Genomic DNA, 55,974 nt, shown 5'->3' with positions numbered 1-55,974 from the left:
GCAATCACCTGCCACGGCGTGGGCGACCACACCAGGCAGTACATGGCGAGCATCTCAGCCAGCGTCATCAGGTGGTTCTGGGCGTTCGCCGAGGTGAATACCGGCTTTTTGACGCCGCCAAAAAAGCGCTCGCGCAGCGCCGCGTTGCTGGTGACATCCGGCAGCAGCGCTTCCCGGTGGTAGTAGCTTTCCGGGGCGTTATACAGCGCTTGGCTGTCATCGACGGTAGCGCCCTCAAGCAGCTCATCCACCAGCCCCAGGCGGGCAATCAACGCATGAACCGCCCGCAGCATGGGGCCTGCCACGTCATCCACATACACTTGGTCGCCGGTCATCAGCAGCCACGCGGGCCACTCGGTAGGGGACTCCTGGCGCTCGGCTATCCAGTGATCGGCCCGCACTAAGCCATCGGCGCTGTCATGGTGAGGTTTACGGCAGGAGCCGTGCATCAAACGGTGGTGGCGAGAGGCCAACACAAACCCTGGGTAGTCATAGCCATCGTGGCATAGCCAAGGTGCCCACTCCGGCAGGGGCTGCCACGCGCCGTCAGTTCTTTGTACCTGCAGGTCGTAGGCAATGCGGGTGTCGGTGGGCAGCGCGGTGGGCAGGCTCAGGTCAATGGCGTAAATATAGGCATGCCGTCCAATTGCCACGCACTGGTGGGCGTTGTCTAACGCGTGGGTTTGCTGCTCCTCTTGCTCTGGGTTCAGCACCAGCTGCATGGTTAGCGGACGGGTCGCTACCAGCCATAAAATCAGCCGCGACGGCGACAGCCGACGCAGCAAAGGCCCGACCAGTACGTCGGGTAACGTCGTGGCGATTTGTGTCATTTCACACCCTCTGTGCTGTGTGTTGCATCGCTCTTACGATCATTAAGTAGCGACCACAGGCAGTTCAATGACTACCTCTAAACCGCCAGACTCGGCGCGCTGTAGGCGCATCTGGCCATGATAAAGTGTGACAAGGTCGGTGACGATGGCTAACCCCAAGCCACTGCCTGAACGCTGCTCATCAAGCCGCTTGCCACGCTGGACAGCGGCTTGGCACTCTTGCGGCGTCATGCCGGGGCCATCATCGCTAACAACCAGCAACAGCATCTCGCTTTGAGCCTGCAGGCGGATATGCACATCGCTTTTGGCCCAGCGTAGGGCGTTGTCCAGCAGGTTACCCATCATCTCCTGCAGGTCCTGTCCGTCCATATGCACCCGCACGCCGCTATCCACGGTTTGGCGCAGGGTAATATGGCGGCGCTGCGCTAGCCGGGCAAGCCCAGTGATTAGCGGGGCCAGCGTGCCTTGGAGGGCCACCGGAGCAAAGCGCACGCCCTCGCCCGCAGCGGATGCCCGCGCCAGATGGTGGCGCACAGCGCTGTCGATACGCGACAGCTCGGCCTCCCAGGTATCACGACTCTCGCCTGGTAGCTGCTTGGCCAACAGCCGCATCACGCTAATCGGCGTTTTTAGGGCGTGGGCCAAGTTGCCTGCCGTGTGGCGGCCCCGTTCGATGAGCCGCTGGTCGCGCGCCAACACGGCGTTCATGGATGTAGCCAGTGTGGCCAGCTCGTCAGGCAAACGAGTATCCAACTGTTCTACACGCCCCTGCTCTACATCACGTAAGTTGGCGTTCATGCGCCGCAGCGGCGCGAGCCCCCAACGCACCTGTAGCGCCAGCACGCCTAGCAACAGCGCGCCCAGGCCTAGCAACCCCAGCCACAGCATCTGCTGAAAGGCCCGAACGTCTTCGCGCAAGTTGTCGTCACGTGCGGCGACACTGACGTGCAGCGGCGTCTCCAAAGCGCCCAAATAGATATCGCGCTCTACGACGCGCAGCTGCTGTCCACGCGGGCCTGGGAGCGTGCGGGCAGTCACCCGCTCGCTCTCCAGCACCGGCAAACGCTGATCCCATAACGACCGCGACGTTACCGAGTGGTTCGCATCGTCGGTAATCTGCCAGTACCAGCCTGAATATACGTGGTCGAAACGGGGGTCACCCAACGCGCGCTCGTAGTTGAGTTGCTCGGTGAGCGGGTCGTAGGTAACCCCAGCAATGACCACGTTGAGGGTCGCTTCCAGCCGTTCATCGAACGCGTTGACCGCAGAGGCGCGGTAGTGATGGGACAACAGCCAACCGGCCACGGGGAGTGCCAGCAGCACCATGAGCAGCACCGCCAACAGCAGGCGTAGATTGATCGAGCGGTTAGCCCAGCGCTGGTTCCAAGAGACTACATTAGCGCTCATGAATCGCTCGGTTCATCAGCTAATAGGCGATACCCCTGGCCGCGCAGCGTGGCAATGCGCCACGCGCCTAGCTTGCGACGCAACCGACTGACCTGAACATCAATGACGTTGGAGTCGGGTTCGTGATCGCGGTCGTACACGTGCTCAGAAAGCTCGCTGCGGCTGACCACTCGGGGCGCGGCATGCATTAAGTAGCTTAATAAGCGGGTTTCCTGAGCAGTTAAGCTCACGGGGCGCCCCACCAAGGTGACATGCTGGGTATGAGTATCCAGGCTAAGCTCGCCCACTTTAATCACCGGGTGTGCATGGCCATGGGTGCGGCGTACCAACGCCCGCAGGCGAAACAGCACCTCGGCGGGTTCAAACGGCTTGGTCACGTAGTCATCGGCTCCCGCGGTAAAACCAGCGGCTTTATCAGCCCAGCGTTCACGGGCCGTTAAGATCAGTACCGGCAGATCAATGCCATCCTCCCGCCAGGAAGAGAGCCAGCGAGTGCCATCGCCATCGGGCAGGCCAATATCCAAAATAACCGTATCGTACGCTTCTGTGCGCACCAAAAAGTCCGCTTCCTGGCCGTTCTCTGCCCGCTCGACGATCCAGTCGCCATCTTGCAACGCTTGACTCAGCTCACGGGCAAGCGCCTGGTCATCCTCTACCAGTAAACACTTCATCAAAAAACCCTTATGAATACACCTAATAAAGACGAGACACCGCAGGTAACCGTGTTAACGCTGCATATCGCGAATACGCACGCCTTCGATTTGCATGAGCTGTCCGCTTTGGCCATCAAACTCAAACTCTACGACCTGCCCTTGGGGGCCTAGCAGCTTAATTTCATACTCGACCAGCCCATCGTCGCGCTCGATTTCGACCTCAAGCACGTCGCCGATATAGTGAGCGTCGAGCCAGTCAAGAATGGTCTCCAACGGCACCACATCACCGCGCCGTACCTCGCTGTGCAGAGCTTCCCAGTGCTGGTCGCCGGTCGCGCTACCCATCAATACGAGGACCAGCGCCAATACCAGCCCGCCCTTATAGGGGAGCCGTTGCCAGGAGCGCTGCTTAATAGAGAGAAGAGACGTCATTTTCATAACAGTAGGATGCCAAAGGCAACATGAACGCTAGATGAACGGCTTTGTCAGGTTTAGGAAAGAACCCCGGTGATATAAATACCCTGTCGCATTCGCTGACTGACCTTCGTCAGGCATCATCCGGCAATGCATTCACTAAGCAAAGAAGGAATTTGATATGAACGCTATGAAAAAAATGCTGCTGATCCCGACCTCTGCTCTTCTGCTTGCCGCAGCTGCAAGTAGCGCCCAGGCAGATACTCAGCCGATGGACCGGATCGATGACATTCTGACCTACGCCAACGACTACGGGTTCAGCCACATCGAAGAGATCAACGTGGACGACCGTGGCCGTGTCGAAGTGGAAGGCTGGTTAGACGATGAGTGGTACGCCGATGTGGATTTCTCCATCGATAACGGCGAAAGCCTGCAAGAAGAGCGCAAGCGCCTGATTACCGGTGCCTGGGGCATGAGCGAAGAGGACATCCGCCAAGCGCTTGATGCTGCCAGCCAGGAAGGTATGACCGAATTTGAAAGCATCGATATTGATAAAAGCGGCATCATCGATGTTGAAGGCCGCGAGCAAAACGGTCGCGAGCTGGAACTGAGCCTGCGCCAGGGTTCTTTTGAAGTTACCCAGATGGATCGCGACTAATCGCTTAAGCGACCCGCTCATCCATTAGTAAAGCCTTTTGTTAGCACGTACTTGTCGGCGGGCCTTCGGGCCCGCCGCTTGCTTTGTGTCTCTTCGCTGATTAGCGGCAGTCTTGGCAGTTGCCCCGAGCCATAATCGCCTCGGCGATACGCTCGATGCCTTGCCGATAGGCTGCTTGGCGATAGGTGACTCGCTCCTCTTCCGCCCTGACCAGCGCCCGTTTGGCCTCATCGCTGAGCCGACGCTTCAGGCGCTGATTGACCTCCTCTTCTTGCCACTTCTCGCCTGAGCGGTTTTGCAGCCACTCAAAGTAGCTCACGATAACGCCACCGGTATTCGCCAACACGTCAGGCAGCACGGGCACGCCACGTTTTTCCAACGCCGCATCCGCATCGCTGGTGAGCGGTCCGTTGGCAATTTCGAGCACCGCGCCTGCCTTCACATCGCCCACGTTGCCGCTGTGCAGCTGATTTTCCAGCGCGGCCAGAACCAGCACATCGACCTGTAACGCGAGCAAATCATCGCCGGATAGCGCTTTGCCTTGATGACTTTTTGCAAGCTTGCCCTGTTGGGTTTTGTCTTTTTTAGCCGCGTCTACATCTATGCCATCGGCGTTATAAATGGCTCCGCTGGAATCCGAGACCGCCACTACTCGATAGCCGCGTTGGCTTGCCAAGCGAGCAAAATGGTAGGCCGCATTGCCGAACCCCTGCACCGCCAACGTGGTCTCTTCCGGCTTGCGCTCTTCACGCTCTGCCCACAGATCCAAGACGGTCAGTGCGCCACGTCCGGTCGCCTCTACACGCCCCGGTGAGCCGCCAAGCGACAGCGGCTTACCGGTAATAGCCGCCGGTGCCTGGGCGCGCAAAATATGTTCGTACTCATCAATCATCCAGCCCATCACGGTGGCATCGGTGTTGACATCGGGGGCAGGAATATCTCGGTCTGGGCCCATGATGTCGGCAATCGCACGAATATAGCCCCGCGCCAAGCGCTCACGCTCTAACGAAGAGAGCGCCTTGGCATCCACTTGCACGCCGCCTTTGCCGCCGCCATAGGGCAACCCCACCACGGCACACTTCACCGCCATCCAAAAGCTTAAGGTGGTCACTTCATGCTGATTCACATCAGGGTGAAAGCGCACACCGCCCTTAGCCGGGCCGAGACTGGTGTCGTACTGCACCCGCCACGCGGGAAACGCCTTCAGGCTGCCATCGTCCATGCGTACCGGAACACTCACCTGTAGCGAGAGGCTTGGCTGCATCAATCGCGCCTGGGCATCGGGGTGAATATCCAGCGCTTTAAACACCTCTTCCAGGCGCGAGCGAGCATCCTCAAACAGCGCAGCCCCTGTCTCTGGCGTTAGCTGCTGAGGCGCATTCGTGGGGGACGTTTTGGCCGAGGATTTTTTGGCTTTCGTTTTGTGCTTTTTCGACTTCGTACTGCCCATGCAACACTCCTTTGCGGTATCTAAGGGATTTTATTGGCATCGTGCGAGAATGTGTTTAGCGTAGCAGCAAGCGGCTATCTCAGTCGTATCTCAAGCCGGTTGATAGGAGAGACTTTTGACGACCTCCGCCGAAGGTGTCAGCGATGCGATATATCATACGGTGCTGCGCGATCTCGCTTGGCTGTTAGCCGCCCCCGATTTAGTCACCCTTGGCGCTTATCCTGGGAGGCCCACAGGCTTAACGCTGGGCCTTACAGACAATCACCATGCGTGGCTGACCGCTTTACTGCCCTGCGTTGAGGCACTGAATGGCAAGCGGGCAACGCGCATGGGCCACTACCATGAGCAGTTGTGGCAGCTTTTACTGGATAACGCCCCTAATACCCGCCTGCTGGCCAATAATCTGCGTATTACTCAACGCCGCACAACGCTGGGCGAGCTGGATATGCTTTATCGCACGCGGACAAACCCAGCGCCGGTGCATTTGGAAGTAGCGATCAAGTTCTATCTTGGTCTTCCCGACGGGCCAGGCGAGGCCAACAGCCAAAGCCGCTGGATTGGCCCCGGTGGTTTGGACAGTTTGGCCTTAAAGTGCAGTCATCTGCTCCATCATCAGCTACCGCTCTCACGTACTGCCACAGCGCAGGCGAATATTGCCCACTGGTTAGCGCCCAGAGATGTGGGCGAAGCGGCTGCACTAAGTGATCATCTGACCCAACAGGTCGCCATGCCCGGCGTGCTGTTTTATCCATGGCAGGCCAGCTTGCCACCACCTGCCGGAGCAACGGCCAAGCATCGGCGGGGGTGGTGGTGCCATCAATACGACTGGCCTAGCGTGGCCGAACGCTACAGCACGGCGCTAAAAGTCGCGTGGCTAGCAAAGCCCCACTGGTTAGCGCCGCCATCGCTCGACGCGTTTGGCAACGCCAATGAGCGGATGGAGGCCGTGATGGCACAGGTCAACCGCTACGGGCCGCAGCAAGTGATGCTGTACGACCCGAAGGGAGGAGAGAACTGCTGGGAAGAGAACTACTGGGAAAAGAGTTGCCAGGAAAATAGTGGCCAGGAGAGACTGCTAACGCGGCTGATGGTGGTACCCAATGATTGGCCGCGCCAGGTACCGCTACCGCCTAAGCGGCGTGGCTAACCCGTCGTTTAAACCACTACCAGGTTGTCGCGGTGGATCAGTTCGTGGGCTTCCACGTAACCAAGGATGGCTTCGATCTGGTGGCTTGGCTGGCCCGCTAGCTGACGAGCTTCGTCGGCCCCGTAGTTAACCAAGCCCTTGGCCACGCGAGTGCCCTGCTCATCCACACACAGCACCATGTCGCCGCGCTTAAAACTGCCCTGCACGTCACGCACGCCAACGGCCAGTAGGCTAGAGCCTTTGCCGCGCAGCACGTTCACCGCGCCTGCATCCAGCACCAGCGTACCGCGCACCTGAAGCTGACCCGCTAGCCAGCGCTTGCGCGCTGCCATAGGGGCTTGGTCCGGGCGCAGCAGCGTGCCGAGTGCTTCACCGTTCATCACCCGAGTAATCACCTCCGGCTGGCGGCCGCTGGCAATCACGGTTACCGCACCGGAACGCGCCGCGAGCTGAGCAGCGCGCACCTTGGTGCTCATCCCACCCCGGCCCAGCGCCCCACCGCTGCCTGCCACGGCGGCCAAACGTGGGTCGTCGGCACGCCCCTCAGCAATCAGTGTAGCGTCGGGGTTATGGCGGGGGTCGGCATCGAACAGGCCTTCTTGGTCGGTAAGGAGCACCAGCGCATCGGCTTCCAGCAGGTTCGCCACCAGCGCGCCGAGGGTGTCGTTATCGCCAAAGCGGATCTCGTCGGTGACGACGGTATCGTTTTCGTTGATCACCGGTACCACGCGCATCTCGACCAGCGTGCGCAATGCCGAGAGCGCATTCAGGTAGCGCTTGCGGTTAGAGAGGTCGTCGTGGGTGAGCAGAATCTGCGCGGTGAGCATGCCGTGGCGCGCAAAGTGCTGCTCGTAGCACTGGGTCAGGCCATTTTGGCCCACGGCGGCGGCCGCCTGAAGCTCGTGCACGGCGCTCGGGCGCGCCTGCCAGCCCAAGCGCACCATGCCGGCTGCCACCGCACCGGAGGAGACCAGCACCACCTCTTTACCCTGCTGATGCAGGGCGGCAATTTGATCCACCCAGCCGCCAATGGCCGCTTCGTCCAGACCGCGACCATCATTAGTGAGCAGCGCGCTGCCAATTTTGACCACTACCCGGCGGGCGCTACTCAGCGCCTCACGGCCCGGCAACTGCTCGTTGCTTTCCACGTCGCGACTCTCCCACGCTATTGCGCTCACGCGATTTATCCTAGCTAGTACGCCGCTGGCTTACGGGGCGTACTCCACTTCGACATCGTAATCATCGTCGTCGAAATCGTCATCGTCTTCTTCATCATCGCGCTTACGACGACGGCCAAGGCGGGCTTCGGTACGGGCCACCGACTCCTCCTCCATGCGGCGGCGCATCTCCTGCTCGCGGGCATGAGCCTCTTCGTCTTCGTTTTCTAAGCGCTGCTGCTCGGTGAGCCAGCGGTAAGCAGCTTGCACCAGCTTGTCGGTGCCTTCACTGCTGATCGCCGAAATACGGAACACGGGGCCATCCCAGTTCAGCGCATCAATGATCGCCTGGGCGCGCGCCTCACGCTCCTCTTCTGGCAGCAGGTCGAACTTATTCAGCACCAGCCAGCGAGGCCGCTCGGAGAGCGCCGGAGAGAACTGGCCAAGCTCGTGAATAATCGCCTGCGCTGCTTCCACCGGGTCGGACTCATCAAACGGCGCCACATCGACCACGTGGAACAGCAGCCGCGTGCGGGTCAGGTGCTTCAAGAAGCGCAGCCCCAGGCCAGCGCCGTCGGAGGCACCTTCAATCAGCCCCGGTACGTCGGCCATTACAAAGTGCTCGTGCATCCCCAGCTTCACCACGCCCAGGTTTGGCACCAGGGTGGTGAACGGGTAGTTGGCCACTTTGGGCTTAGCCGCCGACACCGACCGAATCAGCGTCGACTTACCGGCGTTGGGCATGCCGAGCAGGCCCACGTCTGCCATCACTTTCATTTCCAGGCGCAGGTTACGACGGTCGCCTTCGGTTCCCGGCGTGGTGCGGCGCGGTGCACGGTTGGTGGAGGATTTAAAGTGAATATTCCCCAACCCACGGCGGCCGCCTTCTGCTACCAGCACGACCTGACCAATTTCAGTCACGTCGGCAATCACCTCAAGGGTGTCTTCATCAATTACCGTGGTGCCCACCGGCACTTTTACGTGCAGGTCTTCACCAGCTTTACCGCTCATCTGGCGGCCCATGCCGCCTTGCCCATTTTCAGCTTTGTAGAAACGCTGAAATTTGAAATCAATCAAGGTGTTGAGCGAATCATCACCAATCAGATAAACGCTGCCACCGTGGCCGCCATCGCCACCATCGGGGCCACCCTTGGGCACATATTTCTCGCGGCGAAAGCTCAGACAGCCATTGCCGCCTTTACCTGCCTCAACAATAATCGAGGCTTCATCGACGAACTGCATTGGATTCTCCCGGCCGCTTCCGCCGCCCTCACTGCACTATCCCCACCCGTCTCATGCGGGCAAAAGGGATCGAAAAGACAAAAAAGCCCCGCCATGGCGGGGCTTTTCTTTCGTCATCTTCGCACTGCGTAAGTCATACCAACCCACTTACACAAAGCAACCGAGGTTGCTTAGGCAGAAACGATGCTGACGAATTTACGGTTGTTCGGACCTTTGGTCTCGAACTTCACGAAGCCGTCGTTCAGAGCGAACAGCGTGTGATCACGACCCAGGCCAACGCCAGTGCCTGCGTGGAAACGAGTGCCACGCTGACGAACGATGATGTTACCCGCGGTTGCCGCTTGGCCACCGAAGAGTTTCACACCAAGGCGTTTGGATTCGGAATCGCGACCGTTACGCGTGGAGCCGGCTGCCTTTTTATGTGCCATTGCAAAATCCTCCTAAAGGGAATTGGCTGCTTACGCAGAAATTCCGGTAATTTTGACTTCAGTGAACCACTGACGGTGGCCCTGACGCTTCATGTGGTGCTTCCGGCGACGGAATTTGATGATCGTCACTTTATCGCCACGGCCGTGGGAAACGATTTCAGCGGAAACTTTGGCACCGCTAATGAAAGGTGCGCCAATGTTTACGTCATCGCCGTCTGCAACCAGCAGCACTTCATCAAACTCAATCGTTTCGCCGGTAGCGACTTCGATTTTCTCGAGCTTGAGGGTTTGACCTTCTTGAACGCGGTACTGTTTACCACCGCTTTTAATAACTGCGTACATGTCGCTCTCCGGACTTGTCGTTAATGCCGGTTACGCCCCGCGTAACCAACGCTCATCGCCTTCCGCTCTTATCGACCTGCTGCGAGTGGCGCCTCTTTTGGCAACCATCTGACAGGGAGCATGATGAGTGGGTCGCGGATTATAACGACTATCGCTTCATACCACAAGGCCACCGGGGCTTGTCAATCTTCCAAACGCCTGCCTGGGCCTGCTTAGCGCGGCTATACCTTGACGCCTTACAGGCAGCCCCATAGCATGACTCCCACTTTCTCACCCGCCGCGATGAACGGAACCCATGACAGCCAACGTCTCCCCAACCCCGCCTGCCAGCCCTTCGCCTTCACCGCTGCACGCCGTGGTGGCCGATGACTTTGAAGCCGTCAACCGCACCATTGTTGCTCAGCTCAACTCTAAAGTGCCGCTGGTGGAAACTATTGGCCAGTACATTATTGAAAGCGGCGGTAAACGCCTGCGCCCGCTACTGGTACTGCTGGCGGCCCGCTCGTTGGGCTATGAAGGCGACAAGCATATTACCCTCGCCACGCTGATCGAGTTTATGCATACCTCCACTCTTTTGCACGACGACGTGGTGGATGAGTCGCACATGCGCCGGGGCAAAAAAACCGCCAACGACGCCTGGGGCAATGCGCCTTCCGTGCTGGTGGGTGATTTCCTCTACTCCCGCTCGTTCCAGATGATGGTGGACGTAGGCTCCATGCGCATCATGGCGATCCTATCCGGTGCCACCTGCATAATCGCGGAAGGCGAAGTGCTGCAGTTGACCAACATTGGCAATCCCAGCATTTCCGAAGCGGATTACTTCGAGACCATCCAGGGCAAAACCGCGATGCTGTTTGAAGCCGCCTCCCATAGCGGCGCGGTGCTCGCCGAAGCTACGCCGGAGCAGGAGCGCGCCCTGCAGCATTACGGCCGCTACCTGGGCCTGGCTTTCCAACTGATCGACGACTTGCTGGACTACCAAGGCGATGCCGAGGCGATGGGCAAAAACGTTGGCGACGACTTGGCCGAAGGCAAGCCCACGCTACCGCTCATTCACGCCATGGAGCGCGGCACCCCTGAGCAAGCCAAGCTGATTCGTCAGGTGATTCGTAAAGGCGGCCTTGAACAATTAGACGACGTACTGGCGATTGTTCACGACACCGGCGCGCTTGCGTACACTCGCGCACGGGCAGAAGAGATGGCGGACAAAGCACTGGCTGAGCTAGATGCCTTGCCCCCCAGCCCTTACCGCGACAGCATGGCTCAACTTGCCCGCTTAGCCGTTGATCGCAAAGCGTAACCGCCAACGCTTTTCACGTTGTACAAAGAAAGGGCGTGAAAAAGAGGCTTGAAAAAAGCCCTTCGCCTGCGTATGATTCGTCCCGTTGTTGAGCACGTCTCAGCAACTTTCGGAATATAGCTCAGCTTGGTAGAGCGCTGCCTTCGGGAGGCAGAGGTCGTAGGTTCGAATCCTGCTATTCCGACCAAGAATTTAATGAAAACGGCCACTTAGCTCTTAGAGCAGGTGGCCGTTTTTGTTTTTGCGCTACTATTTTTCGAGTGATCAGCCCAGCTGCCACCAGCGCGGCAGCTGGGCGCGCACCTTCTCTTGAGCAAAGCGGTCATCCATCAATACCACCACTCCTTCATCGTCCGGGCTGCGGATCACTCGCCCGGCGGCTTGCACCACTTTAATCATCCCTGGAATACGGTAAGTGTAGTCATCACCTTGGCCGAAACGTGTTTGCAGGCGCGCTTTTAGCGCTTCGTTGAAATCGTTAAATGGCGGCAAACCTAATGTGGCCACAAAAGCACCGATTAACCGATCACCGGGAAGGTCAATGCCCTCCGCGAAGGCACCGCCCAACACTGCAAAACCGATGCCTTTACCGCCGGGCGTAAAGCGCGCCAAAAACGCCTCGCGCTCGGCTTCCTGCATACTGCGCGTTTGCGCAAACACCGGAATCTCAGGGTGCGCCTGCTCAAACGCATGCATCACCTGTTCTAGGTAAGCAAAGCTGCTGAAAAAGGCTAAATAGTGGCCCGGCGAGCGCAGGTACTGCTCTGCCAGCGTAGCGACGATGGGAAGTACCGACGCAACACGATGATGATAGCGCGTAGAAATGTCCGTACGTAGCTGCACCTCTAGCTGGCGGGCGACAAAGGGCGAATCCACCTCGCGCCATACGCTCTGTTCGGGCAGGCCCAGCAGGTCACGGTAGTAATGGAAAGGCGACAGCGTGGCGGAAAACAGCACCGTGCAGTGAGCGCGCTTAAAGCGCGGGGCGAGAAAGTCCGCCGGGATCACATTGCGTAGCCCAAGCACCGCACTTCCTTTGCCCTGACTTTCCAGATCACAGAGGGAATGATCGCCAAATGATTCCGCCAAGCGGCAGAACGCCAGCGCTTCAAACAGCAGCTCTTGAAGCGCCTGATTCGCCCCTTCGGGGTGCTCCACGAGATAATCAGTGATTGTCCCGGCCAGGGTATGCAGCGCGCTCACCAGCTTGGTGGGCAGCGTTTCTAGCAAGTGGTAACGCCGTTCCGGCGCTTGGGCGGCTGCCTCTTTGTTGAGCGCCTGCCACTGCCTGCCCACGCGGGCCAGCGGTTTGGCTAAGGCGGGCGGGGAGTGTCGCCTCAGGTAGCTCAAACGCTGCTGGGAGAGCGCGGCGCTGTACATGCCACGGGCACGCTCCACCAGGTTATGCGCCTCATCTACCAACAGCCCTACTCGCCAGTCGTTAGCTTGAGCAAGCCCGTGCAGCAGCGCGTGGCTATCGAACCAGTGGTTTACATCCCCCACCGCCACATCGGCCCAGCGGGCCAGCTCCTGGCCTAAGTAGTAGGGGCAGACCTGATGCGCCAGCGCCACCTCCCGCAGCGCATCGCGCGCTAGCCAACTTTGTTCCACCGCCGCTTGTCGGGCAGCGGGCAGGCGGTCGTAAAACCCTTTTGCCAGAGGGCAAGTATCGCCCTGGCAGGCGGTACCGGGGTACTCGCAGGCTTTATCGCGGGCGACGAGCTCCAGCACTCGTAGCGGCTGGGCAGGAACCTCTAGACTCGCCAAAGCATCGAGCGCAAGGCGGCGGCCAGGGGTTTTCATAGTGAGAAAAGCGATGCGGTCGAGCCGCTGGCGGGGCATCGCAGAGAGCATGGGAAACAGCGTGCCCAGGGTTTTGCCAATGCCGGTGGGCGCTTGGGCCAGCAGGCAGCGCCCGGTGCTGGCGGCTTTGAACACATCTTCGGCCAACGCGCGCTGGCCTGGGCGAAAATCCACGTGGGGAAAGGTCAGCGTGGCGAGCCACGCATCGCGGCGTTCGCGGTGGGCAGCCTCCTGCTCGGCCCAGGATAAAAAGCGCTGGCACTGGTCGGCAAAAAACGCCGCTAGCTCGTCGGCACGGGCATCAAGCGTCAGCCGGGTTTCCTGGCCGCTGGCAATATCCAGGTACACCAGCGCTAGCGTGATGTGCGAAAGGCCGCGCTCGGCGCAGAGCAGCGCGCCGTATACCTTCACCTGGGCCCAGTGCAGTGCGCGCTGGTTATCCGCCATACGCGCCAGGCTGCTGCGATGGGTTTTAACCTCTTCAACGCAATTCGCCGCCACATCGAAGCCATCGGCGCGGCCCGCCACGCGTAGCCCCTGATGCTCGCCGGAGAGCGGTAATTCGGCCAGGTAGCCCGCTATGTTTTCCCGACGTTTGGCCACTAACGCGTGGCCTTCAATGCCCTCTTGGGCGCTGGGCGCGGGGGTAAAACGGTGGTCGAGGTCGCCTTGGCGTGCGGTGAAGTCGCACAGCGTACGCACTGCGACCCGATAGCGGCTCATGAAGTAGGCTGCCAGCGCACGTGGCACACCTCGACCAGCATGTCGTGACGGCAGAAGAAATCAATCCAGCGGCGCTGGTTATCCTGCAGACGGTCACCGGGGCCTTTCACTTCGATCATGCGGTAGCGAGGCTCCCCGGCGGGCGCATCGGGCATTAGCTGAATAAGATCCGGCAGGCCCGCTCGGTTGTGCTTTAGGTCACTCAGCAAGCGGGTAAAGCAGGCGCGCAGGTGCGCGGCGGGCAGGCAGCTAAGCGCGGCTGTTAACAGCGACTCGCTCAGGATACCCCAGTGCACAAACGGGGAGGTAATGCCCTGCTTAGCCTGCCAGGTCGCCCGCATCGTCTCGCGGTAGCGCCCGTCGTCTAGCTGCGCCAGGCAGGCGTCGATCTCGGCTTGGCGCTGGCGAACGAAGTCCTCGCGGTACAAATCCGCTGGCCCACTGTGAAACGGGTGAAAAAACGCCCCTGGCAGGGGTTTGAAAATCGCCGGCCAGAGCAGCAGGCCAAAAAGCCCGGTGATCAGGCTGTTTTCCACATAGAACACTGGAGCGCTGGCGGTGGATAAGTGCTCGGCAACGGCACGCTCTACCGATTGAGGGCCAGGAAGCTCCAACACGTAGGTCGGGGCCTCGGCTGCTTTCACGGCCTGGGGTGCGGGCTGGTTCAGCTTGCGCGCCAAGCGCGGCAACAAGCGCCCAAGCGCTTGGGTTTCGCTCTCTCTCGCCTGCCCCAGCGCGGCCTGGGCCAGCTCGTACCCCTCCTGGTAACGGCCTAACCGCTCTAACACCCGCAGCCTGCGAATGCGTGCCTCGCTGTTATTCGATTCGGCGTAAAGCAAAAGCGCTTGTTCTGCTTCACCGCTGCGTTCCGCCGTTTGCCCCAGGGTAAGCAGCAGCCGCGAGCGGCGTGCGTCTAGCCAACGGTTGTTGGAGGCCGCGGGCACTTCTGTGGCCAGCCGCTCAGGCAGCTCACCGTTTTCTAGGCGTTCGCGCAGGTGGTGTAGTGCCAGGTAGGTGTCCACCTCATCTCGATGCTGAAACGCCCGTGATTCGGCGGTCAGAGGCACCTGTTCAAAACGCTGCAAGCCAAGCTCGGTGAGCACAAATTCGGCCCAGTCCTGGCGCAGGTTGCCAAAGAACATCAGCCGCAGACGGTCGCACAGCGCCATGATATTAAGACGCACGATGTTCGTCGTGGCGGCAGGCCACCATTGGCGTAAGGGTTGCGAATCGGTAAGCACCGGCGTTATCGCGGCCTGGAGCGCGCTCTTTGTGGCCTTGGGCGGCAGGTTTAATGTACGCAGCTGGCGGCTCAAGGCGAGGCGCAGCTCGCTAAGGCGCAGCAGCCGACATAGCTCATCCACGTTTAACGGCGGCGCGTCGTCCACCCAGCCCAACGCCAGCAGCGGCGCTAACGCCTGCGCAGTGTCACCAATTTCGGCATAGCTTAATTTATCAATACGAAACAGCTCGCCTTTGCGCATGACCATACGCACCAACAGCGCTTGAGACGGCTGGGGCAGCGCCTGCCATTGCTGGAGCAGATCGCGTTCCTCTGCGCTCAGCAGATCACTATGGCGAGACTGCACCCACGCGACAACGTAGCGAAAATTCACTAAGTAATAGAAAGGGTCATCTAACGAGGCGGTGGCCGGAGCGGCAAGAGCACTGTGCATGCATCCATTGTAACAGTGCTTATTGGGGCGGGTTAACCCACCCGATGCTGATAAAGAACATCGAGGGCCGACGGTTCGGAGTCGGGCGTATTGTCGCTGGTCTCAATGGCAGGCAACTTAACCGCACTGGGCGATGCTACCGCCTTGGCAACAGGCGCTTTTCCCCCTACCAACACATACCATTCGGCTTCAGTAAGATAGTGCTGGCACCAGCGGCTCAAGCCATCGGCTACCGTTTCGCGAGGGCAGTCACCGCCGCGAAACGCGCTGGCCAAGTGCAGCAAATCTTGACGCGCAGTGCGGGCGCGGGCGTTGCCCCCGTGCACTTTAGAGAGCGGGCAGCGTCGGTCATAGGCCGCGTTGGTGAGGGCATTTAGCCAACGCTCCACTTCATGTGCCTGAATACCGCCGTAAACTGCCACGTGCCGCTCCCGCGTTGAACGATCAAGATAAAAAAGAGATAACGACCTATAGCATAGGCCAAAAAGGCATAAGACTGCCCGAATTTCGTGCAACTGTCACCTTAATGCCTTATTTCACGCCCTGTATAGCCTCCTCAAAACCTTGCAATACGTTCACCACGTTGATCCCGATATCCTCAACGGCATAGCCCCCTTCCATCAAAAACACGCAGGGTAGCCCAGCGGCGGCAAGGCGCTTACCTAGGGCAATAAAGTCGGCGTGTTGAAAGGTAAAGGCGCTGATCGGGTCGCCTTCAAAGATATCCACGCCCAGCGACACCACCAGCAATTCACACTCCTCCTGGTGAATACACGCCAGCGCCTCATCTAACGCAGCCATCCATGTGGCGACGGAGGTGCCCGGTGGCAGCGGGTAATTGATCGTGAAACCTTCACCTGGGCCTTCGCCGGTTTCATCGGCGTAGCCTGAGAAGTAGGGGAAGGTCACGTCCGGGTCGCCGTGGAGCGAGGCGAACAGCACATCGTCACGGCGATAGAAGATCTGCTGGGTGCCATTGCCGTGGTGAAAATCCACATCCAGAATCGCGACACGGCGCTTGCCTGCGTTTAGTGCGCGCTGGGCGGCGATGGCGGCATTGTTAAAAAAGCAGTAGCCGCCAAACTGGTCCACCGCCGCGTGGTGGCCCGGCGGTCGGCACAAGCCAAAGGTCGGCTCGCCAGTGGCGAGGGTATGGTCGATTGCCGCCAGCGCGGTGTCTTTACTCGCCAGGGCAGCGGCAAAGGTGCCTTCCGTAATGGAAGTTTCGGCAGCCAGGGCGTAGTAGCCCAACTGGCCGCTCACCGATTGGGGAATGCGGTCGCCGCGCATCGTACGTGCAGGCCAAATGTTGGGAATCGCTTCCCCTGCGTGGCCTGCCGATTGCCACGCCTGCCAGCAGTTCTCCAGGAACGCCACGTAACCCGCGTCATGCACTTCCAGCACCGGCGCAAGCCCGTAGTCGTTTGGCGTGCGTACTTCAAACGAGGCGTTGCTCAACGCCGCGAGCACCAAATCCATTCGTTCAGGGCATTCAAAGGGGGTGACTAATGCGCCATCGTGCAGTTCACTACGGGCTTGACGTCGACGGCTACCTTCCGAAAAAAACGTTAACATTGACACTCCTATTGATGGCTAACCGTTAGCCCCTGGATTCATAGAATAAGCGCACCACTTACTCACTTGAGAGCACTGGCAACTGATCGAATTGTGCTTGCCACTTATCCGCTAAAAAATCTATACGAGAGAGATACTCGTCCAACGGCAAGGGTGGCGATAATCCGTAACCCTGTAAATAATCAATGCCTAATGCTTCCAGCAACATAACTTGCCTGTCGTTTTCGACAAACTCTGCCACCACACCTACTGCCAATTGTTGCGCCAGTGTACAGGTTGCCCTGACGACTTCACGGTCAAACGCTGAACTCTCAAGATCGCGAATAAACGCGCCATCTATTTTAAGCTCTTGGGCATGATACTGTTTGAGATAAGCAAAAGTAGCCCGCCCTGTGCCGAAATCGTCAATCGCTAGGCGTACTCCCATGCGCTGTAATTGTTGCAGGCTCAGTGATGCTGCTTGGGTATCTTGAATCGTGGCACTTTCCGTCAGTTCTAAACAGAGTCGCTGAGGAGGCCATTCATAGCGGCTCATTAACTCGCCTACCACATCCACCAACCAATCACAGTTCAACGAGTCTCCCGATAAGTTCACCGATACGCTGTTCAACCGATGGCCGTTAGGATGTTGCGATAAAGCAAACAGGGTATTTTCTAACACCCATCGATCTACCTGCGGCATCAGGCCGAAGGTTTCAGCAATGGGCAAAAAAGCCTGTGGCGATAACACATGACCATCAAGAGATTGCCAGCGTAGCAGTATCTCGCAGCGACACTGCGTTGGCTCACGCCGTGACACGATTGGCTGCGCATACAGCAACAGCTTACCCTGGCGTGTATCCCCACCTAACGCTGCGCGTAGCCGGTGTATCCAGGCCGCCTCCTGACTCTGCTGAGCAATTAACTCGGCAGTCGTACCATGATAATGGTAGAGCGCTTCCTGAGGGTTCCTCTGTGCATGGCGGCAGGCGGTGAGCAGAAGTGCCGCCATACTGGAAAACTCTGACACCTGAACGTTCGGTAGCATCACCACCGTGATACCAAGGTGGGGGCCGGGAATTGCCATGCCGCTTCTTTCACTGCTCAGCTGAGTCGCTAAGCGTTCTGCTAACGTGCGGTGTTGGGCGTTAGGGGCGCTATTCATGACCAAGGCAAATAGACCGGGCCGCAATCTCGCTATTGTGACTATGTCGGCAGCGTTCTGGGAGCGCAGTTGATCCGCTATTTGTCGCTCGATGCGCTGTACTGTGTCATCCCCCACCAGCGCCACGAGTTCATCCGTGTATGGCAGCTGTATACCGATCACGCTCACATGCTCAAGCGACAAATGCTGCGCTAACTCTGCCACTCCTAGCTCGTTTGCAAGACCGGTTACCGGGTCTTTGAGCCGAAGCAGCGTCAAGCGGCGGCTAGCGGCTTCTGCACTGCGCACTGACTCAATCGATAAAAAGCCCACCAAACTCGCGATAAAGATGACCCACTGCCGACTTAACCAGGCCAATACATCCAGGGAAGCCGCAGGCTGCGTCGCAAGCGACACATTGACCAGCAGCCAAAACGTCACAAACAAAGCGATGGCTGTGCGGGCCAACGCCGAGGGCAGCCAGTACACGGCCATGATCGGTACCATCACCGCTAGGTAAGGCGCACCTAAGTGCCAAAGTGTGGTGCCATTGCCTAATTGAAGCAGTACGAGCAGCGCGGATATGGCAACGCCCATCCATAGCCATAATGGCCAGTGCTTGAGATTGATACTCAGAAAGGTACTTTTTACGCCATAGTGACAGACCTGCTGGGCAAGTGGGGCAAACAGCAGCACGGACACAGTTTCAGAGAGCCATAGCGCCATCCACAACCGCTGGCTAGGCGGGCCATCACTAAACTGCCATGCGCCTAGCCCAGCAAATACGCTGGCACTCATGAGTGCGATAAGAGGCACGGCCAATAACCGTCGCGCACGATCTCGCCTAACGTGTTGCTGGAGAGAGTTGGATAACCATGCCACCCACAGCAGCATCAACACAAAGGCCGTCATGCCGACGATAATGTCACCGATACTATCGCCGCGTACGACATTCCAAACCAAAGCGGCCAGCGTAAAGGCAGGTACCCAACGTAGGCCACCCACTAAAATAGCGCCATACGCAAGGGCATTGGCCGCCCAGATCGGCGATATCGGCAGTGTACTATCCATCGGCGGGAAGAGCAGCGTTGTGGTCACGGCGGCTAACCACCAAGTGGCAAATGCCAAGCAAGATGGGATAAGCGTTCGCTTAGTTAGCCATTCACCGTGGATATGACGTCTCATCCGCATCAATTGCTCCCTCTATGTCAGCGCTAACGCTCAACAACGTCAGAACAAGCTAAACCATTTATTCAGGCTGTGCTGCTCCTATCCCACGGCTCAATGAACTTTAACTCAACGCAGCAGGCCACTTGGCTGCCCAACGGCGCTTTTGGTCGGGGGTTTGCTGTTTTAACTGATATTCTGCTCGGCTGGCAGCGGCGCGGTCAGCAAAGGGTTGCGCCCCGAGCAGCGCCAGCGGTGGGTTTGCCCGCGTATAACGCGCGCCTTTCCCTGTCGCGTGGGCGTGATAGCGCTTGGCAAGATTGTTGGTGATCCCCACGTAGGTACCGCGCTGGCACTCTAGCAAGTAGAGGTACCATTGAGGGGCTTGGCTATGGTCCATGGTGACTCATTGATTAACGGGAGTGGTATTGACTTCCTGAGCAGCCAGCAGGCTCTCAAGCTCCGCCAATGGCATGGGCTTGGCCAGTCCAAAGCCCTGAAACCCATCGCAATGGTAGGTGAGAAGACGCTGATGCTGCTCGCTGGTTTCCACGCCTTCAGCCACGACATTTAAGCCTAAGTGATGCGCCATTGAGATGATCCCCTGAACGATGGCGGCGTCGTCGCTGCTGTTGGTGAGTTCGTGAATAAAACTGCGGTCAATTTTTACAGTGCTGATGGGCAAATGCTTTAGGTAGCTCAGGCTTGAGTAGCCGGTGCCAAAATCATCGATGGAAACGCTCACTTGCATGCTGCGCAGCGCATGTAGGATTTCGATGGCGGACGCCGTGTTGTCCATCAAAATGCCCTCGGTCAGTTCGAGGGATAGCTGCTCGGCGGGTAGGCCGGTATCGGCCAGGGTTTGGCGCAGCGTGGCCAAGAAGCTTTCGCGATGGAACTGCAGCGGCGAGAGATTGACCGCGACGCGCAGCGCCCCCAAGCCGCTGCGCTGTAGTGCCAGCATATCTTGGCAAGCACGCTGCAACACCCACTCGCTGATCGGCATGATTTGCCCGGTGGCTTCCGCCAGCGGAATGAAGCGTGCCGGCGAAATATAGCCCTTGCTCGGATGCGGCCAGCGCAGCAGTGCCTCTACACTGGCAATCTTGCCTTGCCGGTCCATGATGGGTTGGTAGTGCAGCTCAAATCCTTGATGATCGATGGCTTCTTGCAAATCATTGCGCAAACTTACCCGCTCACTGGCGATGTCGTTAATATCGCTACTAAACCAAGCGTAGGCGTTGCGCCCTTGCTGCTTGGCTTTGTACATCGCCATATCTGCCTGCTGAATGAGCGTTTGCGGCAGCGGCGTATCGGGCTGGCTCATGGCAATACCCACGCTGGCGGTCAAATAAAGCTCATGGCCGTCAATGCAGTAAGGCTTAGCCAGTGAGGGCAACAAACGCTCTGCCACTTCGACTACCTGCCTTGCATCGCCTGTGTTTGTAATCAGCAGGACAAACTCATCCCCTCCTAAGCGAGCCACGGTGTCGTGTTGGCGCAGCCCCGCACGCAAGCGCTTGGCGACTTCCACCAGAACGCTGTCCCCCACCGCATGCCCTAGCGTGTCATTGATGGGTTTGAAATCATCCAGATCCACAAATAGCACGCTGATGCGCTCTGCACTCCCTTGCACAGCCGCAAACTGTTTGCACAGGGTTTCTTCAAACATCATGCGGTTAGGAAGACGCGTCAAATCATCATGGTTGGCGTGGTACGCTAATCGTGCCTCGTAAGCTTTGTGTTTTGAAATATCGTGCTGAATACCGACAAAATGAGTGACGCGCCCCGCATCGTCGCGCACCGGGGCGACATATAAATCATTCCAGAAAGTTGTTCCATCTTTGCGGTAGTTACTTAAAGTGACATGGGTTTCACGCTGTGCTTGAATACCCATCCGCAGTCTTGTGACCATCACTGGATCACTATCGGGGCCTTGCAGAAAACGGCAGTTTTGCCCAAGCACCTCGTTTTGTGAATAGCCGGTTATAACGCTAAAAGCTTGGTTAGCATACACAATGGGTAAATCAGGTTGGCTTGCATCCGCTATCAATACGCCATTAACGCTAGCTTCGACACTACGCTCTAGTGTTCTCAACCTTGCTTGCTGCTGACGCTTTACAGTTATATCTTGCGCAATACCATAGACACCTACAATACTTCCGTTTACCGTAATAGGTAGGTTAATGAGATCCAGCGTACGGGCTTCGGCTTCGCGATCTGTAATAGTGACTTCATAACGCTTAATCCCCCCCTCTAAGACCTGTTGAAAGCAGTCCTTAATATGCTCAAGCTCAGAAGCAGCAACAAAATCAGCAAAATGTCGCCCAATAATCTCAGCTAGTGGGTAACCGGTAATATCTTCACAGGTGGTATTGGCGGTTTGAAAGCAGCCTTGCTGATCTAAGGAAAACACAGCGTCTGGATGATGAACAAACAGCGAACGATAGCGCTGCTCACTCTCTTCCAATGAGTGGCGTGCAGCTGCCAGTTCTCGAGTGCGGGCAATACTTGCTCCCACAACCCCTACACTGAAAGCCAACAGCCAGCTCATAACGAGCCCGCCTATAGCCACACTCATAGGAATCACGCCTAACAAGTACCAGTTATGGTGCTGGCCGGGATATGCACGCAGCATCAAGTTCACACCACCGGGAAGCCCAGTGAGTCGGGTGGCAAGCGGACTGGAAGGCAGACGATCATCCCTCACAGCAAAACCCGATGGGTGCAAGACCATCAACCTTTCCCCATCCCGACTGACGTCCACCTGGAAAGGCCCCAACGTCAAGCTCAGCTCATTATTCAGCAAGGTACTTAAATCCATAGCTGCCAACAGCTGTTGAGACTTTTTTTGCACAGGTAAAGCCATCAGCATCATTCTGCGCTGCTCGTTATCGGGGATCAGCAAACGCGGACGGTTGAACGGAATATTTAACCAGGACGTCACACGGGGACTTTCCAACTGGTTTAACAACCATGTATCGCTATTGTGTTGGCGCCCTTGAGTCCAAACAATGTTGCCTTGGGTATCTATTAGTGTGATGGCGTTTAAACTGAGAGTGTCGCGAAAATAACTCTGCGCATCTTGGATAAGCAAATTATCAAGCTGAAAAACTGATATCTCATTCAGTCGCTCAGCCATACGCTGCATTAGCTGAAGTCTTGCCGACACGGCCTGCTCGGCATTCAGCTGCACGTTATCCAGCAAATAACTCGCCTGCTGCTCAATAGTGGAACGCTGATTAAGGCTTAACAACAGCCACGCTAGACTACTCACCAATACGCCTGTCAAGCCTACTAGTACCGTCAGCCGGCCAGGTCTTAGACGCTCTGACCGACAGCGCCAACTGGCTACCACGAGAGCCGTGCCTAGCAAAACAATGAAGATCAGTACAGCAAGGGGAGATGAGGAAAACAGTGGTTCATTCCCTTCATCAGTGCTCCACAGGCGCATCACTACAAAACCACCAAAAAGTAACACGCCATAGCCGGTGACACGCCAATAGCGGCGACACGCAACACTCTCTACGCCAACCCAGAGGCACCCAGAAATCCATAAAAGAATCAGCGCAGCAATGCTGGTCATACGCGGCGCTTGTGTTACCAACGACGTTGCTACATCGTGGTCTAAATAGTTATGAATCAACGTATAAAACAGGAGAGCCGACAGCCCAGCTGTGCTGAGCAGTCGCAACCATCGCCACTGACAAAGCGTTGCCAGGAGGCTAATACCAATCAACACCGTCACTAGTGAAGCATCGGGAACCAGCATTGGCCCAAACAATGTTTTGGGTAGCCAGACACCCACTAATAAACTAGCCCCTCCCATAAAAAGCAGTGTGGCCGAGGCAATTAATAGCAGCGTTTCGGCTGCAAGATCACGCGAATTTAGCGGCAATCACACTATCCTCTAAAGCAGCGGCCGGTTATCTAGCGCTCGAACGCCATACTGGTTGCAAGTTTCTGTAGCTGGTCATACTGCGTATCAAGATAACGGCTATATGCTGCTAGTGGTAGGAATTCAACGCTGGAGCCATAGGTATACTGTATTAGATCCATGAGCTCTGGCTGCTTAAGGGCGTGCTCGAACGCACTGGCCAAACGCTCTAAACGCTCTGGAGGAGTATTAAGCGGAGCAAACAAGCCACGATTAGTGGTATTGGTCATCTCGATACCCTGTTCAATCAACGTTGGCACTTCTGGCAGTGCTGCCAGCCGTGTCTCGCTAGCAACGCCAAGCGGCACCAGCGCTCCACTGCTAAACAAGGGCCCTGCCGAGGGTAAATTAAGCATGGCAACATCCAACTCGCCGCCGATTAAGGCCACTATTTGTGAAATGGTATCTGGATAGTTGACAAACTGAATATCGGTCTCCGCGATACCACTTTGTTCAAAAAAGTGCAGCCAAAAAAAGTGGTCAGTTGAATTAGCAATGATACCGATGTGCAGATCGCCCGGCTGCTGCTGCGCTAGCGCCACTAAATCACTCGCTTGGGTGAGTGAATGACCGGCCGACGTGGTGGGTATATTCACCGTACGGGTAAGCAGTGCCACGGGGGCAAACGCTTCGTGTGAGTAATCAGACAGTCCGGCGATATTGGCAAGATCAATGGTTTGGTGACTACCTAGCAGAGTGTAACCGTCTGCGGGCGACTGTTTCACAAACTGAGAGCCAAGCGTGGCACCATTACCCGGCATATTCACGGTAATAATGGCGGTATTTAGATACGCCTGCGCGCGCTCAGCAATGGCTCGAAACAGAATATCCGTAGGACCTCCCTCACCATAAGGGACTACTAACGTAATATCCGAGGTTGGAAAAGAGGCGTCGTTTGAGTCGCTGTTGGCGTCAGCAGTGACCGTCAACATAACCAATAGGAAAGCGCTTATCATCGCGATACGCGCAACCGCACCAGTTCCCATCATCTCCCTTTCAAGCCAAGCGCTCATTTTTTATACCTCACGCTACTTAGCCATTGTTATTTATGCCCTGCAACATACCTTTAATTTGCGTTTGCTACCACAGGGGCAAGGCTCATTGCGACCCGGTTTTAAACGCATGACGCTGGGCGTACCATCCACATACCACCAGCGCCCCTCTTCCCTTATAAACCGCGACGCTTCCTCTAACACGTGCCAGCCGCCGGGCTCGCGAAAGGTGGCGCGAAACTGCACGGTACCTTGGTCGTTTTGCGCATTGGGCGCTGCCACAATCTCAAGCGCGACCCATTGGGTATCAGGGTCGGCCGGTAGCTGCTGAGGGCGGGTTGTGGGGTGCCACGTCGCTAGCAAATAGTCACGCTGATTCAACGCGAAGGCGGTGTAACGTGAGCGCATCAGCGCTTCGGGCGTTGGTGGTAAAGCAGGCCCTTGATGGTAGGGCTGGCAGCAGGCGTCAAAAGGTGTATCGCTACCGCATGGGCAACTTTTAAGCGATGGCTGAGTCATAGCAGTGGCTCTGGCTTATGCATTTAATGGGCGCTGTAGATGTTTTGTTTCGGTATTAGCCCTGAGAAGGGTATAGTAGCAGAGCAAGATCCCTAGACAGACGGAGTACGACAACACGATCGATCATTCTTTCCAAACGCAGTGGAGGTTCTCCTATGAAGGTTTACAAACCGGAATGGCAGTGCACGTTTAGCGTAAACGAAGGCGCGGAAGAATCAGCAAATTGGAAAGAGAGAATCGCGTGGCGGCTTAGAGAGTTTGCCGACCGGCTTGAAGGCGGCGGCCGCACGATAAAAATTGACTGCAGCGTCTCGCCACAGGTGAGCCGTGATGACGTTGATACCTGCTTGGGAAAAGGGTTTGAAGTCACCCAACGACTGCTAACCCAGCTTGCCCAGCAGCAGGCGTGCGAAGATGTGATGCGCCATGCGAAAGCAGAGCTTTACGAAGAGCAGCATCAGCACTAACAGCCAGACCGTAAGCGTCTTAAGAAAACACCCGCCTAATCATACTGGCGGGTGTTTTTTATTGGGCATACATAAACCCGTTAGCCTGAATAGGGCGTTTCCAGGGCGCTGCCTAAGCGCTGCATAAACGCACTGCACTCCTCGAGCTGCGCCGTTTCAATATACTCATCCGGCTGGTGCGCCTGTGCAATACTGCCCGGCCCTAAAATAATGGTTTGTAAACCCTGGCCTTGGAACTGCCCAGCTTCCGTGGCGTAAGCGACCGCGTGCTGGCAGCAGCCGCTAGGCAAATGGTCCTGCGCTAACCGCAGCACCTGCTGATTGTTACGGTCGGCTAGCCCCGGCACCGTTACATTCAGCGGCTCAGTCATGATTTCCACGGTTTTGCCCTGAGCGCTTAACGCCTCACTAAGCGTTGCACAGTAGTCGCTAAAGCGCCCGTACACCTCTTCAAAGGTCTCCGTGGGCAGGTGACGAATCTCCCACTCGAACTGGCACTCCCGTGCCATGATGTTAATGGCCGTGCCGCCTTTGATTTTACCCACATGCAAACTGGTATGCGGCACGTTAAAAGCCTCATCCACGCGCCCCTCTTCCACCAGTGCCGCCATGGTGTCTTCAATAAACGTCACTAGCCTGGCGGCCACGTGGATCGCGGACGTGCCCTGATTCACTTGGCTGCTGTGCGCTTCACGGCCAATCACGGTGGTGCGCAGGTTAGTCGCGCCCTTTTGCGCCACCACCGGCTGCATGCTGGTGGGCTCGCCGACAATCACATGAGCCGTGGTGGAGTAGTGCTCATAAAAGCGTTTGATCAAGCTGGGGGCGCCCACGCAGCCGATCTCTTCATCATAAGAGAAGCCGAAGTAGATCGGCTGCTTCAGCGGTGCCTTCGCCCAGGTAGGCACCATGGCGAGCGCGCTGGCAATAAAACCCTTCATATCGCAAGTGCCGCGCCCATACAAACGGCCATCGCCGCCATCACGCAGGGTGAACGGGTCGCTGCTCCAGGGCTGGCCAGCCACGGGCACTACATCGGTATGGCCAGATAGCATCACGCCGCCGGGGGCATCCGGGCCAATGCGGGCAATCAGGTTGGCTTTGGTACCGCAGGGGCTCATTACCCGCTCGGAGCTAACGCCGTAGTCGGCTAAATAGCGCTCAACAAACTCAATCAGCGCCAAATTCGACTCGCTAGAGGTGGTATCAAACGCCACCAGTTGGGTCAGCAGCGCAGTTACGTTCGTCATGTTCATCTCGTTGGTTAGGCTTTTTAGCCACCCTAGCACCCCGTCTGCCCTTTGCCTACTGAGCGCTACAAGCGTCTCGCCAAACGTTGACCGTCACGACAAGTTCACCGTGCATTCACGAAAACGTCATCTACACTTTCTACTGTTCAGTGCACCCAACAACTTAATAAACGTACTGCGCAGGACCTACAAGGAGCCGTTATGTCTCGTTTCACGTTGCACGCGCTTGCCCTCGGTGTTGCCACCGCCTCGTTCAGCCTCTCTGCTACGGCCGCTACCGAAGTCACCTGGTGGCATGCCATGGGCGGCCAGCTGGGCGAAATCCTGGAAGGCATGACCGAAGAGTTCAACGCTTCTCAAGATGAGTACCGCGTTACCCCCAGCTACCGCGGCAACTATACCGAAACCATGACCGGCGCCATTGCAGCGTTCCGCGCAGGCGAGCAGCCGCATATCCTGCAGGTGTTCGAGGTCGGCACCGGCACTATGATGAACGCCGAAGGGGCGATTTATCCGGTGTATGAGCTGATGGAAGCCCATGGCCGCGCGTTTGATCGCGAAGCCTTCCTGCCCGCCGTGGTGGGCTACTACACCGATACCAACGGCAACATGCTGTCGTTCCCGTTTAACTCCTCCACCCCCATCATGTACTACAACCGTGATGCGTTTGAGGAAGCCGGCCTGGACCCAGAACAGCCGCCGCAAACCTGGAAAGAGGTGGCTGAATACGCTACCCAAATTACCGAATCAGGTGCTGCTAACTGCGGTTTTACCACCTCTTGGCCGAGCTGGGTGATGCTGGAGAACTTCTCCGCCATGCACAACTCACCGTTGGGCACGCTGGAAAACGGCTTTGGCGGCATGGACACAGAGCTGAACTTCAACAACGAGCTGGTCGCCCGCCACTGGGATAACCTGAAAACCTGGCAAGATGCTGGCGCCTTCAAATGGGGCGGCCCCGGTTCTGGCCCAGATGCTGAACCGCTGTTCTACTCCCAAGAGTGTGCGATCTTCTTTGGCTCTTCTGCTTCCCGTGCTGATGTGGCTGCCAACGCCGACTTTGAAGTGGGCTTTGGCATGCAGCCCTACTACGATGACGTAGAAGGCGCGCCGCAGAACTCCATCATTGGTGGGGCAACACTTTGGGCCTTGCAGGGCCACACTGATGACGAATACGCCGCCGTCGCAGCGTTTTTCGAGTACCTCTCTCAGCCGGAAGTACAGGCCGAATGGCACCAGCAAACCGGCTACCTGCCGATTACACAAGCCGCTTGGGATTTGAGCCAAGAGCAGGGCTACTACGATGAGAACCCCGGTGCGGATACCTCGCTGAAGCAGATGACGCTGAACGAGCCTACTGAGAACTCCAAAGGCCTGCGCTTTGGTAACTTCGTACAGATCCGCGACATCATCTCTGAAGAGATGGAAGCAGTGATGACCGGAGGCAAATCAGGCCAGGAAGCGGCCGATGCGGCGGTAGAGCGCGGCAACCAACTACTGCGCGATTTTGAATCCGCGAACCAGTAAGTAAGCACCGGCATCGCCGCCTGCCTTTTGGGCAGGCGGCGATGCCGTTTTTAGTGCCGTCTGTTAATCGCAGGTTTCGTCGCTTATGCAAACCAAACGCATGACCTTTCCAGGGCGCTTTCTGCCCTACGCGCTACTCGCCCCTCAGGTCATTATCACGCTGATTTTCTTTATCTGGCCTGCCGGTCAAGCGCTCTACCAATCGCTGCTCCGTGAAGACGCGTTTGGGATGCGCACCACCTTTGTGGGGCTTGAGAACTTTGCCCGCCTGTTCCGTGACGGCAACTACCTCAACTCACTCTCGGTGACGGTGGTGTTTGCAGTCGGCACGACGCTGCTCTCCATGGCAGTGGCGCTGCTGCTAGCCTGCACGGTGAATCGCATGATTCGCTCGCGCAGCACCTACACCACGTTGCTAGTGTGGCCCTATGCCATTGCCCCCGCCATCGCCGGGGTGCTGTGGTGGTTTATCTTCAACCCCTCCATCGGCATCGTGCCTTACATGCTAGATATGGTGGGCTATCAGTGGAACCACCGCACCTCGGGGGCAGACGCCATGCTGCTGGTGATTTTTGCCGCCGCCTGGAAACAGATCTCCTATAACTTTCTGTTCTTCCTGGCCGGGCTGCAGTCGATCCCCCAATCGCTTATCGAAGCCGCCGCCATTGATGGCGCCAGCCCCATGAAGCGCTTCTGGACCATTGTGTTCCCCCTACTGTCGCCGACCACGTTCTTCCTGATGGTGGTGAACGTGGTGTACGCGATGTTCGATACCTTCGGGATTATTCACGCCACTACCCAGGGCGGCCCCGCCCAGGCCACCAACACGCTGGTGTACAAAGTGTACGCCGATGGCTTTGTCGGCCTGAACCTGGGGTCATCCGCCGCGCAGTCGGTGATTTTGATGGTGATTGTGGTCGCACTCACGGTGGTGCAATTCCGCTTTATTGAGCGCCGGGTGAACTATTAGCCGCAGGCTGACTGCTGGAGTCTTGTCATGGTTGAAAATCGTCCCTGGGCGAACTTTTTTGCCCACTTAACGCTGATGGTAGGCGTCGCGGTGGTGGTGTTTCCCGTCTACGTGGCGCTGGTGGCCTCGACCCAAGCGCCGGGCGACCTGCTGCGCGGCACGCTGCCGATGCTGCCCGGTGCCCACGGCATCGAAAACTTTACCCGCATGTGGCAATCCGGCGTGTCTAACGCGGGCGCACCGCCTGCCGGCACCATGCTATGGAACAGCTTTATCATGGCCATGGCGATTACCGTGGGTAAGCTGTCGATCTCGCTGCTCTCCGCCTTTGCGATTGTGTACTTCCGCTTCCGCTTTCGGATGTTCTTCTTCTGGCTCATCTTTCTTACCCTGATGCTGCCGGTGGAGGTACGCATTATTCCTACCTTCCAGGTAGTCGCGGACCTCAACATGCTCAATAGCTTTGCCGGGCTGTCGATACCGCTCATTGCTTCCGCCACCGCGACGTTTCTGTTTCGGCAGTTTTTTATGACCATCCCCGAAGAGATGCTGGAAGCGGCCCGGGTGGATGGCGCAGGCCCGCTAAAATTCTTCAAAGACATTTTGATGCCGCTATCAATCACCAATATCGCCGCGCTGTTCGTGATCATGTTTATTTACGGCTGGAACCAGTATCTGTGGCCGCTGCTGATCACCACCGACCCGGACTACTACACCATTGTGATGGGCATTCAGCGCATGACCTCTGAAGAGAACCCCCAGTGGCACCTCATTATGGCCGCCGTGGTGATGGCGGCTCTGCCACCGGTATTAGTGATTCTGTTTATGCAACGCCTGTTTGTGAAAGGCCTGACCGAGACGGAGAAATAACCATGGCCAGCATTACCTTGGAAGGGCTGAAAAAAACCTACGCGGGCAACGTGGCGGCGGTCAAAGGGGTCGATTTACACATTCAGGACGGCGAGTTTGTGGTGCTGGTAGGGCCTTCTGGCTGCGGTAAATCCACCCTGCTGCGCATGGTGGCAGGCCTGGAGACCATCACTGAGGGCACCCTCAAAATCGGCGAGCGCGTGGTGAACCAGCTAGAGCCCGCCGAGCGGGATATCGCCATGGTGTTCCAAAACTACGCCCTCTACCCGCATATGACGGTGTACAACAACCTGGCATATGGCCTGAAGAATCGCGGCTTCAAGACAGACGACATCGACCAGCGGGTGCGCACGGCGGCCAAGATGCTGGAGATTGAGGACTTTTTGGAGCGCAAACCACGCAAGCTCTCCGGTGGCCAGCGCCAGCGGGTGGCGATGGGCCGTGCGTTAGTGCGCGAGCCCGCCGCGTTTCTGTTTGACGAGCCGCTCTCTAACCTAGATGCCAAGCTGCGCGTGCAGATGCGCGTCGAGATCAAGCAGCTTCAGCGGCGGTTAAAAACCACCAGCCTCTACGTGACCCACGACCAACTGGAAGCCATGACGCTTGGCGATCGCTTAGTGGTACTAAACGCCGGTCAGATTGAGCAGGTGGGCACCCCGATGGAGATCTACGCCCGCCCAGCCACCATGTTTGTAGCGGAGTTTATTGGCTCCCCCGCCATGAACATGCTGCCGCTGGATTACCTTGCGCAGCAGGATACTCAGGGTGTGCTGAGTCAGTTGCCGAAAGAGACTGATACCGTCGGCATCCGCCCGGACGATATGCAGCTCGCCCCGCCAGCCGCACCCTTTATAACGCTGAACGCTACCTTGATGCTGTTTGAAGCCGCCGGGGCAGAGAGCCATCTCTACGTGAACCTGGCAGGCAGCGACCAACCCACAGTGGTGCGTACCCCAGGCCAGCCGCCGGTCAGCGAAGGTGAAACGCTGCAGGTGTACGTAACCAGCGATGCACTTCACCCGTTCAACAGCACCACCGGCAAGCGCACCGCCCATTAGTACCCAGCGCCTTAGGCGGGTAACAACGTTACTCGCCTAAGGTTACTCGTCTAAGATTACTCACCTAAGGCACGGTCGGTAATGCGCCCTTCAGGCTGATAAAGCACCTCACCAAGCGTCACGATGTGGTCACGCAGCATTTCCCAATCGGTATTGCCCACAATAGTGTTGCGGCCATCGTCATAGGCGGCCCCTAACGCCGCGTGGCTGTCGCCGCCTGCCGCCGTGAAGTTATTGGTCGCCACGGTGTAGGTTTTATCGGGATCAATTGCCTGCATCGCTCCTTCTCGATTCACCTTCAAGCTCACCACACGCTCCCCCACCGGCAAGCGACTATCGAAGACCAGCTCTGTTCCTGCGGAGACCTGCAAAAAACCTCCGTTCTCCTCAGGCGCGTTGGCCAGGGCAATTTCAAAGGTTTCCAGCAGTTCAGCACCTGTCACCTCTAGCAGCGTGAGGCGATTGCCAAACGGCTGCACGGCAATCAGCTCGCCCACCGTTACCTCACCTTCGGGCAGGGCCTCGCGGATACCGCCGCTATTTTGAAACGCCATGATGGTATCGGGAGCCACCCCCTGGGCGGCATAAAGCTGACCATCGGCAATCAGGTTGCCCAGCGCCGTTTCGTTGGCCCGCACGCTTTGTGCATCGCCTTGGCCATGGCGCGGGTTCTCCAGCGTACGAATCGCGGCGGCACCCACCTGCTGGTCGCGCAGCGCCTCTATTGCCTGTGTAAACGGTGCCAGTTGCGCTAGCGCCGCTTCATCCGGCGTGCGCTCTTCGGTGGCGAGCAGCTCTCCCGTTACCTTTTGAACAACGCCCTCTGCATCAAACGTCACCTGCATCACGCCTAAATGCTCGCCATATTCACCGGCCTGGCCGATGGCCGTCGGGGCCTTCGACTCGCCTGCCAAGGTGTGGCTTACCAACGTGGGCGGGGTTACCCGCGTGTGGCTATGGCCGCCAATCACAATATCGATGCCCTCCACCTGCTGGGCTAGCAGCAGGTCATTTCCGGCGCTTGGGTCGCTGTCATAGCCCAAATGTGTGAGCGCAATGATCTTGTTAACTCCTTGGGCTTCAAACGCTGCCACCATGGTTTCAGCCGCTTCCCGGTAGTCGCTGATGGCGACCTCACCAGGGCTGGAAATGGTCTCGCTATCCTGGGTGCTCAGGCCAAAAATACCGATCTGCTCACCACCCTGTTCAACAATCACCCCACCGTAGAGGTGGCCCGACTGGGGCGACGCGCTGACCGTTTCGCCAATGCGCTCAGCAAACTCAGCCGCGCCTGAAAAATCCAGGTTCGCGCCTAGAATCGGGAAATCAGCCTCGGCAAAAAACGCTGCCAATGCCTGATGGCCGCTCTCAGGGTTCCCCAAATCAAACTCATGATTACCGGGCACAAAAGCGTCGTAGCCCATTTGGTTCATAAAGGTCAGCGCATCCTGCCCCTGAAACTCGTTGAAGTAGAGCGTGCCGGAGAAAATATCCCCCGCGTCCAGCAGCAATCCATCGCCATAGGCGGCTTTTGCCTCATTGAGCGTGGTGATTAGCGAAGGGTAAGCATCGGTGCGGCCATGCAGATCGTTGGTGTGAAAAATAGTCAGGGTGAATGTCTGTGCTGAGGCTGCTGGGGCGACTACCCATAGCGCCATCCCTAGCGTAATGGCTGTTCGTAACGCGTGCATAGAAACGCTCCTTGTCGATTGAAGGGGAGGTGCGGCAGAAAGCTTGTCATCTTCACGTGATCATAACGTCATCTTGACTACACCTTAGTGTCACAGTGGCCTGCCACCCTAACGCTGATCAAAACGCCTGCCTTCGCTATCCAGCTGGCAGCGCACACAACAGCACCAGGGAACACACTATGACTAAAACACTATTAACCATCGCCATCGCAGCCGCCACCTTTACGGCCTCTACCGCCCACGCCAATAGCGATTTAAGCAACGTATGCCCTAATCCTATTCGCATGGCCGATACCGGCATTGAAGGCATGGGCCCGCTCGCAGAAGCGTTTGGCCCCTTTGCTGAAGCGTTTGAAGAGACCACCGGCCTCACGCTTGAAATGTTTAGCCTGAGCAACCGCACGGCGGCAGGCACCGCGCTGCAGTATGATGACGTGGACCTGGTGTTTGCAGGCCCGTCTGAGTTCGTCCTGTTCGACCGCGAAAGCGACATTGAAATTCTGTTTGCAATTGAGCGCCCCCACTACGGCAGCAGCTTTTATGTTCCCGCCGATAGCGATATTCAGTCGCTGGAAGACCTGGCAGGCCACCGCGTTGCTTTGAAAGATGTGGGCTCCACCAGCGGCCATATTTTCCCAAGCCAAATGCTGGTTGATGCAGGCCTGGATATTGATCGCGACCTTGAGATCATTATGGCGGGCGATGCCCGTATCGCCGCGCTGGTTAACGGCGATGTGGATGCCATGGGCGGCGGTAACCGCGATATCGAAGAGATCCAGGCGATGGACCCGGACGGCGAATACCGTGTGATTGCCACCAGCGATGTCTTACCCGGTGACCCGGTGGTGATGCGCGGCTCGCTAGACGACGCTTGTAAAACAGCGCTACGCAGCACCCTGGAAGAGAACCGCGACACCCTGTGGAACGCGCTGATTGCCACCGACCGCAACGAAGATAAGTTTTTGAACCGCGACTCTTCGCTGGGCTTTGACCGCACCAATGAAGATTACGATGTCGTGCGTCAGGCCTACGAAGCGGCGGGCATAGCCCTTTAATTCGTTTTCCACCGCTCCCTTTATCGTGATCGCACAGGGACGTGCGTTGAACGAGCGAAGGCTATGTTAGTACCAAGACACGGTAGGTCTCTCATGTCTGTTGTTTCACTCTCCCTCCTGGCATCCGCGCAGGAGGTTTTTGTATGAATGCCATCGATATTTCTAATGTTCACAAACATTACGGCAGCTTACATGTCCTGCGTGGGCTAACGCTCAGCATCCCCAAAGGGGAGTGTGTCATTTTGCTGGGGGCTAACGGCTGTGGTAAATCCACGCTGATGCGCTGCATTAACGGCTTAGCCCCTCACGATCAGGGCGATATTCGTATTTTCAACGAATCGCTTTCGCAGCTTTCCAAACCGCGTTTGCGCACGCTACGCCAAAAAATCGGCGTGGTTTTTCAGCAGTTCAACTTAGTCCAGAACGTCAGCGTGTTTCAAAACGTGCTGTATGGCGCACTGGGCCAGCAGCGTCTTGGCTTACTGTCGACACTCTCTTGCATCGCAAGTCACGAGCTTCGCGAGCGCGCCATGCAGTCACTCGACCGAGTGGGGTTGGCCCATAAGGCCCAGGCCAGCTGTCGTGAACTGTCTGGCGGTCAGCAGCAGCGCGTCGCCATTGCCAGAACGCTAATGCAGGACGCTCAAATCATCATTGCGGATGAACCCATCGCCAGCCTGGACCCAAAAGCGGGACGCGAGATTATGGACCTGCTGCTAGAGGTAGTGAGCGAACGTGGACTCACCGTGCTGTGTACGCTGCACCAGCTAGAGCTAGCGCAACAGTACGGCGACCGCATTGTGGGCATGAAAGCGGGCACCGTAGTGCTCGATACGCCTCGTGAGACGGCCACACTGAGCGATATGCAGGCGCTCTATCAAGGTGACACCCGCGTCGAACAAACGCCCTCTTCTTCCACAACCAGCCAACCGCTTAGGGCGATCTAATATGCCGTCGAAACTTCCCACCACCACCGGTCTGCCTCCCCGGTTTCGCCGCCCTTCCCTGTTTGTTTGGGGCATCAGCCTTGGCTTTTTAGCGCTGTTTATTCAGGGCGTCATGGCCACCAATGTCACACTAGAGCGTTTGATACGCGGGGCGACGAACCTAGGTCACTTTATGGGACGGGCTTTCCCACCGGATCTCAGCAATTTAGACGTACTGGCATGGTCGATGTATGAAACCCTCAACATTGCCATTGTCGGCGTAACGCTGGGCGTTATTCTCAGCGTGCCGTTTGCACTGCTGGCAGCGCGCAATACCTCCCCCGCGCCGTGGGTGCGCTCCATTACACGGCTCATGATAGCCACCATGCGCACTATTCCAGACCTTATCTGGGCACTGATCTTTGTCGTGGCGGTGGGGTTAGGACCAATGGCGGGCGTGCTCGCCATCGTGATGGATACGATTGGTTTTGCCGCCCGCTTTTTCTCAGAGCGGATTGAGGAAGTCCACCCCGGCCCCTCCGATGCGCTAACCGCTACCGGGGCCGGCAGGCTATCCGTGATTGGGGGTGCGATTTTGCCAGAAACCCTCGCATCGATGACGGCCACCAGCTTATACAGCGTCGAAAAAGCGCTGCGTTCTGCGGTCACGCTAGGGCTGGTGGGCGCAGGCGGCATTGGCGTCGAGCTCGCTGCCGCCATGCGGCTATTTAACTACGACCGCGCCCTCACCATTATTTTGGTGATCCTTGTTGTGGTGATTGGTTTTGAACAGCTCTCGTCGCAAATCCGCAAGCGCGTGATCTAAGCTACCGATAGGCGGTTATCTGGTGCGTTACCAAGGCAACTGTTCGCCATTGGAGTGCCAGAAGCCGCCGCTATTCTCTAAGTTGAGCGCTTTGATGCAGGCGGCGATGCCCGTCGCTGACTCCTGCGGGCTGATGTGTCCACCAAAGTTAACCATGCGGGTTTTTACATAGCCCGGATGCAGCTGCGCCACGGCGATGCCGCGAGGCTTGAGGTCGATGGCTAACGATTTACCAAAGGCGTTAAGCGCCGCTTTTGACGCACGATAGCCGTAGCGGCCACCTGAGTCGTTATCGGCCATAGAGCCCATCCGGCTAGTAATATTGGCGATTTTACTGCCCTTTTTCATCAGCGGCAGCAGCGCTTCGGATACTCGCAGCGGCGCATAGGCATTGATTTCCATCTGCTGGCGTAGGCTGTCGATCTCGATATCTCCCAACACATCATCGCGCAGCAGGCCCGCATTGTTGATCAACAGGTCAATGGTGTGCCCGACTAACGCTGCTTCAAGGCGCGCGATATCGTCGTCCTGGGTCACATCGATGCCTTCTATCACTTTGTCGGCGACACGCTCTAGCTCATCAGACGTTTGACGACACACGCCGATGACTTTCCATCCTTCCTGTTGATAATGCTCAGCAAGGGATAACCCTACGCCACGATTTGCGCCTGTAATCACAACGATGGAAGACATTATTTCTCCTTAAACACGCGATTAAATAATAAAACAGCATAACGCAAAAAGCCGATGTGTCATGAACACATCGGCAAAAACGATCTTACAAAGCTTAAAACATTAAGGAACCTAGGGCATGAATTAGCCCCAAACGATCACTTAGAAGTGATAACGCGCACCTACCGCGTAGTACATATCATCTTCGTAGCTTTCTACGGCATCTTCGTTGGCATCATTCAGCTCAACAAAAACATCGAAGTTGTTGGACAGGTCATAATGTGCAGCAGCGGCCCACGCATCACGGCTGTCGGAAACGTTGTCCAGCTCGATGTTGTAGTAATCGAGGTGGAAGGTCCATGCGCCGGTGGCGAAAGAACCGCCCAGACCAACGGTGTCAAAGCCACCGCCTAAGGTGTCGCTGTCACCGCGGGTTTCGTAACCCAAACGCGCTGAGAAAGCGTCGTTGATGGCGTATTCAGCGGTCGTACCCACGCGAGTTTCGCCGTTACCACCACCACGCACGGTGTCTTCTACGTAACCCAGTGCTAGGCGCAGCGGGCCAGTTGCGTAAGATACGCCACCTTGAGTCGCAATCACGCTACCTTCGCCGGACTGTGCCGCAATATCTACACCACGCTCAGAGAAGTGTTTAGCAGCAACGAAGGCCTGGAAGCCATTCATATCAGGCGTCATGTACGCCAAAGAGTCGCCACGCGCCTGCAAGCCACCGCCAGCGAATTCATAGCCACGCTCAACGTAAACGTCGAACACGCCCATTACTTCGCCGTCGTAGAAGCTGTCAAAGTTACCAGCGGTGAAGGTACCGAACTGCTCACTATCTAGACCGATGTAGCTGTTACGTACTTCATCAAAACCGGACGCTTGGTTGCGCTCATCGCCAGTAAAACGCCACTCAACGCGAGCAAACGCGCGCAGGTCGGACGTGATCTGATGACCAGCGGTAACGCGAAGACGAGAGCCAAAGTTACGGAACTCTTCACCATTATCGACGCCATCTTTTGCGCCGCCGCCTTCAATACCCATGGCGATACGGCCATAAAGATCCAGCGTGGTGCCGTCTTGGTCATATACCATCGCGGCTTGGGCAGCAGAAGCACCGAGTAAACCACTAACGGCCAGAGCAAGTGTCGTTTTCTTAAACATGATTGATCCCTATAAAGTAGCCAGTGCTTGTGATCAGCACTTATTAAGCTAAAGTAAAACTTTAAGTCAGTATGATTGCGCGTTGCGAAGGCACAATGGAGGCGTTGGCTGCCTCGTCACTGGCTACCCTAGAGGAGTTATATGTCATTCTTCTTAAAGTTTTATTTTTTTGCTTAATCTTTTATAAAAAATAGATTAAACAAAAGTGCCTTATGTTTTTAACATTTATCTGTTAGAGAAAAGTTATTCTTAACAATAAATAAATATAGAAACGCTCTTTTGGGGCGCCGGTGTTGCAAACACAGCTGTCATCGCTTGTTCACTTGCCTGACTCGGCAGTGTCATTGTGTCTGCGCATCATGGAAGAAAACGTGATAAAGGGATGCATCGCTCATGCGACTTTGTATCGTTAGCGAAACATGGTCACCAGAAATTAACGGCGTTGCCCATACGCTCAACCGTGTGTGCCGTGAATTGCAGCGTCTGGGAGTCACAGTGGATGTGATTCGCCCAACGCCAAAAGCACCTGGTCATGCCACTGGCGTGGATCAGGAATTACAGGTTAATCGCTGCTCGCTGCCCGGCTATCGTGATGTACAGGTGGGCTTTGCAAGACCCGCCACCCTGCGTCGTTTTTGGCAGCAGCATCGGCCCGATGTGATTTATCTTGCTACTCAAGGACCGCTTGGCTGGGCGGCCCGACATGCGGCTAAGCAGCTTGCGCTTCCCTTAGTAGCGGGCTGGCATACCAATTTCGATCACTACTGCCATGATTATGGCGTCTCTTGGCTCGCCACAGCGACTCGCCGCTACTTGCGCTATTTCCATAATGGCTGCGCGCTCACGCTGGTGCCTACCCAACAACAGGCGGCCGTGCTGCGTCAGCAGGGTATTCATGATGTACAGGTACTCTCTCGAGGCATCGATGGCGACAAGTTCTCACCGGCCCACCGTGATGCCGAACTGCGTAAACAGTGGGGAGTGAGCGAGCACCAGCCAGTCGCCCTCTACGTGGGGCGATTAGCTCCCGAAAAAAACCTCGCTTTACTACAAGAAACCCTACAAGCCATGCGTGACGTGCGTCCTGATATGGCCCTCGTGGTCGTCGGCGACGGTCCAGGTCGGGCGCAGCTAGAAAAAGCACTGCCTGATGCGCACTTTACTGGCTTCGTCGACAAGCAGGCGCTCGCCAAGTACTACGCCAGTGCCGATATGTTTGTGTTTCCTTCGCTGTCGGAAACCTGGGGCAATGTCGTCACGGAGGCCATGGCCAGTGGGCTTGCCGTCGTGGCGTATCGTCATGCGGCCAGCGCAGAGCTGATTCAAAGTGGCCATAACGGCATCACCGTAGCACCCAACGATGCCCTGGCATTTCAACAGGCCGCCATCGCGCTGTGCCAACACCCCGCCGAATACGCACGAATAGGAAGAATTGCCCGTTTACGTGCCCTGGAACAGAGCTGGTCGGGCATCGCTGAGCAATTTCTGCGCTACCTAAACTATGCCCAGGAGGCCAACCATGCGAGCTCGCCCGCTTGTCGTATTCGATCGTCTTGACCTGTGGGAGTGGCAGTTTTGCCAACGGGTCACGCACCTCTCGCTGTACCGCCCCTGGCGACTAGCGCTACAAACGGCTAGCAAACTGGGCGACTGGCCCGTTTGGGTGCTGCTGATTGCGGCCCAGCCATGGCTGCAACCGGATGGCATGTGGCGAATCATGCAGTACACGTTAATCGCTCTTGTCGCGGTGACGGTATACAAGCTGGTGAAAACCAAACTGTGCCGGGAGCGCCCCTTTATTACTTATTTAGGTGGCGTACACTGCGGTGAACCCGCCCGAGACCGCTATAGCTTCCCCAGCGGACACACCATGCATGCTGTCATGTTTAGCGTGCTCGTGGCTGCTCACACGCCTTGGTTACTGCCTATTGTGCTACCGCTTAGCCTGTTGATTGCGATTTCTCGGGTGGGCCTGGGCTTGCACTATGTAAGCGATGTACTGGTCGGCGGCGTGATGGGCTATGGATTTGCCTTGCTAAGCCTGTATTGGATGGGATAACCGTTTCCCACCGATCTACTACGTCCACAGGCCACTGCCACCACAATGCAAAAAGCCACCCTAAAAAGAGTGGCTTTTATTTATTGATCGTAGGGTTAAATATTCGCGTTACATATCTGGCGGCATATCGTCTCGATCATCCACCGCGGCCATAAACGATGTTTTGAACATCATATAAACCCCGACCCCAGAAAACCCCAGAAACAGGACGAACATGCCCAACATCAGTACCATCGCCATAACGCTTGTCCCTGAAAGTGTGCGGCTGCTGCGTTGACGTCTTCTAACCGCTGAATTTTGGTTTAACCAAAAGGATAGACCAAAACCCCACTCTCATCTGTACAAGCACTATGCAAAACACTGTCAATATATAAAAAACACATAAAAAACAGCTACTTGACCACAAAAAAACGACGCAAAAAAACCACCTCACTAAAGCAAGATGGCTGTTTTGCATCGCTGCCGTTCCCTGGCGATGATGATCAACACGTCCTGTGTTGATAAGAGTGAGCAGGCTGAATGTCCTTTCACATCCTTGATGCTTACTGGGCGTCCTGCCCTCCTTGTGTTGCCTGTCAGCCTGCTCACGCTGTTAACTCATAGTGTTTATTAGTGACGGGTGATGCTGACTTCATGTTGCATATCTAAGATATTGCAGGCTTTGAGCCAATCATGCCAAAAACATTTATAAATTAAACAATAACAATTACTTAAAATATAAAAAGACGGCCAGCATAACGCTTTTTGATGCTAGCAACGGCTAAATATTATGTATAAAACTGACACATGCGACAAAATCACACGGCCCCTCAGCTCACTAACACGATACGCGTGAGTAAAACGTGACCGATAGCCACGCTTTGCAGTAGCAGCCAATGCCAACAACGCTTATGTTACTCAACAGACCATTACGCCCTTGCAGGCATATTTAGGCACGAGGAAAACTCGATGAAACGTACGATCGCACTTGGCGCCCTACTATTAGCAACGCTGCTGTTAATGAGCGGCTGCAATACCATTCGCGGCATGGGCCAAGATATTGAACAGGGTGGCGAAGCCATTCAGCGTTCGGCGGATTAACCATGATGATGACCGTCTACCTATCACATGGCTTGGAAAGTGGCCCCGGTGCGCTAAAAGTGCAGGCATTAAAGGGCATCGCCGAACAGTTGGATGACTGTGAGCCGGTCGTCATGGATTACCGGGGCATGCACGAGCCAGCCGAGCGACTGGCTCACCTCCAGCAGACGCTCCTGGCCCGCGGCGATGATCCCGCCTGCTGTGTCCTGGCGGGTTCCAGCCTGGGCGGCTGGCTCAGTGCATCTGTGAGTGCCCAAACGCCGGTACTAGGCTGCTTTTTACTCGCCCCTGCCCTTGGCTTGCCTGAATACCCAGAAACATCCCCCACGATTCAGGCACAACACACGCATATCATTCACGGTTGGCAGGACGACGTGGTGCCACCAGGCCCAGTCATTGAGCGCGCTCGCGTACAGCGTCTATCACTCAGAATGATAGATGACGACCACCGCCTGCATAACAGCCTGGATACGATTCTGGCTGATTTCAGCCGCTTTTTGGCGCAGTGCGCAGAGACAACACATAAAGACACTTAAAAAAGCGCGACAAAGAGTCGACATTACTCACTCATACCTATACAAATGGTATACACACAAAAGGAGAGTGCTCATGTTTGGACTATTTAATCGCGACCCCGCCAAAAAGCTCCAGCAAGCGTATGAACGCAAACTCCAGGCGGCGATGGAAGCTTCCCGTAACGGCGATATGCGTGCCAACGCCACGCTGACCGAAGAAGCGGAGGCGATTCTGGCCGAGATTAACCAGATCAAAGCTCAGAAGCGCTAGCCATATGCGCCTAAGGCTGGTGCTCACACCGCTGATCATGGCGTTTGTTACCGGGCACGCCTATGGCGATTGCCCGCAGCCGGGGCAGTGGTGGCAAGCAGGCAACAGCGTGGCCTCGCCAACACTGCTTGCCCAGGCCGCTCAGCAGCAAGTGGTCTTACTTGGGGAGCAGCACGACGCCATTGACCACCACCGCTGGCAACTGCATACCTTGGCGGGCCTTCATGCGCTTCGAGAAGAGATGGTCATTGGGTTAGAGATGCTGCCCAGGAGCGCACAGCCTGTATTGGATCAATGGGTAGCAGGCCAGCTTACCGAGGAAGCGTTACTCACTGAGAGCCACTGGGAAGAAGCCTGGGGGTTTGATGCCGAGCTGTATCTACCCATTTTTCACTTTGCACGACTACAGCAGATACCGCTGGTCGCGCTCAACATTTCCCCTGAACTACGCCAGCAGCTCTCACAACAGGGCTTTGAACGCGTACCCGCCGAACAGCGCCACGAGATTCCCCCGCCGCTGCCCGCCAGCGCTGAGTACCAAACGCGGTTAAAAGAGGTGTTTGAACAGCATGCCATGGGGCAAGAGAACCCTGAAATGCTGGCACGCTTTACCCAAGCGCAGCTGACCTGGGATATCGCCATGGCCCACGGCCTGGCAGACGCGGCAAAAGAGGGCGCGTTAGCCGTTGGCTTAATGGGCCTTGGCCACGTCATCTACGGCCACGGTGTGGAACACCAGCTAGAAGGGCTGGGGATTGAACACACCGTCAGCCTGCTGCCATGGGAGCAGGCCGAGTGCAGCCTGCCAGACCCAGCGCTTGCCGATGCTGTCTTTGTCCTCCCCGCTTCTATTGAATGAGCACACTAGGCGTCGTCTGCAGCTAATGCAGGTAACAGCGTTTTGAGCTTACGGGTTAACGTATTGCGCCCCCAGCCTAGCAGCTCCGCTGCCTCACCTTTGCGCCCACCGGTATGTTTGAGGGCGGTTTCAATCAGAATACGCTCAAAATCAGGTACTGCCTCTTCCAGAAGGTGAGTATGGCCTTCTGCCAGGGCGTGGTCGGCCCAATCACGAAACGCAGAGCGCCAATCACCGTGAACGCTGCTTTCCGACGCTCCCACTGTGCGCAGTTCGGGCGGCAGGTCCTCTACGAGAATTTCCCTTCCTGAGGCCATTACCGTTAGCCAGCGGCAAATATTCTCTAACTGGCGCACGTTACCGGGCCAAGGCAGCCGCGTTAAATGCGACTCTGCTTCTGCCGTCAGCACTTTGATATCGGTGGTGAGCTCTTTGGCCGCCTCGGCCAAGAAGTGGCGAGTGAGCCGAGGAATATCTTCGCGGCGCTCAGCAAGGCGCGGGAGATACACACGAATGACGTTCAGGCGGTGAAACAAGTCTTCACGAAAGCGGCCATCGTCCACTAAGGATTCAAGGTTTTGGTGCGTGGCCGCAATAATACGCACGTCCACTTTCACCGGCGTGTGACCGCCCACGCGGTAAAACTCGCCGTCGGCCAGCACCCGCAGCAGACGGGTTTGCGTCTCGGAGGGCATATCGCCGATTTCATCTAAAAACAGCGTGCCACCGTTGGCTTGCTCAAAGCGCCCCTGGCGCTGCTGGGCCGCGCCGGTAAACGCGCCTTTCTCATGACCAAACAGCTCGGATTCGATCAAATCGCGTGGAATCGCCGCCATATTCAGCGCAATAAACGGCTTGCCCGAGCGAGGGCTGTGCTGATGCAGCGCCTGGGCCACTCGCTCTTTACCCGTACCCGATTCGCCGTTAATCAGCACCGTAATATGCGAATGGGAGAGCCGCCCAATGGCGCGAAAGACTTCCTGCATGGCCGGGGCTTCGCCGATGATTTCGGCGCTCAAGCCCTCAGGCACGCTCACCGGCCGCTGGCGTTCACGGGCATGAGCCACCGCGCGGCGTACCAGCGCCAGCGCCTCATCCACATCAAACGGTTTGGGTAAGTACTCAAACGCCCCGCCCTGATAAGAGGCCACGGCGCTGTCTAAATCAGAGTGCGCGGTCATCACAATGACCGGCAGGTCTGGGTGGGCTTCACGCACCCGCGACATTAAATCCAGCCCATCAATTCCCGGCATACGAATATCGGTGACCAGCACATCCGGCGGGTTTTCTAACAGCCTGGGTAGCGCTACATCCGCACGCTCAATACATTCGACATCCAGGTCTGGCTGAGCCAGCGCGCGCTCCAACACCCAGCGGATAGCGCGGTCATCATCGACAATAACCACCCGTGCAACATCGGTACGTGTCGCCTCAGTCATGACGCTTCTCCGGTGCAATTAATAACCAATGGAATCAGTAAACGAAATTCGGTGTGTCCGGGTCGTGAGTCGCATTCGATCAATCCTTGATGTTGGTGCAAAATTGACTGAGCAATCGACAGCCCCAAACCGCTGCCTTCCGCGCGGCCAGACACCATCGGGTAAAAAAGAGTTTCACGCAGCGCCTCTGGAATGCCTGGGCCGTTATCAATCACGCCCACTTCGCTCACCAGCCGGTGCCGCTCGGCGCCCAGAGTGAACTGGCGGCGGGCACGGGTGCGCAGAATCAGCTCCGGCGAGGGGGTCTCTGCATCGCTCATGGCCTGCACTGCGTTACGCGCCACGTTCAACACCGCTTGAATCATCTGAGATTCGTCACCGGAAAGGTCCGGCAGGCTGGGGTCGTAATCACGGCTGACGGTGACATGGGGGTGCTCGGCAATCAGTAGCGCTCGCACCCGCTCCAGCACTTTATGAATATTGACCGGCTCGTGCTTAATGATGCGATTCGGCCCTAGCATGGAGTCCACCAAGTCCCGCAGCCGATCAACTTCTTCGACGATGATATGGGTGAATTCCCGTAGGGCCGGGTCGTCTAGGTCCCGCTCCAGCAGCTGTGCTGCGCCGCGAATTCCGCCCAGCGGGTTCTTCACCTCATGAGCTAACCCTCGCGCTAGCACCTTAATGGTCTCTTGACGGGTGGTCAGGGCTTCTTCTCGCGAGATCTGCATCAAACGATCACGGGGTTCCACTTCCAACAGCAGCTCATCCGCCGAAAGCGGTGTCACCGTGTAGTCAACGGTCAAGGGCTCACTGTTCAGCGGGGTAATACGCGCTTCTCGCTGGGTATAGGGATGAAACGCATCGCGGGCTTTAGCTAGCACTTCGTCAATGCTTTCATCGCCGCCCAGCAGGGTATCTAAACTGATGCCCTGCACGCGGCTGAAACTTACTGCCAGCAGCGCTTCCGCCGCTGGGTTCATCCAGCGGACGCGGAGTTCACCGTCGAGCAGTAGAACTGCAGTGGTGAGGTGTTCAAGTAAGCGCTGATACATGGCGTGTCCTAAAACGTCGCTATGATAAATACGAAGCCGCACTGATCAATAGAAAGAGTGGTATTAGAGGAGGAACTGCAAAAAGCGCGCCAATTCGGCGCAAACCGCGATTTGCACGGCTTATGGGCAGGGCACGGGGAGAGCACGACCCTTTATAGCGCAATCGCCCGTCAACACGACCGCCTTAATGCACCATTGTAGTGCACTATGTTATTCGGCAATAAAAATAGTCACCGGATCAGTGCGGTGCTGCACTCGCCCCTGGTTGTCTAATAGCTCAGCCTGCAACCGATGCTGACCCGCCGAGAGGCCAGCAAGCCAGAAGGCATCGCTATGCAGAGCGGATTGGCTAAGCTCGCCATTCACCAGCAGTTGAATTTGGTGGTCGTCTCGCAGTGGCGGCACCACATGCACTTCCACCGGCGTCATACCGCCATGCACGGAAGCACCGCTAGCGGGATTCGCAATCGTAAAACGGTCATAAGGCATAAACGGCTGCCCCGGCCTGCCCAGGCTGCGCGGTGCCGCTGTGGAAGGGCGCGACGCCGATGGCATGCTGGGCAACGGTGCCAGCGTAATGGCATCCCCACCCCGCTCAGGGTTATCGGTAAACGTCACGTTGCCCTGCTCATCCACCACGCGATACACCGTTTGCGACTGGGCTACGCTTACCCACAGGCACAGTAGAAGCACCGCCGCTGTGGATAAGCCTATTCTGTGTTGCAAACGTCGTCTGCTCATCATTACTAGCCCCTGAGTCTTCGCTTCCATAAAAAAACCCCGCCGAGGCGGGGTTTTCTGGCTAATCACACCGCAAGGGTGATTTTAGCACCGTCATTAAAGACCGTTCTTAGCAAGAGTAGTACATGTCGAACTCGATCGGGTGAGTCGTCATGCGAATACGCTCAACGTCTTCCATCTTCAGTTCGATGTAGGCATCGATCATATCGTCGGTGAACACGCCACCTTCGGTCAGGAACGCACGGTCAGCGTCGAGTGCTTCCAGCGCTTGATCCAGGCTGTTGGCAACGGTCGGTACGGACTTGCCTTCTTCCGGCGGCAGGTCGTACAGGTTCTTATCCATGGCATCGCCAGGGTGGATCTTGTTCTTGATACCGTCGATACCCGCCATCAGCATCGCTGCAAACGCCAGATAGGGGTTGGCAGTCGGATCAGGGAAGCGAGTCTCTACACGCTTGCCTTTCGGGCTAGCGGTGTAAGGAATACGGATAGAAGCAGAACGGTTACGGGCACTGTAGGCCAGCATGACCGGTGCTTCGAAGCCCGGTACCAGACGCTTGTACGAGTTGGTAGAGGCGTTGGTGAAGGCGTTCAGGGCACGAGCGTGCTTGATGATACCGCCAATGTAGTACAGCGCCATTTCAGACAGGCCCGCGTACTCGTCGCCAGCAAACTGGTTCTGACCATCTTTCCAGAACGACTGGTGTACGTGCATACCAGAACCGTTGTCGCCTACCAGCGGCTTCGGCATGAAGGTAGCGGTTTTGCCGTAAGCGTGTGCCACGTTGTGGATCACGTACTTCATTTCCTGAACTTCGTCAGCTTTCTTCACCAGCGTATTGAATTTAACGCCGATTTCGTTCTGACCTGCGTTAGCTACTTCGTGGTGGTGTACTTCCACGGTTTGGCCAATCGCTTCCAGAGTGTTACACATCGCGCCACGGATATCGTGGAAGCTATCAACCGGCGGAACCGGGAAGTAGCCGCCTTTCAGGCGCGGACGGTGACCCAGGTTACCGCCTTCTACTGTACTGTCAGTTGCCCAAGCGCCTTCATCAGACGTGATTTTGTACATAGAGCCCTGGATGTCGGACTTCCAATGTACTTCGTCAAAGATGAAGAATTCCGGCTCTGGGCCAAAGAAAGCGGTGTCGCCCAGACCGGTAGACTGCAGGTAAGCTTCTGCACGCTTAGCGATAGAACGCGGGTCGCGATCGTAGCCTTGCATAGTAGCCGGCTCGATAATGTCGCAACGCAGAATCAGGGTAGCGTCTTCGGTGAAGGGGTCCAGGAAGCCGGTGCCGTCTTCCGGACGCAGGATCATGTCAGACTCGTTGATGCCCTTCCAACCATTAATGGAGGAACCATCAAACATTTGACCGTTTTCAAAAAACTCTTCATTCACGTCGCGTGCCGGTACGGTGACGTGCTGCTCTTTACCGCGCGTGTCGGTGAAACGCAGATCTACCCACTTAACATCATGTTCTTCGATTAGCGCGAGAGTCTTGGCTGACATAGTGTCCTCCGATATGAGCGTGGCTTAAAGCGTGTAACTGTAAGCTATCGATAAAAGTGTTATTCAACAAATCGTTCAACACGCAGCTGCATGTGGCGCGTTTGTCTTTTTTGTTCGCTAGACGTTTGCTTGACGATAGATAACAAATCGCTCAGCGATCATTTCAGACCGGCTATCGTTGTAGCACGCCGCGAGGCTTCTGCCTACGACTCGCTAGCCGCTGTAAAACTGTTTGCAAAACTGCCTGCAAATCACTTGAAAAACAAAAGCACATACCGTGCCAACCCTGCACCATAATGGGATTAAAAAATATCAAGGCATTGTTTTATAACTATAAAAATCATACTGAGTCGTGCTTCGTAATGCAGCAAAGGGGCATAAAAAGCGTGGAGACCATCATTCTTTTTCACTGATCGCACATAATTGGTGCATAAAATATCCATATCGCACCAAAAATGATCATAAAAAAATAAATATCCGCCATTGCCGTTAAAAACTTTCTCTTGCTACACAAAGAAACCCACATCTACAATAAATTACAATCAGATAGGTTTCATAACAAAAGGAAGCCGCGTGCATGGGTACGGTTTGCTTTATCGTAGATGCTTCAGTGACAGGAGCCTTGCTACCGCGCCACTTACGCTCTATCCGCCGGTCTGGTCTGGCTGACCACATGGTGCCCATCATTGTGACTTGCTCACAGACAGACGAGCGGCTCACCGACCTTGAACAGCGCTATCACGCCCACTGCCTCGTCACGCCCTCTCACACGCTGGGTGCCCGACTCAATCAGGCGGCGTATGTCAGCCAAGCGGAGTGGCTGCTGATTGCACTACATAAAAAACCTATGGCAGCGCAGCTGTACTTACTCTACCCCCAGCTTAATAGCGCGATGGACGCACTGTTAATCAACGCCGCCGCCCCGCGACTGTCAGAACGGCTACTGCTGCACTTTCTCAGTTCTGCCGTCACGGTACCGCCCTATATCGCCATTCGCCGGGAATGGCTTGAGCGCATTGGTGGCTTTGATCCAGAGTTGGATGAGCCTGCCCTGCTCGACTTCTTGCAGCGCCTATACGCCTGCCCTACGCGGCTAAAATCCTTAAGCGGTGAATCGCTTGGCCTTGCACGAGGGTCGCCAGACGGCACTTCCCCTACTCACTCGCTATAGCGTCTACGCTCCTTCCTGCTTTTCCCTTGCCTCTGCTCTTTGTAAAACGTCGACTCCGCTGTCACTACTTACTGCTTGCTACTTACTGAAACCTAAGAGCTGAGAGCTGATGACGATTTGCATCCCTCAGACCTTTAAACGCTTACCAAACAGCATCGCGCCTAGCGTAGTGGTATTGGCCGCCTTGTTGAGCAAAATCGACCCAACGCTACCGACTACGATCAGCAACAGCGCATACGCTACCAGCGGAAGAGCGTTGATGCCCACCAACGTATCGGTCAAGGTGAAAAACATCGGGTGTGCGAGGTAAATTCCGAACGAGTAGGCATTGATATAGCGCACCCAGCCAGGGGCTCGACGCCCTTTTAAGCCGCGCATCAACGCCAGTGTGAACAGCACGAAAAACGGAATGACCCACACTTCTTTGGAGGAGAACGCCAGCCAGTGGGCAAAGGTGGCCAGCACGATGAAACAGACAAACAGCGCAAGCCAGCGGGGCTGGGAGAGGGTTTGCAGCCATAGGGGGCGCTCAATCAACGTTTCGGAAGGCGTTAACGGGTAGTAGCGCACCAACACCAGCGCTAAGAAAAACAGGTACACCCAGCCTAGTGGTGCGATCCACAATAAATAGCCCGGCGGCTCAATCTCGAACCAATACGCGAATCCCCAGTACGCCATGCTTACCACACAGGCCGCACACAGCCACGTTACGGGGTGAAAGCGCCACAGCTGCCAGCGGGTGTAGGCCCAGTAGGCGGCATAAAACTGCATAGCGATGATCAAAAAATAGCCATGCCAACCCGCATAAACAAAATAGGCTTTTGCGTTTTCCCAAAAGCCTATGGCGTTATCACTATCGGCCAACTGCCACCACTGGGCAGTGGAGTAGATCAACCCATACACCAAATAGGGCAGCATGACGTACTTCAGCCGCTGCAGCAGAAAACCCGGTGGCACCTCCTTGTCATAGCGAACGGCAAACACAAACACGGAGATAAACAGAAACACCGGCGTGCCCAGCACCAGGGGAATCCGCATCAAATCGGTCACCACGTTATCCACCCGCTGATTCAGATGGTCCAGCCAGTGAAATAAAAATACGGCCACACAGCCGTAAGCACGCAGCCAGTAAATCTCCTCTATTTTCTGCATTAACCCTCCCACCCAACCACTGCTGCTAGGCTTAGATATAGGCTTACGTGAATGAACACCTCGGCTTACAGCGTTGTCCGACCATTCAAACGCCGGTAAATTCCTGGAGGCTTTATGCTCAAAAAACCGACCCTTGCGCGTTGTAAACGCTGGGCAGGCTATGTGGTTGGCTTCTTTGGTTGGCTAACGCTGAGCAGCCTTACGTTTGCTGGCGAGGTATCCCGCGAGCAATTCTTCTCGCCCACACTGGGTTACGATTACCCCTACACCGTGTATTTACCCGAGGGGTATGACAAACAAGCGTCAGCGCCCTACCCGGTGATTTACCTGCTGCACGGCTCTTTTGGTAACGAGCTGGACTGGGCCACGCGGGGCAACCTGCCTCAAACCGCCGACCGACTCATCGAGGCCGGGCATTTGCCACCCGCAGTGTTTGTAATGCCCGGTAGCCGAAGCTGGTGGGTAGATGGGCACAACGAAGCGGCTCACAGCGCCTTTTTTAACGACCTGCTGCCGCATATCGAAGCCACCTACCACGTGGGAACAACCCGCCAGCTGCGCGGCGTGGCGGGGCTCTCAGCGGGTGGTTATGGCGCACTCAACTTCGCCCTAGAGCGGCCCGACATGTTCGCTGCAGCGGCCGCGCTTAGCCCGGCCAGTTACGCCCCCACACCGCCAGAAAACTCCTCCGCTATGCGGCACCCAGCGTTTTTAAATAAGCAGGGGGAGTTTGATCAAGCGCTCTGGGAGCAGCTGAATTACACAGCGCACTTAGAGAGCTACCGCTTACAGGTCACGCCACGCCCTCACGCTGAGCATAGCGACACCCCGCCCGTACCGCTTTACATTAGCGCCGGACGAAGTGATGTGTACGATGCAGAGTTTCATGCACGCCTGCTGCGTCAATCCATGGAGCGTATTCAACCGGGGCAAGTGCGCCTAGACCTGTACCCTGGCGGGCACACATGGCGGGTATGGCGAGCCAGCTTACCCGCCGCTTTGAACTTTATGTTTCAGTACGTAGGCGAAACCTCGGCAACGCCTGCGGCAGATGAAGGAGCGTAAAGCACCGCTCGATTGCGTCCCTCAGCTTTGGCCTGATACATCGCTTGGTCGGCACAGTGAATCAACGTGGCTTCTTCACCCGCATGCAGCGGAAAGAGCGCCACACCAATACTGGCTGACACACAGACATCCGCCACCGTTAATGCAAACGGCTCTGCCAAGGCATGGCAGAGCTGTTGAGCGACTGCCAGCGCTTCCTCTTTCGTAACAGGGCCGTCTAACAGCGCCACAAACTCATCGCCGCCAATACGGCCGACCATATCGGTGCCGCGTAACCGAAGCCGCATACGTTGGGCCGCCTCTTTGAGCAGCTGATCACCCACGCCGTGCCCCCAGCGGTCATTCACCGGCTTAAAGTGATCTAAATCGATAAAAAGCAGCGCTAGCTGGCCATTTTTCCGCAGCGCCTTCGCCAGCGCCCGCCCCAACTCGTCAAAAAACATCGCCCTGTTGGGCAAGTCGGTCAACGTATCGTGCTGAGCTAAGTGCAGCACGCGCTGCTCCATCTCCCGGCGGGGAGTAATATCGTGAGAAATCCCTAAAAAGCTCGTGACGTTCCCCTGCTCATCGACCAGCGGCGCACCGTTGGTAAAGTGCCAGCGCCACTCACCGTTGGCATGCTTTACGCGATACTCAATCAACCCCTGCGGCTCGGCGGTGTGGTACACCTTGGCGATATAGCGGCGGCACGCCTCTAAGTCTTCTGGGTGCAGCACAAAGCTCATGTTACGCCCTAATACCTCGTGCACTTCATGCCCTAAAATGCGTGGCCAGTTCGGCGATATATAGGTCATGGTGCCGTCTGCGCTCAGCGTATAAATAATATCGTTGGCCTGTTCGACCAACTGACGGAACCGCTGCTCGCTGGACTTTAACGCCGACTCTAAGGCCTTACGCTGGGTGATATCGTTGGCATAGCCTGTCCATACTATGCTGCCATCCGGCTCACGGTGGGGGTGATCGTTCGCTTCTACCCACAGCATCTCACCGTTGCGGTGAAACATCCGGAACTCTTGCTTCCAAGGCGTTAACGTTCGCGCGCTCTCCAGCGAGCTTTCAATGACCGCATCGCGATCCCCTGGGTGAATGTTGGCCAGCAGCGCCTGAGCATCGTCCAGGGCCTCATCGACCCGAATGCCAAACAGTTCCACCACGCGCTGCCCCACATAGGTGTAGCGCCACGTGCCCTCTAGCGAGTAGTGCAACTGATAAATAAAGCCCGGCAGTTGCGACAGCAACGCATCCAACGACTCCCCAAACGGCAGCGCCTGCTGAAAAAGTGACCCGCAGACCGCGCGGTACTCTCCTTCAATCACAGGAGACAGCTGCAGCTGCCAGCTGCGTGGCGACTCCCCCCAAGCCACCATCAGCTCCTGCGCCGCCTGCTGCTGATCGCAGGCTTGAACGGCGGCCAAAACGTTGCTGGCATCTAACGGAAAGCAGCTCGCCAGGGCCAGTTCACTGTTGTCAGCGGCCCAGCCCACCACGCGCCGAAAAGCCGCGTTCGCATATACATTCATCGCACCAGGAGCTGAACGTTCAACCACAAACAGCGGTGTGCCCGACTGCTCAAATAGCGCACGGTACGGATGCATCGCCACCTCCCCCCAGGTTCCCTTAAACAAGTAAGTTAAGCGCACAGGTAAAGGCTGTCTATGAACATTGGCCGAGTTCCGCCAACGCACACTACACTGAAAGCGCTTGCTTATTTTCTAACGGCTTATGTAAGGACACTGACCATGCATCAACACGTTGAATGGGACGACCCCGGCAGCGCCAGCGTCGCCGCCCACTTTAAAAACGACCCCGACCACACGCCCCCCTACCCCGGCGCGATCCTTTCCGCCCGCTACCAGGGCCGCATTGTGCGGGTCGAAGTCGAAACCTACCGAGAGGAAGATGCCGTCAGCATCGGCCGCGTTGCCGCCATTCTCGACCAGCACGGCCACCGTTTTAAGTCGCACCAGAAACTCAACGTAGGCGATATTGTCCGCCTCCCCGACGACAAACGCGCCATGGAACGCTGGGTAGAGGATGAGGAGAAGGAGTAACCAAAGCGTCGCCAGACAGACTCTTGGAATCACTGGTGGCGATAGGCATGGCATGGGAGTTCGTACCTGCCCATCCTCAAGCAGCACTGGGTCGCTCAAGCCATACGCCCTTGCCGTGCTACGATTAACGCTTTCATATCGATTACTTTGGGGCTCATCCATGCAGTTACGTCAACGTTTACGAGCGGGCTTAGCGGCGGGGGCGGTGCTGTTGGTGTCGCTGCCTGTTCAGGCACAAACCAGGGCGGATTGGGCGGCTTACGATGAGGTATTTGAGCGTGGGGCGCAGCACGCGCAGTGGTGGGATGCGGGTTGGACGGGCATCTATGCCGCCAGCCTTGCGTATGATGCTTACCAGTCCAGTGAAGCCAGCGACCCGGACGACCGTTTTGACGCCCGCGTTGGGGTCGTGAAATCCGCCTTAGCGCTGGGTGGTATGCTCACCGACCGCCAGCCGCATCAGGCGGCGCTGGTAGAGTACGAGCGCCTTAAAGCGCAGGGCGAATTAAGCGGCGTGCAAGCCTTGGGGTTGCAGCTGGCCCAGGCAGAGCGCGAGCGCCGGGGATGGAAAGCGCGGGTTAGCTCGCTGGTGGTGAACACGGTGGCAGGCGCTGTGATTGCGGCTGACGGTCGCGAGCGCGATGGTGCCATCAACTTTGCGACGGGCATGCTGATTAATGAACTGCAAATTTGGACGCAGCCGAACCAAGCCACCAGCGCGATCAACCGCTTTCAGCCCGCCCGCGTTTCGTTTGGCCCTCTCACACTGGAAGGTGAATACGCGCTGATGGTGTCGCCCCAACAGATTGGCGCTACCTGGCGCTATTAAACCGCCTTTACCTCCGCCATTTGCCTGCCCCTCACCGTGCCCGCTGTTGTTAGCCCTTTCGTCATTCGACTGACGGGGCACTTTTTACGTTGCTCAACGATTAGCGCGCTTACCGTTGTCAGCACGCTGTGAGCGCGTAAAATATCCGCCACTTTTTTTGGTTTCACCAAATGTTATGTTATAACTTATTTATTCGTTAGCGAGGTCGCTCGATGAGTGAGCATATGCATCGTCATAACAAGGAAGGTCCTTGTCATTTTTCGTTGATGTCGCTGTCGGCCACTAAGCGGCTGGGCTTTGTCGCGCTACCGCTGTTTGCCCTGTGGGGGCTGGTGGTGTGGGCAGGCGGGTGGCCGCTATGAGCGAGCGTTCCTCTTCGCGCTTGCAGTTGCACGACCTGCACTTGGCCCAGGGCCGCCGCACGGTGCTAGAGCATGTGGATGGCGATATTAAACCCGGCGCGATTACCGCATTAATTGGCGCGAACGGTGCCGGTAAAAGCACGCTGATTCAGGCCATTATGGGTGAACTGCGGCCGATTAGCGGCAAGGTGGTGTGTACGGTGGATAAAGCCCGCCGTGCCTGGCTGCCCCAGCAGCTGGCGTTAGACCTCACCTTCCCCATGAGCGTGGAAGAGCTGGTCATGACCGGCAGTTGGCCAAGCCACGGGGCCATGAAAGGCTACTGTGCCGCCCATTACCGTAAGGGCCGCGAGATTATGGCGCGCCTGGGGATTTCGCACTTGGCTCACCGCCCGCTGGGCGAGCTTTCCGGCGGCCAGCGCCAGCGGGCGCTGATTGGCCGCACGCTGATGCAGGAAGCGGAGCTGCTGCTGTTGGATGAGCCGTTTGCCAACGTGGATAGCGACACCGTCGATATTTTGATTCGCATTTTGCGCCAGATGGCCGACGAGGGCGTCACGATCATTATTGTGCTGCACGATATGGACCACCTGCGCCGCTTGGCGGATGAGGTGTTGATGCTGAATGGCGGCCATGGCCGTTGGGTCGCTCCCAGCGCGCTCAACCACCAGCATGCCCCGGCCCAAGTGGTGCCGTTTACCTTAGGAGGCCGTCATGCTGGCACTGCTTGATGCATGGTTCATTGCACCGTTTGATTACGGCTTTATGCGCCGTGCCGTGGTCGGCGGGCTTGCCCTTTCACTGGCCGCACCGCCGCTGGGGGTGTTTTTGGTGCTACGCGGCATGAGCCTGATTGGCGATGCCATGGCCCACGCGATTTTACCCGGCGTGGCGCTGGGCTTTTTGCTGGCGGGCTTTTCGCTGCCGGTGATGAGCGTGGGCGGCGTGCTGTTTGGGGTGATGGTGGCCTTGCTGGCGGGGGCGGTCTCAAAGATGGGCGGCCAGCGGGAAGATGCGGCCATGGCGAGCTTTTTTATTATTTCGTTGGCCGCTGGGGTGATGCTTATCTCGATGGGTGGCAGCAGTGTAGATTTAACCCACGTGCTGTTTGGCTCCATTTTGGCGATTAACTCTACCGCGCTGCTGCTGATCGCCTCGATCAGCACGCTGATTGTGATCACCCTGGCAATTATTTTCCGCGCCCTGGTGGTGGAGTGTTTAGACCCGCTGTTTTTACGCGGCCAAAGTAGTCGTAGCGGTTGGGTACACAGCGTCTTTTTAGGGCTGCTGGTGCTGAACTTAACGGCCGGCTTCCAAACCCTGGGCACGCTGATGGCCGTTGGCTTAATGATGCTGCCCGCTACGGCGGCACGGTTTTGGAGCAAGCGGTTAGAAGGCTTGATCGGGATTGCCGTGGTGTTAGCAATGATGGCCAGCACCGGCGGGCTGCTGCTGTCGTTTCATTTAGACACGCCCTCAGGCCCCAGCATTATTTTGCTGGCCGGGGTGGCGTATTTACTCTCGGCGCTGTTTGGCCGTTACCACAGCTTGGCCGCTAAGTTACGACGCAAAACCACGCCTTTGGCGCTGGAGCAGTCGCACTAGCGGGTTGATGTTCATACGGTTATTTCTTAAATCAGGAGCATGTTATGTCGCTTTTCTCTTCATCGCGTTGGCTGGTGGGCGTTTCGGCCATGTTGGCACTGCCTGCCGCCATGGCGAACGAGCGGGTGCAGGTTGTCACCAGCTTTTCTATCTTGGCGGACATGGTAGAGAACGTCGGTGGAGAGCATGTGGCAGTCAGCTCCCTGGTGGGCCCTGATGGCGATGCCCACGTTTTCTCCCCCAGCCCTGGCGATGCCCGTGCGCTAGCCGGGGCTGACTTAGTGGTCTTCAACGGTTTGCTGTTTGAGGGCTGGATGGAGCGGCTGATTGACTCCAGCGACTACAGCGGCCCGATGGTCACCGCCACCGACGGCCTTTCTCCGCGCGCTTTTGCAGCGCATAGCGATGATGAGCACGGTCACGATGCGCATGAGCATCATGACGAGCACGAGCATGAAGAGCACGGCCACGACGAGCATGCCGGAGACGACCATAGCGATCACGATCATGGCGATGACGACCCTCACGCTTGGCAGGACCTGCAGCAGGCCAAGGTTTACGTCACCAATATTCGTGATGGCTTGATCGAGGCGGATAGCGCCAATGCGCAGAGCTACCAAGCCAACGCCGAGCGCTACTTGGCGGAGTTGGATAGCGTTGATGCCGAGATTCGTGAGCTGCTCAGCGAGATTCCTGCGTCGGCCAGTGTGATCACCGGGCACGATTCGTTTGGCTATTTCTCAAGCGCCTACGGCGTCAATTTCCTCTCGCCGGTCGGGCTCTCTACCGAAGCCGACCCCAGCGGCGCCAGCATGGCGGCTCTGGTGGATGTGATTGAGCAGGAGAATGTGCAGGCGCTGTTCCACGAGAACATGACCAACCAAGCGATCATTACGCAGCTAGCGGAAGAGACTGGCCTGCCTATTGCAGGCACCCTTTACGCGGATGCGCTGGCCAGTGAAGGCGATGCCAGTACGTACCTGGGCATGATGCGCCACAATGCGCAGGTGCTGCATGACGCCCTGGCAGCACCAGGCCATGATGATCATGGCCATAGCCACTGATCCATACCGTGAAGCGCAAAATACCGCCGGAAGGCGGTATTTCAGACTGCTGACAAAGCCCTGGCCCTTCGGCCAGGGTTTTGCTTTGATAAGCGTATCGTTTTTAGTGGTGGCCGAT

At 56.8% G+C, this 55,974-nt stretch carries 54 protein-coding genes and 1 tRNA gene (1 of these 55 only partly in view); 26 read left to right on the top strand and 29 right to left on the bottom strand.

Features of this window, described 5'->3' with window-relative positions; all coding sequences use genetic code 11:
• The 4 genes in view from R0J87_RS07400 to R0J87_RS07385 are tightly spaced (at most 54 nt apart) and all read right to left on the bottom strand, a layout consistent with a single transcriptional unit that may run on beyond the window.
• Positions 1–830 carry the 5' end (the start) of an alkaline phosphatase D family protein gene (locus tag R0J87_RS07400; protein ID WP_498885319.1) on the bottom strand. The gene continues 1,093 nt to the left of window position 1, outside the view, so the window shows 830 of its 1,923 coding nt (coding positions 1–830); it begins with the start codon at positions 828–830; its stop codon lies off the left edge, out of view.
• Positions 831–872: 42 nt separating this feature from the next.
• Entirely contained in the window at positions 873–2,237 is a 1,365-nt protein-coding gene (locus R0J87_RS07395) for a sensor histidine kinase (RefSeq protein ID WP_498885318.1), read from the bottom strand.
• Complete coding sequence (locus R0J87_RS07390) at positions 2,234–2,908, bottom strand: winged helix-turn-helix domain-containing protein (RefSeq protein ID WP_498885317.1); 675 nt, start codon at positions 2,906–2,908, stop codon at positions 2,234–2,236. The genes R0J87_RS07395 and R0J87_RS07390 overlap by 4 nt, the downstream gene beginning before the upstream one ends.
• A 54-nt stretch (positions 2,909–2,962) precedes the next feature.
• Positions 2,963–3,328 (bottom strand): PepSY domain-containing protein, encoded by a 366-nt coding sequence (locus tag R0J87_RS07385; protein WP_392567175.1) that lies wholly within the window; start codon positions 3,326–3,328, stop codon positions 2,963–2,965.
• A gap of 157 nt (positions 3,329–3,485) precedes the next feature.
• On the opposite strand from R0J87_RS07385, the gene R0J87_RS07380 reads away from it, so the two are divergent.
• Positions 3,486–3,962, top strand: a complete 477-nt coding sequence (locus R0J87_RS07380; RefSeq protein WP_404464873.1) for a PepSY domain-containing protein — start codon at positions 3,486–3,488, stop codon at positions 3,960–3,962.
• Between the two features lie 100 nt (positions 3,963–4,062).
• Here R0J87_RS07380 and R0J87_RS07375 read toward each other — a convergent pair whose 3' ends face one another.
• Positions 4,063–5,412, bottom strand: coding sequence for a Glu/Leu/Phe/Val family dehydrogenase (locus tag R0J87_RS07375; RefSeq protein ID WP_498885314.1), 1,350 nt, complete (start codon positions 5,410–5,412; stop codon positions 4,063–4,065).
• A 115-nt stretch (positions 5,413–5,527) separates the two neighbouring features.
• Between R0J87_RS07375 and R0J87_RS07370 the strand changes: the two genes are divergently transcribed.
• On the top strand, positions 5,528–6,559 hold the full coding sequence (locus tag R0J87_RS07370; RefSeq protein WP_498885313.1) for a DUF1853 family protein: 1,032 nt from the start codon (positions 5,528–5,530) through the stop codon (positions 6,557–6,559).
• 8 nt (positions 6,560–6,567) lie between these two features.
• Here R0J87_RS07370 and proB read toward each other — a convergent pair whose 3' ends face one another.
• The 4 genes from proB to rplU form a co-directional block, all read right to left on the bottom strand.
• On the bottom strand, positions 6,568–7,707 hold the full coding sequence (gene proB / locus R0J87_RS07365; RefSeq protein ID WP_188640173.1) for a glutamate 5-kinase: 1,140 nt from the start codon (positions 7,705–7,707) through the stop codon (positions 6,568–6,570).
• Between the two features lie 60 nt (positions 7,708–7,767).
• Entirely contained in the window at positions 7,768–8,958 is a 1,191-nt protein-coding gene (gene cgtA / locus R0J87_RS07360) for an Obg family GTPase CgtA (RefSeq protein WP_089674895.1), read from the bottom strand.
• 170 nt (positions 8,959–9,128) lie between these two features.
• On the bottom strand, positions 9,129–9,386 hold the full coding sequence (rpmA, locus tag R0J87_RS07355) for a 50S ribosomal protein L27 (RefSeq protein WP_030071394.1): 258 nt from the start codon (positions 9,384–9,386) through the stop codon (positions 9,129–9,131).
• A 30-nt stretch (positions 9,387–9,416) separates the two neighbouring features.
• Positions 9,417–9,728, bottom strand: coding sequence for a 50S ribosomal protein L21 (gene rplU / locus R0J87_RS07350; protein WP_016915863.1), 312 nt, complete (start codon positions 9,726–9,728; stop codon positions 9,417–9,419).
• Between the two features lie 295 nt (positions 9,729–10,023).
• On the opposite strand from rplU, the gene ispB reads away from it, so the two are divergent.
• Positions 10,024–11,028, top strand: a complete 1,005-nt coding sequence (gene ispB, locus R0J87_RS07345) for an octaprenyl diphosphate synthase (protein WP_404464869.1) — start codon at positions 10,024–10,026, stop codon at positions 11,026–11,028.
• A 110-nt stretch (positions 11,029–11,138) separates the two neighbouring features.
• A tRNA-Pro gene (locus R0J87_RS07340) sits at positions 11,139–11,215 on the top strand.
• A gap of 77 nt (positions 11,216–11,292) precedes the next feature.
• On the opposite strand, the gene R0J87_RS07335 is transcribed toward R0J87_RS07340, so the two are convergent.
• The 9 genes from R0J87_RS07335 to R0J87_RS07295 form a co-directional block, all read right to left on the bottom strand.
• Complete coding sequence (locus R0J87_RS07335; protein WP_498885406.1) at positions 11,293–13,554, bottom strand: ATP-dependent DNA helicase; 2,262 nt, start codon at positions 13,552–13,554, stop codon at positions 11,293–11,295.
• Entirely contained in the window at positions 13,551–15,230 is a 1,680-nt protein-coding gene (locus R0J87_RS07330; protein WP_498885310.1) for a VRR-NUC domain-containing protein, read from the bottom strand. Before R0J87_RS07330 ends, R0J87_RS07335 begins: the two co-directional genes overlap by 4 nt.
• Before the next feature lie 32 nt (positions 15,231–15,262).
• The gene (locus tag R0J87_RS07325) at positions 15,263–15,652 is read right to left on the bottom strand and encodes a hypothetical protein (RefSeq protein WP_498885309.1); all 390 of its coding nucleotides are present in this window, start codon (positions 15,650–15,652) and stop codon (positions 15,263–15,265) included.
• Between the two features lie 109 nt (positions 15,653–15,761).
• A complete protein-coding gene (locus R0J87_RS07320; RefSeq protein ID WP_498885308.1) occupies positions 15,762–16,805 on the bottom strand; it encodes a histone deacetylase family protein in 1,044 nt (347 codons plus the stop codon).
• Positions 16,806–16,863: 58 nt separating this feature from the next.
• On the bottom strand, positions 16,864–19,119 hold the full coding sequence (locus tag R0J87_RS07315; protein WP_498885306.1) for a sensor domain-containing phosphodiesterase: 2,256 nt from the start codon (positions 19,117–19,119) through the stop codon (positions 16,864–16,866).
• Between the two features lie 100 nt (positions 19,120–19,219).
• Positions 19,220–19,495: a GIY-YIG nuclease family protein gene (locus tag R0J87_RS07310; protein WP_404464860.1), complete on the bottom strand. Its 276-nt coding sequence runs from the start codon at positions 19,493–19,495 to the stop codon at positions 19,220–19,222.
• Positions 19,496–19,501: 6 nt separating this feature from the next.
• Complete coding sequence (locus R0J87_RS07305; RefSeq protein WP_498885304.1) at positions 19,502–22,993, bottom strand: bifunctional diguanylate cyclase/phosphodiesterase; 3,492 nt, start codon at positions 22,991–22,993, stop codon at positions 19,502–19,504.
• A 32-nt stretch (positions 22,994–23,025) separates the two neighbouring features.
• Positions 23,026–24,045, bottom strand: coding sequence for a tripartite tricarboxylate transporter substrate binding protein (locus R0J87_RS07300; RefSeq protein ID WP_498885302.1), 1,020 nt, complete (start codon positions 24,043–24,045; stop codon positions 23,026–23,028).
• A 33-nt stretch (positions 24,046–24,078) separates the two neighbouring features.
• Positions 24,079–24,543 carry a YchJ family protein gene (locus R0J87_RS07295; RefSeq protein ID WP_498885301.1) on the bottom strand — a complete coding sequence of 155 codons (465 nt, stop codon included), beginning with the start codon at positions 24,541–24,543 and terminating at the stop codon, positions 24,079–24,081.
• 155 nt (positions 24,544–24,698) lie between these two features.
• On the opposite strand from R0J87_RS07295, the gene R0J87_RS07290 reads away from it, so the two are divergent.
• Positions 24,699–25,010: a hypothetical protein gene (locus R0J87_RS07290; protein WP_404344569.1), complete on the top strand. Its 312-nt coding sequence runs from the start codon at positions 24,699–24,701 to the stop codon at positions 25,008–25,010.
• 80 nt (positions 25,011–25,090) lie between these two features.
• Here R0J87_RS07290 and argE read toward each other — a convergent pair whose 3' ends face one another.
• Positions 25,091–26,260, bottom strand: a complete 1,170-nt coding sequence (argE, locus tag R0J87_RS07285) for an acetylornithine deacetylase (RefSeq protein ID WP_498885299.1) — start codon at positions 26,258–26,260, stop codon at positions 25,091–25,093.
• Positions 26,261–26,461: 201 nt separating this feature from the next.
• Between argE and ugpB the strand changes: the two genes are divergently transcribed.
• The 4 genes from ugpB (at position 26,462) to R0J87_RS07265 (ending at position 30,685) form a co-directional block, all read left to right on the top strand.
• Positions 26,462–27,787: a sn-glycerol-3-phosphate ABC transporter substrate-binding protein UgpB gene (gene ugpB / locus R0J87_RS07280; RefSeq protein WP_498885297.1), complete on the top strand. Its 1,326-nt coding sequence runs from the start codon at positions 26,462–26,464 to the stop codon at positions 27,785–27,787.
• 85 nt (positions 27,788–27,872) lie between these two features.
• Positions 27,873–28,757: a sn-glycerol-3-phosphate ABC transporter permease UgpA gene (gene ugpA, locus R0J87_RS07275; RefSeq protein ID WP_404344566.1), complete on the top strand. Its 885-nt coding sequence runs from the start codon at positions 27,873–27,875 to the stop codon at positions 28,755–28,757.
• A gap of 27 nt (positions 28,758–28,784) precedes the next feature.
• Entirely contained in the window at positions 28,785–29,627 is an 843-nt protein-coding gene (gene ugpE, locus R0J87_RS07270) for a sn-glycerol-3-phosphate ABC transporter permease UgpE (RefSeq protein WP_159340695.1), read from the top strand.
• 2 nt (positions 29,628–29,629) lie between these two features.
• Entirely contained in the window at positions 29,630–30,685 is a 1,056-nt protein-coding gene (locus tag R0J87_RS07265; protein WP_498885296.1) for a sn-glycerol-3-phosphate import ATP-binding protein UgpC, read from the top strand.
• Positions 30,686–30,741: 56 nt separating this feature from the next.
• Here R0J87_RS07265 and R0J87_RS07260 read toward each other — a convergent pair whose 3' ends face one another.
• The gene (locus R0J87_RS07260) at positions 30,742–32,376 is read right to left on the bottom strand and encodes a bifunctional metallophosphatase/5'-nucleotidase (protein WP_498885295.1); all 1,635 of its coding nucleotides are present in this window, start codon (positions 32,374–32,376) and stop codon (positions 30,742–30,744) included.
• Positions 32,377–32,555: 179 nt separating this feature from the next.
• On the opposite strand from R0J87_RS07260, the gene phnD reads away from it, so the two are divergent.
• The 3 genes from phnD to phnE all read left to right on the top strand — a co-directional run bounded on the left by phnD (position 32,556) and on the right by phnE (position 35,183).
• The gene (gene phnD, locus R0J87_RS07255; protein ID WP_404344563.1) at positions 32,556–33,431 is read left to right on the top strand and encodes a phosphate/phosphite/phosphonate ABC transporter substrate-binding protein; all 876 of its coding nucleotides are present in this window, start codon (positions 32,556–32,558) and stop codon (positions 33,429–33,431) included.
• 143 nt (positions 33,432–33,574) lie between these two features.
• Entirely contained in the window at positions 33,575–34,378 is an 804-nt protein-coding gene (phnC, locus tag R0J87_RS07250) for a phosphonate ABC transporter ATP-binding protein (RefSeq protein ID WP_498885294.1), read from the top strand.
• Position 34,379: 1 nt separating this feature from the next.
• Complete coding sequence (gene phnE / locus R0J87_RS07245; RefSeq protein WP_498885293.1) at positions 34,380–35,183, top strand: phosphonate ABC transporter, permease protein PhnE; 804 nt, start codon at positions 34,380–34,382, stop codon at positions 35,181–35,183.
• A 27-nt stretch (positions 35,184–35,210) separates the two neighbouring features.
• Here phnE and R0J87_RS07240 read toward each other — a convergent pair whose 3' ends face one another.
• Positions 35,211–35,876, bottom strand: a complete 666-nt coding sequence (locus R0J87_RS07240; RefSeq protein ID WP_498885292.1) for an SDR family oxidoreductase — start codon at positions 35,874–35,876, stop codon at positions 35,211–35,213.
• A gap of 141 nt (positions 35,877–36,017) precedes the next feature.
• The gene (locus tag R0J87_RS07235; RefSeq protein WP_498885291.1) at positions 36,018–37,022 is read right to left on the bottom strand and encodes a porin; all 1,005 of its coding nucleotides are present in this window, start codon (positions 37,020–37,022) and stop codon (positions 36,018–36,020) included.
• A 393-nt stretch (positions 37,023–37,415) separates the two neighbouring features.
• Between R0J87_RS07235 and R0J87_RS07230 the strand changes: the two genes are divergently transcribed.
• Both R0J87_RS07230 and R0J87_RS07225 read left to right on the top strand, forming a co-directional pair.
• Positions 37,416–38,579 carry a glycosyltransferase family 4 protein gene (locus R0J87_RS07230; protein ID WP_498885289.1) on the top strand — a complete coding sequence of 388 codons (1,164 nt, stop codon included), beginning with the start codon at positions 37,416–37,418 and terminating at the stop codon, positions 38,577–38,579.
• Complete coding sequence (locus tag R0J87_RS07225) at positions 38,542–39,081, top strand: phosphatase PAP2 family protein (protein ID WP_498885287.1); 540 nt, start codon at positions 38,542–38,544, stop codon at positions 39,079–39,081. Before R0J87_RS07230 ends, R0J87_RS07225 begins: the two co-directional genes overlap by 38 nt.
• 108 nt (positions 39,082–39,189) lie before the next feature.
• On the opposite strand, the gene R0J87_RS07220 is transcribed toward R0J87_RS07225, so the two are convergent.
• Positions 39,190–39,321 (bottom strand): hypothetical protein, encoded by a 132-nt coding sequence (locus tag R0J87_RS07220; protein ID WP_311065849.1) that lies wholly within the window; start codon positions 39,319–39,321, stop codon positions 39,190–39,192.
• Between the two features lie 708 nt (positions 39,322–40,029).
• Between R0J87_RS07220 and R0J87_RS07215 the strand changes: the two genes are divergently transcribed.
• From R0J87_RS07215 to R0J87_RS07200, 4 genes are all read left to right on the top strand, one after another.
• A complete protein-coding gene (locus R0J87_RS07215) occupies positions 40,030–40,161 on the top strand; it encodes an entericidin A/B family lipoprotein (protein WP_404344555.1) in 132 nt (43 codons plus the stop codon).
• A 5-nt stretch (positions 40,162–40,166) separates the two neighbouring features.
• Positions 40,167–40,697: a YqiA/YcfP family alpha/beta fold hydrolase gene (locus R0J87_RS07210; protein ID WP_404345957.1), complete on the top strand. Its 531-nt coding sequence runs from the start codon at positions 40,167–40,169 to the stop codon at positions 40,695–40,697.
• Positions 40,698–40,770: 73 nt separating this feature from the next.
• Positions 40,771–40,947, top strand: a complete 177-nt coding sequence (locus R0J87_RS07205) for a DUF6435 family protein (protein WP_404344554.1) — start codon at positions 40,771–40,773, stop codon at positions 40,945–40,947.
• A 4-nt stretch (positions 40,948–40,951) separates the two neighbouring features.
• Positions 40,952–41,806: a ChaN family lipoprotein gene (locus R0J87_RS07200; RefSeq protein WP_498885284.1), complete on the top strand. Its 855-nt coding sequence runs from the start codon at positions 40,952–40,954 to the stop codon at positions 41,804–41,806.
• 5 nt (positions 41,807–41,811) lie between these two features.
• Here R0J87_RS07200 and ntrC read toward each other — a convergent pair whose 3' ends face one another.
• From ntrC to glnA, 4 genes are all read right to left on the bottom strand, one after another.
• Complete coding sequence (ntrC, locus tag R0J87_RS07195; RefSeq protein WP_498885283.1) at positions 41,812–43,245, bottom strand: nitrogen regulation protein NR(I); 1,434 nt, start codon at positions 43,243–43,245, stop codon at positions 41,812–41,814.
• A complete protein-coding gene (gene glnL, locus R0J87_RS07190; protein ID WP_404344551.1) occupies positions 43,242–44,300 on the bottom strand; it encodes a nitrogen regulation protein NR(II) in 1,059 nt (352 codons plus the stop codon). The genes ntrC and glnL overlap by 4 nt, the downstream gene beginning before the upstream one ends.
• Positions 44,301–44,510: 210 nt before the next feature.
• Complete coding sequence (locus R0J87_RS07185; RefSeq protein WP_498885281.1) at positions 44,511–45,044, bottom strand: DUF4124 domain-containing protein; 534 nt, start codon at positions 45,042–45,044, stop codon at positions 44,511–44,513.
• A 106-nt stretch (positions 45,045–45,150) separates the two neighbouring features.
• Positions 45,151–46,557 carry a glutamate--ammonia ligase gene (gene glnA / locus R0J87_RS07180; protein ID WP_498885279.1) on the bottom strand — a complete coding sequence of 469 codons (1,407 nt, stop codon included), beginning with the start codon at positions 46,555–46,557 and terminating at the stop codon, positions 45,151–45,153.
• A gap of 577 nt (positions 46,558–47,134) precedes the next feature.
• Between glnA and R0J87_RS07175 the strand changes: the two genes are divergently transcribed.
• Positions 47,135–47,728, top strand: a complete 594-nt coding sequence (locus R0J87_RS07175; protein WP_498885277.1) for a glycosyltransferase family protein — start codon at positions 47,135–47,137, stop codon at positions 47,726–47,728.
• 126 nt (positions 47,729–47,854) lie between these two features.
• Here R0J87_RS07175 and R0J87_RS07170 read toward each other — a convergent pair whose 3' ends face one another.
• Positions 47,855–48,880: an acyltransferase family protein gene (locus R0J87_RS07170; protein ID WP_498885276.1), complete on the bottom strand. Its 1,026-nt coding sequence runs from the start codon at positions 48,878–48,880 to the stop codon at positions 47,855–47,857.
• 114 nt (positions 48,881–48,994) lie between these two features.
• Between R0J87_RS07170 and R0J87_RS07165 the strand changes: the two genes are divergently transcribed.
• The gene (locus R0J87_RS07165; protein ID WP_498885275.1) at positions 48,995–49,945 is read left to right on the top strand and encodes an alpha/beta hydrolase; all 951 of its coding nucleotides are present in this window, start codon (positions 48,995–48,997) and stop codon (positions 49,943–49,945) included.
• Here R0J87_RS07165 and R0J87_RS07160 read toward each other — a convergent pair.
• Positions 49,894–51,540, bottom strand: coding sequence for a diguanylate cyclase domain-containing protein (locus tag R0J87_RS07160; RefSeq protein ID WP_498885273.1), 1,647 nt, complete (start codon positions 51,538–51,540; stop codon positions 49,894–49,896). The two genes, R0J87_RS07165 and R0J87_RS07160, sit on opposite strands and share 52 nt — an antisense overlap.
• Positions 51,541–51,684: 144 nt before the next feature.
• Here R0J87_RS07160 and R0J87_RS07155 point away from each other — a divergent pair, with 144 nt between their 5' ends.
• The 6 genes from R0J87_RS07155 (at position 51,685) to R0J87_RS07130 (ending at position 55,856) form a co-directional block, all read left to right on the top strand.
• Positions 51,685–51,996 carry a hypothetical protein gene (locus R0J87_RS07155; RefSeq protein ID WP_498885271.1) on the top strand — a complete coding sequence of 104 codons (312 nt, stop codon included), beginning with the start codon at positions 51,685–51,687 and terminating at the stop codon, positions 51,994–51,996.
• A 160-nt stretch (positions 51,997–52,156) separates the two neighbouring features.
• A complete protein-coding gene (locus R0J87_RS07150) occupies positions 52,157–52,825 on the top strand; it encodes a hypothetical protein (protein ID WP_498885270.1) in 669 nt (222 codons plus the stop codon).
• Positions 52,826–53,037: 212 nt separating this feature from the next.
• Positions 53,038–53,187 carry a hypothetical protein gene (locus R0J87_RS07145; protein WP_404464822.1) on the top strand — a complete coding sequence of 50 codons (150 nt, stop codon included), beginning with the start codon at positions 53,038–53,040 and terminating at the stop codon, positions 53,185–53,187.
• On the top strand, positions 53,184–53,918 hold the full coding sequence (locus R0J87_RS07140) for a metal ABC transporter ATP-binding protein (RefSeq protein ID WP_054640913.1): 735 nt from the start codon (positions 53,184–53,186) through the stop codon (positions 53,916–53,918). The genes R0J87_RS07145 and R0J87_RS07140 overlap by 4 nt, the downstream gene beginning before the upstream one ends.
• Positions 53,902–54,792, top strand: a complete 891-nt coding sequence (locus tag R0J87_RS07135) for a metal ABC transporter permease (protein ID WP_498885269.1) — start codon at positions 53,902–53,904, stop codon at positions 54,790–54,792. The genes R0J87_RS07140 and R0J87_RS07135 overlap by 17 nt, the downstream gene beginning before the upstream one ends.
• A 44-nt stretch (positions 54,793–54,836) precedes the next feature.
• A complete protein-coding gene (locus tag R0J87_RS07130; protein ID WP_498885268.1) occupies positions 54,837–55,856 on the top strand; it encodes a metal ABC transporter solute-binding protein, Zn/Mn family in 1,020 nt (339 codons plus the stop codon).
• The last annotated feature ends 118 nt before the right edge of the window (positions 55,857–55,974 follow it).

The sequence above is a fragment of the Halomonas sp. SIMBA_159 genome (genome assembly GCF_046536035.1).
In the GTDB taxonomy this organism is placed as follows: Bacteria; Pseudomonadota; Gammaproteobacteria; order Pseudomonadales; family Halomonadaceae; genus Vreelandella; species Vreelandella venusta_A.
This window is presented reverse-complemented; position numbering and strand designations above follow the sequence as displayed.

What these genes read in the sequence shown, in the direction of transcription:
- ntrC (WP_498885283.1), bottom strand. Translation starts at nt 43,245, where the DNA reads ATGACTGAGGCGACACGTACCGATGTTGCACGGGTGGTTATTGTCGAT.
- R0J87_RS07380 (WP_404464873.1), top strand. Translation starts at nt 3,486, where the DNA reads ATGAACGCTATGAAAAAAATGCTGCTGATCCCGACCTCTGCTCTTCTG.
- R0J87_RS07230 (WP_498885289.1), top strand. Translation starts at nt 37,416, where the DNA reads ATGCGACTTTGTATCGTTAGCGAAACATGGTCACCAGAAATTAACGGC.
- R0J87_RS07390 (WP_498885317.1), bottom strand. Translation starts at nt 2,908, where the DNA reads ATGAAGTGTTTACTGGTAGAGGATGACCAGGCGCTTGCCCGTGAGCTG.
- R0J87_RS07260 (WP_498885295.1), bottom strand. Translation starts at nt 32,376, where the DNA reads ATGCACGCGTTACGAACAGCCATTACGCTAGGGATGGCGCTATGGGTA.
- glnL (WP_404344551.1), bottom strand. Translation starts at nt 44,300, where the DNA reads ATGTATCAGCGCTTACTTGAACACCTCACCACTGCAGTTCTACTGCTC.
- R0J87_RS07135 (WP_498885269.1), top strand. Translation starts at nt 53,902, where the DNA reads ATGCTGGCACTGCTTGATGCATGGTTCATTGCACCGTTTGATTACGGC.
- R0J87_RS07310 (WP_404464860.1), bottom strand. Translation starts at nt 19,495, where the DNA reads ATGGACCATAGCCAAGCCCCTCAATGGTACCTCTACTTGCTAGAGTGC.
- ugpA (WP_404344566.1), top strand. Translation starts at nt 27,873, where the DNA reads ATGCAAACCAAACGCATGACCTTTCCAGGGCGCTTTCTGCCCTACGCG.
- R0J87_RS07290 (WP_404344569.1), top strand. Translation starts at nt 24,699, where the DNA reads ATGAAGGTTTACAAACCGGAATGGCAGTGCACGTTTAGCGTAAACGAA.
- R0J87_RS07265 (WP_498885296.1), top strand. Translation starts at nt 29,630, where the DNA reads ATGGCCAGCATTACCTTGGAAGGGCTGAAAAAAACCTACGCGGGCAAC.
- R0J87_RS07140 (WP_054640913.1), top strand. Translation starts at nt 53,184, where the DNA reads ATGAGCGAGCGTTCCTCTTCGCGCTTGCAGTTGCACGACCTGCACTTG.
- ugpB (WP_498885297.1), top strand. Translation starts at nt 26,462, where the DNA reads ATGTCTCGTTTCACGTTGCACGCGCTTGCCCTCGGTGTTGCCACCGCC.
- ugpE (WP_159340695.1), top strand. Translation starts at nt 28,785, where the DNA reads ATGGTTGAAAATCGTCCCTGGGCGAACTTTTTTGCCCACTTAACGCTG.
- R0J87_RS07155 (WP_498885271.1), top strand. Translation starts at nt 51,685, where the DNA reads ATGCATCAACACGTTGAATGGGACGACCCCGGCAGCGCCAGCGTCGCC.
- R0J87_RS07235 (WP_498885291.1), bottom strand. Translation starts at nt 37,022, where the DNA reads ATGTTTAAGAAAACGACACTTGCTCTGGCCGTTAGTGGTTTACTCGGT.
- R0J87_RS07160 (WP_498885273.1), bottom strand. Translation starts at nt 51,540, where the DNA reads ATGCATCCGTACCGTGCGCTATTTGAGCAGTCGGGCACACCGCTGTTT.
- R0J87_RS07220 (WP_311065849.1), bottom strand. Translation starts at nt 39,321, where the DNA reads ATGGCGATGGTACTGATGTTGGGCATGTTCGTCCTGTTTCTGGGGTTT.
- R0J87_RS07300 (WP_498885302.1), bottom strand. Translation starts at nt 24,045, where the DNA reads ATGAGCGCTTGGCTTGAAAGGGAGATGATGGGAACTGGTGCGGTTGCG.
- argE (WP_498885299.1), bottom strand. Translation starts at nt 26,260, where the DNA reads ATGACGAACGTAACTGCGCTGCTGACCCAACTGGTGGCGTTTGATACC.
- R0J87_RS07375 (WP_498885314.1), bottom strand. Translation starts at nt 5,412, where the DNA reads ATGGGCAGTACGAAGTCGAAAAAGCACAAAACGAAAGCCAAAAAATCC.
- R0J87_RS07130 (WP_498885268.1), top strand. Translation starts at nt 54,837, where the DNA reads ATGTCGCTTTTCTCTTCATCGCGTTGGCTGGTGGGCGTTTCGGCCATG.
- R0J87_RS07330 (WP_498885310.1), bottom strand. Translation starts at nt 15,230, where the DNA reads ATGCACAGTGCTCTTGCCGCTCCGGCCACCGCCTCGTTAGATGACCCT.
- ispB (WP_404464869.1), top strand. Translation starts at nt 10,024, where the DNA reads ATGACAGCCAACGTCTCCCCAACCCCGCCTGCCAGCCCTTCGCCTTCA.
- R0J87_RS07200 (WP_498885284.1), top strand. Translation starts at nt 40,952, where the DNA reads ATGCGCCTAAGGCTGGTGCTCACACCGCTGATCATGGCGTTTGTTACC.
- cgtA (WP_089674895.1), bottom strand. Translation starts at nt 8,958, where the DNA reads ATGCAGTTCGTCGATGAAGCCTCGATTATTGTTGAGGCAGGTAAAGGC.
- R0J87_RS07315 (WP_498885306.1), bottom strand. Translation starts at nt 19,119, where the DNA reads ATGCGGATGAGACGTCATATCCACGGTGAATGGCTAACTAAGCGAACG.
- R0J87_RS07320 (WP_498885308.1), bottom strand. Translation starts at nt 16,805, where the DNA reads ATGTTAACGTTTTTTTCGGAAGGTAGCCGTCGACGTCAAGCCCGTAGT.
- R0J87_RS07205 (WP_404344554.1), top strand. Translation starts at nt 40,771, where the DNA reads ATGTTTGGACTATTTAATCGCGACCCCGCCAAAAAGCTCCAGCAAGCG.
- phnC (WP_498885294.1), top strand. Translation starts at nt 33,575, where the DNA reads ATGAATGCCATCGATATTTCTAATGTTCACAAACATTACGGCAGCTTA.
- R0J87_RS07175 (WP_498885277.1), top strand. Translation starts at nt 47,135, where the DNA reads ATGGGTACGGTTTGCTTTATCGTAGATGCTTCAGTGACAGGAGCCTTG.
- R0J87_RS07185 (WP_498885281.1), bottom strand. Translation starts at nt 45,044, where the DNA reads ATGATGAGCAGACGACGTTTGCAACACAGAATAGGCTTATCCACAGCG.
- R0J87_RS07225 (WP_498885287.1), top strand. Translation starts at nt 38,542, where the DNA reads ATGCGAGCTCGCCCGCTTGTCGTATTCGATCGTCTTGACCTGTGGGAG.
- R0J87_RS07335 (WP_498885406.1), bottom strand. Translation starts at nt 13,554, where the DNA reads ATGAGCCGCTATCGGGTCGCAGTGCGTACGCTGTGCGACTTCACCGCA.
- R0J87_RS07145 (WP_404464822.1), top strand. Translation starts at nt 53,038, where the DNA reads ATGAGTGAGCATATGCATCGTCATAACAAGGAAGGTCCTTGTCATTTT.
- rpmA (WP_030071394.1), bottom strand. Translation starts at nt 9,386, where the DNA reads ATGGCACATAAAAAGGCAGCCGGCTCCACGCGTAACGGTCGCGATTCC.
- R0J87_RS07240 (WP_498885292.1), bottom strand. Translation starts at nt 35,876, where the DNA reads ATGTCTTCCATCGTTGTGATTACAGGCGCAAATCGTGGCGTAGGGTTA.
- R0J87_RS07395 (WP_498885318.1), bottom strand. Translation starts at nt 2,237, where the DNA reads ATGAGCGCTAATGTAGTCTCTTGGAACCAGCGCTGGGCTAACCGCTCG.
- R0J87_RS07215 (WP_404344555.1), top strand. Translation starts at nt 40,030, where the DNA reads ATGAAACGTACGATCGCACTTGGCGCCCTACTATTAGCAACGCTGCTG.
- R0J87_RS07170 (WP_498885276.1), bottom strand. Translation starts at nt 48,880, where the DNA reads ATGCAGAAAATAGAGGAGATTTACTGGCTGCGTGCTTACGGCTGTGTG.
- rplU (WP_016915863.1), bottom strand. Translation starts at nt 9,728, where the DNA reads ATGTACGCAGTTATTAAAAGCGGTGGTAAACAGTACCGCGTTCAAGAA.
- R0J87_RS07150 (WP_498885270.1), top strand. Translation starts at nt 52,157, where the DNA reads ATGCAGTTACGTCAACGTTTACGAGCGGGCTTAGCGGCGGGGGCGGTG.
- R0J87_RS07295 (WP_498885301.1), bottom strand. Translation starts at nt 24,543, where the DNA reads ATGACTCAGCCATCGCTTAAAAGTTGCCCATGCGGTAGCGATACACCT.
- R0J87_RS07210 (WP_404345957.1), top strand. Translation starts at nt 40,167, where the DNA reads ATGATGACCGTCTACCTATCACATGGCTTGGAAAGTGGCCCCGGTGCG.
- R0J87_RS07165 (WP_498885275.1), top strand. Translation starts at nt 48,995, where the DNA reads ATGCTCAAAAAACCGACCCTTGCGCGTTGTAAACGCTGGGCAGGCTAT.
- phnD (WP_404344563.1), top strand. Translation starts at nt 32,556, where the DNA reads ATGACTAAAACACTATTAACCATCGCCATCGCAGCCGCCACCTTTACG.
- R0J87_RS07385 (WP_392567175.1), bottom strand. Translation starts at nt 3,328, where the DNA reads ATGAAAATGACGTCTCTTCTCTCTATTAAGCAGCGCTCCTGGCAACGG.
- glnA (WP_498885279.1), bottom strand. Translation starts at nt 46,557, where the DNA reads ATGTCAGCCAAGACTCTCGCGCTAATCGAAGAACATGATGTTAAGTGG.
- phnE (WP_498885293.1), top strand. Translation starts at nt 34,380, where the DNA reads ATGCCGTCGAAACTTCCCACCACCACCGGTCTGCCTCCCCGGTTTCGC.